The sequence below is a fragment of the Bradyrhizobium sp. USDA 336 genome, assembly GCF_044908355.1.
Lineage (GTDB): Bacteria > Pseudomonadota > Alphaproteobacteria > Rhizobiales > Xanthobacteraceae > Bradyrhizobium > Bradyrhizobium yuanmingense.
In genome coordinates this window covers 4,403,044-4,456,711 of the sequence record NZ_JBIYDC010000002.1, presented here as the reverse complement: position 1 = coordinate 4,456,711, position 53,668 = coordinate 4,403,044, and the positions used below count along the sequence as shown (strand labels likewise).

The 53,668-nt window shown below is 64.8% G+C and carries 57 protein-coding genes and 2 pseudogenes (2 of these 59 running past the window's edge); 26 read left to right on the top strand and 33 right to left on the bottom strand.

Features of this window, described 5'->3' with window-relative positions; all coding sequences use genetic code 11:
* Nucleotides 1–1,245, bottom strand: the 5' portion of a protein-coding gene (locus ABIA45_RS21775; protein ID WP_404653573.1) for an amino acid adenylation domain-containing protein. 5,199 nt of this gene lie to the left of the window's left edge; 1,245 of the gene's 6,444 nt are visible here — the first part of the coding sequence; its start codon is at nt 1,243–1,245; its stop codon lies off the left edge, out of view.
* Nucleotides 1,246–1,381: 136 nt separating this feature from the next.
* Between ABIA45_RS21775 and ABIA45_RS21770 the strand changes: the two genes are divergently transcribed.
* The 3 genes from ABIA45_RS21770 (at nt 1,382) to ABIA45_RS21760 (ending at nt 6,680) form a co-directional block, all read left to right on the top strand.
* Nucleotides 1,382–4,840 carry an ATP-binding protein gene (locus ABIA45_RS21770; protein WP_404543677.1) on the top strand — a complete coding sequence of 1,153 codons (3,459 nt, stop codon included), beginning with the start codon at nt 1,382–1,384 and terminating at the stop codon, nt 4,838–4,840.
* Between the two features lies 1 nt (nt 4,841).
* The gene (locus ABIA45_RS21765) at nt 4,842–5,636 is read left to right on the top strand and encodes a protein-L-isoaspartate O-methyltransferase (protein WP_404653572.1); all 795 of its coding nucleotides are present in this window, start codon (nt 4,842–4,844) and stop codon (nt 5,634–5,636) included.
* A gap of 96 nt (nt 5,637–5,732) precedes the next feature.
* Nucleotides 5,733–6,680: a DUF6492 family protein gene (locus ABIA45_RS21760; RefSeq protein WP_275497248.1), complete on the top strand. Its 948-nt coding sequence runs from the start codon at nt 5,733–5,735 to the stop codon at nt 6,678–6,680.
* Nucleotides 6,681–6,683: 3 nt separating this feature from the next.
* Here the strand turns inward: ABIA45_RS21760 and ABIA45_RS21755 are convergent, their stop codons facing one another.
* Nucleotides 6,684–7,751, bottom strand: coding sequence for an endo-1,4-beta-xylanase (locus tag ABIA45_RS21755; protein WP_404653570.1), 1,068 nt, complete (start codon nt 7,749–7,751; stop codon nt 6,684–6,686).
* Nucleotides 7,748–8,836, bottom strand: a complete 1,089-nt coding sequence (locus ABIA45_RS21750; protein WP_404653569.1) for a glycosyltransferase family 1 protein — start codon at nt 8,834–8,836, stop codon at nt 7,748–7,750. Before ABIA45_RS21750 ends, ABIA45_RS21755 begins: the two co-directional genes overlap by 4 nt.
* 267 nt (nt 8,837–9,103) lie before the next feature.
* Between ABIA45_RS21750 and ABIA45_RS21745 the strand changes: the two genes are divergently transcribed.
* Nucleotides 9,104–10,540, top strand: a complete 1,437-nt coding sequence (locus ABIA45_RS21745) for a lipopolysaccharide biosynthesis protein (protein WP_404543669.1) — start codon at nt 9,104–9,106, stop codon at nt 10,538–10,540.
* Nucleotides 10,541–10,791: 251 nt separating this feature from the next.
* On the top strand, nt 10,792–12,333 hold the full coding sequence (locus ABIA45_RS21740; RefSeq protein ID WP_404543667.1) for a L,D-transpeptidase: 1,542 nt from the start codon (nt 10,792–10,794) through the stop codon (nt 12,331–12,333).
* Nucleotides 12,334–12,362: 29 nt separating this feature from the next.
* Here the strand turns inward: ABIA45_RS21740 and ABIA45_RS21735 are convergent, their stop codons facing one another.
* The 3 genes from ABIA45_RS21735 to ABIA45_RS21725 form a co-directional block, all read right to left on the bottom strand.
* The gene (locus ABIA45_RS21735; RefSeq protein WP_271538735.1) at nt 12,363–13,175 is read right to left on the bottom strand and encodes a class I SAM-dependent methyltransferase; all 813 of its coding nucleotides are present in this window, start codon (nt 13,173–13,175) and stop codon (nt 12,363–12,365) included.
* Nucleotides 13,176–13,264: 89 nt separating this feature from the next.
* Complete coding sequence (locus tag ABIA45_RS21730) at nt 13,265–13,804, bottom strand: VOC family protein (protein ID WP_271538733.1); 540 nt, start codon at nt 13,802–13,804, stop codon at nt 13,265–13,267.
* 25 nt (nt 13,805–13,829) lie between these two features.
* A complete protein-coding gene (locus ABIA45_RS21725) occupies nt 13,830–14,834 on the bottom strand; it encodes a Bug family tripartite tricarboxylate transporter substrate binding protein (protein WP_404543663.1) in 1,005 nt (334 codons plus the stop codon).
* Nucleotides 14,835–14,934: 100 nt separating this feature from the next.
* On the opposite strand from ABIA45_RS21725, the gene ABIA45_RS21720 reads away from it, so the two are divergent.
* The 3 genes from ABIA45_RS21720 to ABIA45_RS21710 are packed head-to-tail and all read left to right on the top strand — an operon-like array spanning nt 14,935 to nt 17,018.
* Nucleotides 14,935–15,633, top strand: coding sequence for a TetR/AcrR family transcriptional regulator (locus ABIA45_RS21720; RefSeq protein ID WP_404543661.1), 699 nt, complete (start codon nt 14,935–14,937; stop codon nt 15,631–15,633).
* Nucleotides 15,611–16,171 carry a carboxymuconolactone decarboxylase family protein gene (locus ABIA45_RS21715; RefSeq protein ID WP_404653567.1) on the top strand — a complete coding sequence of 187 codons (561 nt, stop codon included), beginning with the start codon at nt 15,611–15,613 and terminating at the stop codon, nt 16,169–16,171. The genes ABIA45_RS21720 and ABIA45_RS21715 overlap by 23 nt, the downstream gene beginning before the upstream one ends.
* Before the next feature lies 1 nt (nt 16,172).
* Nucleotides 16,173–17,018 carry an SDR family NAD(P)-dependent oxidoreductase gene (locus ABIA45_RS21710; protein ID WP_404653566.1) on the top strand — a complete coding sequence of 282 codons (846 nt, stop codon included), beginning with the start codon at nt 16,173–16,175 and terminating at the stop codon, nt 17,016–17,018.
* A 51-nt stretch (nt 17,019–17,069) separates the two neighbouring features.
* On the opposite strand, the gene ABIA45_RS21705 is transcribed toward ABIA45_RS21710, so the two are convergent.
* From ABIA45_RS21705 to ABIA45_RS21690, 4 genes and pseudogenes are all read right to left on the bottom strand, one after another.
* On the bottom strand, nt 17,070–17,609 hold the full coding sequence (locus ABIA45_RS21705) for a DoxX family protein (protein ID WP_157285245.1): 540 nt from the start codon (nt 17,607–17,609) through the stop codon (nt 17,070–17,072).
* Nucleotides 17,606–18,387: pseudogene (locus ABIA45_RS21700) on the bottom strand (DNA-binding domain-containing protein). The gene ABIA45_RS21705 and the pseudogene ABIA45_RS21700 overlap by 4 nt, the downstream one beginning before the upstream one ends.
* The gene (locus ABIA45_RS21695; RefSeq protein WP_271538720.1) at nt 18,377–19,291 is read right to left on the bottom strand and encodes a DUF692 domain-containing protein; all 915 of its coding nucleotides are present in this window, start codon (nt 19,289–19,291) and stop codon (nt 18,377–18,379) included. Before ABIA45_RS21695 ends, ABIA45_RS21700 begins: the two are co-directional and overlap by 11 nt.
* 37 nt (nt 19,292–19,328) lie before the next feature.
* The gene (locus ABIA45_RS21690; protein WP_036026732.1) at nt 19,329–19,634 is read right to left on the bottom strand and encodes a DUF2282 domain-containing protein; all 306 of its coding nucleotides are present in this window, start codon (nt 19,632–19,634) and stop codon (nt 19,329–19,331) included.
* A gap of 303 nt (nt 19,635–19,937) precedes the next feature.
* Here ABIA45_RS21690 and ABIA45_RS21685 point away from each other — a divergent pair, with 303 nt between their 5' ends.
* From ABIA45_RS21685 to ABIA45_RS21670, 4 genes are all read left to right on the top strand, one after another.
* Nucleotides 19,938–22,028 carry an adenylate/guanylate cyclase domain-containing protein gene (locus tag ABIA45_RS21685; protein WP_271538717.1) on the top strand — a complete coding sequence of 697 codons (2,091 nt, stop codon included), beginning with the start codon at nt 19,938–19,940 and terminating at the stop codon, nt 22,026–22,028.
* Nucleotides 22,029–22,208: 180 nt separating this feature from the next.
* A complete protein-coding gene (locus ABIA45_RS21680) occupies nt 22,209–23,162 on the top strand; it encodes an alpha/beta fold hydrolase (protein ID WP_404653564.1) in 954 nt (317 codons plus the stop codon).
* Nucleotides 23,137–23,724 carry a HutD family protein gene (locus ABIA45_RS21675; protein WP_404653563.1) on the top strand — a complete coding sequence of 196 codons (588 nt, stop codon included), beginning with the start codon at nt 23,137–23,139 and terminating at the stop codon, nt 23,722–23,724. Before ABIA45_RS21680 ends, ABIA45_RS21675 begins: the two co-directional genes overlap by 26 nt.
* A gap of 104 nt (nt 23,725–23,828) precedes the next feature.
* Entirely contained in the window at nt 23,829–25,034 is a 1,206-nt protein-coding gene (locus tag ABIA45_RS21670) for an adenylate/guanylate cyclase domain-containing protein (protein WP_157285240.1), read from the top strand.
* Here ABIA45_RS21670 and ABIA45_RS21665 read toward each other — a convergent pair.
* The 4 genes and pseudogenes from ABIA45_RS21665 to ABIA45_RS21650 form a co-directional block, all read right to left on the bottom strand.
* Entirely contained in the window at nt 25,021–25,314 is a 294-nt protein-coding gene (locus ABIA45_RS21665; protein ID WP_128262803.1) for a hypothetical protein, read from the bottom strand. The two genes, ABIA45_RS21670 and ABIA45_RS21665, sit on opposite strands and share 14 nt — an antisense overlap.
* Before the next feature lie 262 nt (nt 25,315–25,576).
* On the bottom strand, nt 25,577–25,756 hold the full coding sequence (locus ABIA45_RS21660; RefSeq protein WP_128262804.1) for a hypothetical protein: 180 nt from the start codon (nt 25,754–25,756) through the stop codon (nt 25,577–25,579).
* Nucleotides 25,757–25,842: 86 nt separating this feature from the next.
* Nucleotides 25,843–26,049: a hypothetical protein gene (locus tag ABIA45_RS21655; protein WP_050991724.1), complete on the bottom strand. Its 207-nt coding sequence runs from the start codon at nt 26,047–26,049 to the stop codon at nt 25,843–25,845.
* Between the two features lie 94 nt (nt 26,050–26,143).
* Nucleotides 26,144–26,510: pseudogene (locus ABIA45_RS21650) on the bottom strand (rhodanese-like domain-containing protein).
* Nucleotides 26,511–26,685: 175 nt separating this feature from the next.
* Between ABIA45_RS21650 and ABIA45_RS21645 the strand changes: the two are divergent.
* On the top strand, nt 26,686–27,483 hold the full coding sequence (locus ABIA45_RS21645; RefSeq protein ID WP_404653562.1) for an adenylate/guanylate cyclase domain-containing protein: 798 nt from the start codon (nt 26,686–26,688) through the stop codon (nt 27,481–27,483).
* Nucleotides 27,484–27,701: 218 nt separating this feature from the next.
* Nucleotides 27,702–28,643 carry a Ku protein gene (locus ABIA45_RS21640; RefSeq protein WP_271538704.1) on the top strand — a complete coding sequence of 314 codons (942 nt, stop codon included), beginning with the start codon at nt 27,702–27,704 and terminating at the stop codon, nt 28,641–28,643.
* Between the two features lie 27 nt (nt 28,644–28,670).
* Here ABIA45_RS21640 and ABIA45_RS21635 read toward each other — a convergent pair whose 3' ends face one another.
* Nucleotides 28,671–28,940, bottom strand: coding sequence for a hypothetical protein (locus ABIA45_RS21635; RefSeq protein WP_157285235.1), 270 nt, complete (start codon nt 28,938–28,940; stop codon nt 28,671–28,673).
* A 247-nt stretch (nt 28,941–29,187) separates the two neighbouring features.
* Between ABIA45_RS21635 and ABIA45_RS21630 the strand changes: the two genes are divergently transcribed.
* Nucleotides 29,188–29,664 (top strand): DUF3833 family protein, encoded by a 477-nt coding sequence (locus ABIA45_RS21630; RefSeq protein WP_404653560.1) that lies wholly within the window; start codon nt 29,188–29,190, stop codon nt 29,662–29,664.
* Between the two features lie 146 nt (nt 29,665–29,810).
* On the opposite strand, the gene ABIA45_RS21625 is transcribed toward ABIA45_RS21630, so the two are convergent.
* From ABIA45_RS21625 to ABIA45_RS21615, 3 genes are read right to left on the bottom strand one after another with little or no spacing between them, the layout of a single operon-like run.
* Complete coding sequence (locus tag ABIA45_RS21625; RefSeq protein ID WP_404653559.1) at nt 29,811–30,269, bottom strand: nuclear transport factor 2 family protein; 459 nt, start codon at nt 30,267–30,269, stop codon at nt 29,811–29,813.
* Nucleotides 30,179–30,580, bottom strand: coding sequence for a hypothetical protein (locus ABIA45_RS21620; protein ID WP_404655726.1), 402 nt, complete (start codon nt 30,578–30,580; stop codon nt 30,179–30,181). Before ABIA45_RS21620 ends, ABIA45_RS21625 begins: the two co-directional genes overlap by 91 nt.
* Before the next feature lie 21 nt (nt 30,581–30,601).
* On the bottom strand, nt 30,602–31,498 hold the full coding sequence (locus ABIA45_RS21615; RefSeq protein WP_271538697.1) for an NAD(P)/FAD-dependent oxidoreductase: 897 nt from the start codon (nt 31,496–31,498) through the stop codon (nt 30,602–30,604).
* A gap of 113 nt (nt 31,499–31,611) precedes the next feature.
* Between ABIA45_RS21615 and ABIA45_RS21610 the strand changes: the two genes are divergently transcribed.
* From ABIA45_RS21610 to ABIA45_RS21600, 3 genes are all read left to right on the top strand, one after another.
* A complete protein-coding gene (locus ABIA45_RS21610; RefSeq protein ID WP_404543643.1) occupies nt 31,612–32,265 on the top strand; it encodes a TetR/AcrR family transcriptional regulator in 654 nt (217 codons plus the stop codon).
* A gap of 222 nt (nt 32,266–32,487) precedes the next feature.
* Nucleotides 32,488–32,901 carry a hypothetical protein gene (locus tag ABIA45_RS21605; protein WP_404653558.1) on the top strand — a complete coding sequence of 138 codons (414 nt, stop codon included), beginning with the start codon at nt 32,488–32,490 and terminating at the stop codon, nt 32,899–32,901.
* 726 nt (nt 32,902–33,627) lie between these two features.
* Nucleotides 33,628–33,906: a hypothetical protein gene (locus ABIA45_RS21600; RefSeq protein ID WP_404653557.1), complete on the top strand. Its 279-nt coding sequence runs from the start codon at nt 33,628–33,630 to the stop codon at nt 33,904–33,906.
* Between the two features lie 443 nt (nt 33,907–34,349).
* On the opposite strand, the gene ABIA45_RS21595 is transcribed toward ABIA45_RS21600, so the two are convergent.
* Nucleotides 34,350–34,475 (bottom strand): hypothetical protein, encoded by a 126-nt coding sequence (locus tag ABIA45_RS21595; protein ID WP_404653556.1) that lies wholly within the window; start codon nt 34,473–34,475, stop codon nt 34,350–34,352.
* A gap of 244 nt (nt 34,476–34,719) precedes the next feature.
* Nucleotides 34,720–34,869 (bottom strand): hypothetical protein, encoded by a 150-nt coding sequence (locus ABIA45_RS21590; RefSeq protein ID WP_404653554.1) that lies wholly within the window; start codon nt 34,867–34,869, stop codon nt 34,720–34,722.
* A 41-nt stretch (nt 34,870–34,910) separates the two neighbouring features.
* Here ABIA45_RS21590 and ABIA45_RS21585 point away from each other — a divergent pair, with 41 nt between their 5' ends.
* Nucleotides 34,911–35,219, top strand: a complete 309-nt coding sequence (locus ABIA45_RS21585) for an SDR family NAD(P)-dependent oxidoreductase (protein WP_404653552.1) — start codon at nt 34,911–34,913, stop codon at nt 35,217–35,219.
* Nucleotides 35,220–35,305: 86 nt separating this feature from the next.
* Here ABIA45_RS21585 and ABIA45_RS21580 read toward each other — a convergent pair whose 3' ends face one another.
* From ABIA45_RS21580 to ABIA45_RS21525, 12 genes are all read right to left on the bottom strand, one after another.
* Complete coding sequence (locus ABIA45_RS21580; protein WP_404543639.1) at nt 35,306–36,280, bottom strand: tripartite tricarboxylate transporter substrate-binding protein; 975 nt, start codon at nt 36,278–36,280, stop codon at nt 35,306–35,308.
* Between the two features lie 24 nt (nt 36,281–36,304).
* Entirely contained in the window at nt 36,305–37,021 is a 717-nt protein-coding gene (locus ABIA45_RS21575) for a GntR family transcriptional regulator (protein ID WP_050991723.1), read from the bottom strand.
* A 23-nt stretch (nt 37,022–37,044) separates the two neighbouring features.
* A complete protein-coding gene (locus ABIA45_RS21570; protein ID WP_404653550.1) occupies nt 37,045–37,785 on the bottom strand; it encodes an SDR family oxidoreductase in 741 nt (246 codons plus the stop codon).
* 24 nt (nt 37,786–37,809) lie between these two features.
* The gene (locus ABIA45_RS21565; protein ID WP_404653548.1) at nt 37,810–38,580 is read right to left on the bottom strand and encodes an SDR family oxidoreductase; all 771 of its coding nucleotides are present in this window, start codon (nt 38,578–38,580) and stop codon (nt 37,810–37,812) included.
* A 16-nt stretch (nt 38,581–38,596) separates the two neighbouring features.
* Nucleotides 38,597–38,977, bottom strand: a complete 381-nt coding sequence (locus ABIA45_RS21560; protein WP_036011548.1) for a carboxymuconolactone decarboxylase family protein — start codon at nt 38,975–38,977, stop codon at nt 38,597–38,599.
* Nucleotides 38,978–39,006: 29 nt separating this feature from the next.
* Nucleotides 39,007–40,242 carry an ABC transporter substrate-binding protein gene (locus ABIA45_RS21555; RefSeq protein WP_157285228.1) on the bottom strand — a complete coding sequence of 412 codons (1,236 nt, stop codon included), beginning with the start codon at nt 40,240–40,242 and terminating at the stop codon, nt 39,007–39,009.
* Between the two features lie 30 nt (nt 40,243–40,272).
* On the bottom strand, nt 40,273–41,505 hold the full coding sequence (locus ABIA45_RS21550; RefSeq protein WP_271538677.1) for an ABC transporter substrate-binding protein: 1,233 nt from the start codon (nt 41,503–41,505) through the stop codon (nt 40,273–40,275).
* 32 nt (nt 41,506–41,537) lie between these two features.
* The gene (locus ABIA45_RS21545) at nt 41,538–42,245 is read right to left on the bottom strand and encodes an ABC transporter ATP-binding protein (protein ID WP_036011537.1); all 708 of its coding nucleotides are present in this window, start codon (nt 42,243–42,245) and stop codon (nt 41,538–41,540) included.
* Nucleotides 42,232–44,004: a branched-chain amino acid ABC transporter ATP-binding protein/permease gene (locus ABIA45_RS21540; protein ID WP_275509194.1), complete on the bottom strand. Its 1,773-nt coding sequence runs from the start codon at nt 44,002–44,004 to the stop codon at nt 42,232–42,234. Before ABIA45_RS21540 ends, ABIA45_RS21545 begins: the two co-directional genes overlap by 14 nt.
* A gap of 2 nt (nt 44,005–44,006) precedes the next feature.
* The gene (locus tag ABIA45_RS21535; RefSeq protein WP_036011532.1) at nt 44,007–44,942 is read right to left on the bottom strand and encodes a branched-chain amino acid ABC transporter permease; all 936 of its coding nucleotides are present in this window, start codon (nt 44,940–44,942) and stop codon (nt 44,007–44,009) included.
* A 79-nt stretch (nt 44,943–45,021) separates the two neighbouring features.
* Nucleotides 45,022–46,416 carry an MmgE/PrpD family protein gene (locus ABIA45_RS21530; RefSeq protein ID WP_404653547.1) on the bottom strand — a complete coding sequence of 465 codons (1,395 nt, stop codon included), beginning with the start codon at nt 46,414–46,416 and terminating at the stop codon, nt 45,022–45,024.
* 30 nt (nt 46,417–46,446) lie between these two features.
* On the bottom strand, nt 46,447–47,340 hold the full coding sequence (locus tag ABIA45_RS21525) for an NAD(P)-dependent oxidoreductase (protein ID WP_404653546.1): 894 nt from the start codon (nt 47,338–47,340) through the stop codon (nt 46,447–46,449).
* Between the two features lie 40 nt (nt 47,341–47,380).
* Here ABIA45_RS21525 and ABIA45_RS21520 point away from each other — a divergent pair, with 40 nt between their 5' ends.
* From ABIA45_RS21520 to ABIA45_RS21505, 4 genes are all read left to right on the top strand, one after another.
* Nucleotides 47,381–48,937: an MmgE/PrpD family protein gene (locus tag ABIA45_RS21520; protein ID WP_404653545.1), complete on the top strand. Its 1,557-nt coding sequence runs from the start codon at nt 47,381–47,383 to the stop codon at nt 48,935–48,937.
* A 28-nt stretch (nt 48,938–48,965) separates the two neighbouring features.
* Complete coding sequence (locus ABIA45_RS21515; protein WP_157285224.1) at nt 48,966–49,352, top strand: carboxymuconolactone decarboxylase family protein; 387 nt, start codon at nt 48,966–48,968, stop codon at nt 49,350–49,352.
* 27 nt (nt 49,353–49,379) lie between these two features.
* Complete coding sequence (locus ABIA45_RS21510; protein WP_275508207.1) at nt 49,380–50,189, top strand: N-acyl homoserine lactonase family protein; 810 nt, start codon at nt 49,380–49,382, stop codon at nt 50,187–50,189.
* A 112-nt stretch (nt 50,190–50,301) separates the two neighbouring features.
* Entirely contained in the window at nt 50,302–50,499 is a 198-nt protein-coding gene (locus ABIA45_RS21505) for a hypothetical protein (RefSeq protein WP_404653543.1), read from the top strand.
* A gap of 37 nt (nt 50,500–50,536) precedes the next feature.
* On the opposite strand, the gene ABIA45_RS21500 is transcribed toward ABIA45_RS21505, so the two are convergent.
* Entirely contained in the window at nt 50,537–51,142 is a 606-nt protein-coding gene (locus tag ABIA45_RS21500) for a MarR family winged helix-turn-helix transcriptional regulator (protein WP_404543625.1), read from the bottom strand.
* 151 nt (nt 51,143–51,293) lie between these two features.
* On the opposite strand from ABIA45_RS21500, the gene ABIA45_RS21495 reads away from it, so the two are divergent.
* The 3 genes in view from ABIA45_RS21495 to ABIA45_RS21485 are tightly spaced (at most 20 nt apart) and all read left to right on the top strand, a layout consistent with a single transcriptional unit that may run on beyond the window.
* Nucleotides 51,294–51,812: a flavin reductase family protein gene (locus ABIA45_RS21495; RefSeq protein WP_404543623.1), complete on the top strand. Its 519-nt coding sequence runs from the start codon at nt 51,294–51,296 to the stop codon at nt 51,810–51,812.
* A 20-nt stretch (nt 51,813–51,832) separates the two neighbouring features.
* Entirely contained in the window at nt 51,833–53,302 is a 1,470-nt protein-coding gene (locus ABIA45_RS21490) for a 4-hydroxyphenylacetate 3-hydroxylase family protein (RefSeq protein ID WP_404543621.1), read from the top strand.
* Between the two features lie 17 nt (nt 53,303–53,319).
* Nucleotides 53,320–53,668, top strand: the 5' portion of a protein-coding gene (locus ABIA45_RS21485) for a cupin (protein ID WP_404543619.1). Its footprint extends 32 nt past the window's final position; 349 of the gene's 381 nt are visible here — the first part of the coding sequence; its start codon is at nt 53,320–53,322; its stop codon lies beyond the right edge, outside the window.

The window sequence follows — 53,668 nt, the reverse complement described above, 5'->3', positions numbered from 1 at the left end:
GTCGTCATCGAGATTGCCGAGGTCGCCGGTCCTGAACCAACCGTTGCGGAATGCGGCCCGCGTCGCCGGCTCGTCATTATAATAGCCGCGGCTCATGTTCGGCCCGCGCAGCACGATCTCGCCGTGCGCCCCGCTTGCGAGCGTGCGGCCGGTCTCGTCCATGATCGCGATCTCCGGGCCGGCGGCGCGGCCGACCGACCCGACCTTGCGCAGCTCGAACGGATTGGCCGCAATCTGCGAGGCCGCCTCGGTCATGCCGTAGGTCTCGAGCACGGGCACGCCGAACGTTGTCTCCAGCCCGGCGAGAATCGCCGGCGCGAGCGAGGCCGAAGCCGACCGGATCACGCGCAGCGACGATGGTCGGGCGCGGTCCGGGTTTACTTCCGCCGCCGTCAGCAATGCGCGATGAATAGTCGGCACCGCCGTGTACCAGGTCGGTTGCAACTCCCGCATCCAGCCGAAGAACGACGATGCGTCGAAACCGTCGGTGCAGATCACGCTGGAGCCCGCGGCCAGCGCCGTGAGCAGGCCGGAGATCAAGCCATGGGCATGAAACAGCGGCAGGACGTTGAGCAGGCGATCATGCGTCGTGAGCGACAGCACATGGCCGGCATTGTAGGCGGAGAGGCAGACATTGCGGTGGGTCAGCGGCACCATTTTCGGCCGCGCCGCCGTGCCTGACGTCAGCAGGATGAACGCATCGTCGTCGCGGCGCGAAGCGCCGCCGGCATTGGCCGGCCCGATCGCCGGAGCGATGAACGCGCAGCCGCCGAGATCGCGGGCGGGCCCCGCCACGAAATCGATCACGGCGATGTCGAGCACTCTGGCGGCGTCGCGGCTCGCCGAGTTCATGTCGGCCCGGGTCACGAGCGCCGTCAGCTTCAGTTCGCTGAAATAGCGTTGCAGCTCGTCCGCCGTCAGATCCGGGTTGATGGGGACGCAGGCGCAGCCTGATGCGACCGCGATCAGCGCCAGCGCAGTATCGGCGCCGCGCGGCAGCGCGACCGCGATGCGGTCTGCGGGACCGATGCCGAGTTCACGCAAGGTACGGACCAGTTGCCGGATCGACTCGGCCAGCACGCCATAGCTGAGCGCCGGCCGGCCGGGAGCGAGGAGTGCGGGTGCCGCCGGCGTCCTGCGGGCGTAGAATTCAAGAAGGCCGCTGATATGCGCGAACACCTTCGTTTCGGCCGTGGTGCCGGCTGATGCTTCGTCCGCTCCGGATGCAATGTCCGACAACGCCATTCCCTTTTGGTCCGATTAAGTTATTCTTCCAAGAAGTTGGGGAATGCGTCCAGTCCGAGGTGAAGTTTGGACCCCAAAATCTGTGGTTGAGGGGCCCTCGAGCCCTTCGACGGAGTAAGGGTCGGGCAGAATCGCGATGCTGGAGAACGAGCCGAGCACGAGTTTGGAAGGTGGGCTGAAGCACTGGCTCGAAAGCATCGGCCTCGGGCACTACACCGATCTTTTCGCGCAGCACCGCCTCGATCTCGACGTCATCGCGGATCTCACCGAAGCCGATCTGGTCGAGCTCGGATTGCCGCTCGGCGATCGCAAGCGGCTGCAGCGGGCGATGGCGGCGCTGTTTCAAGCGGAAACCACGGAGGCGGAGGCGCCGCGTCCGCAAATCCGGGCGGAGGTCGGAGCCGAACGGCGCCAGCTCACCACGATGTTCTGCGACATGGTGGATTCCACCTCGCTGTCCGCGCAGTTCGATCCGGAGGACGTCCGCGACATGATCGCGGATTTTCGCGAGACCTGCGTCCGGGTCGTCAAGCAATACGAGGGCTTTGCCGCCCGTTTTGTCGGCGACGGTATCCTGGTCTATTTCGGCTATCCGACCGCACATGAGGACGATGCCGAGCGCGCGGTGCGCGCCGGGCTCGAGATCGTGCGGGTGCTGTCGACGGCGCACGCGGTCGAGTCGCGCGGTGCGCTCAGCCATCCGCCCGCCGTCCGCATCGGGATCGCGACCGGGCTCGTCGTGGTCGGCGATCTGGTCGGGCAGGGCACCGAAGAACGCGACTCCGCTGTGGGCGAGACCGTCAATCTCGCCGCGCGCCTGCAAGGCCTGGCGCCGCCCAACGGCGTGGTGATCTCGGCCTCGACGCAGGCGCTGCTGAAGGGGAAGTTCGACTACCGCAATCTCGGCGTCCACGACTTGAAGGGAATCCCCGAGAAGGCCCAGGCCTGGCACGTGGTGCGCGCCTCGCGGGTGGAGACCCGGTTCGCTGCGGCGATGGGTACGCGGCTGACACCGCTCGTCAACCGCGAGGAGGAGATCGCGCTTTTGATGGGACGCTGGCAGCAGGTCAAGGACGGCGACGGCCAGGTCGTGGTCAAGTTCGGCGAGCCCGGCATCGGCAAGTCGCGCATCATCCAGGAGATCTTCGAGCGGATATCGGACGACCGCCATGGACAGGTCTCGCTGCAATGCTCACCCTACTACACCTCCACCGCGTTCCATCCCTTCGTCGCGCAGCTCAAATTCTCCCTCGGTCTCGATCGCGAGGATTCGTCCGCGCTGTCGTTGGCGAGCCTGGAGAACGCGATCGCGGCTGCTCATGGCGACGTCGAGCAGGTCACCCCGCTGTTTGCCGCGCTGCTGTCGATACCGACCGAGGACCGCTATCCGCCGCTCGAGCTGTCGCCGCAGCAGCAGAAGGATGCGACCGTCGTGGCGCTGGTCAACCATTTCCTCGGCCTTGCGCGCGAGATGCCGCTGGTGATCGCGTTCGAGGATTTGCATTGGATCGACCCGACCTCCCGCGAGGTGGTCGACCTCCTGGTCGATCGGGTGCAGAACCAGCCGATCCTGGCGATCATCACCGCGCGCTCGGAATTCCAGCCGAGCTGGAACGCGCATTCGCACATCACGACCCTGGTCCTGAACCGCTTGAGCCGGCAGTTGCGCACGACGCTGGTCGAGCGCGTCGCGGGACGCGAGCTGCCCAAGGAGGTTGTCGAGGAGATCATCGTCAAGACCGACGGCGTGCCGCTGTTCCTGGAAGAGCTGACCAAGACGGTTCTGGAGTCCAATCTGCTGACCGAGCGGCACGGGCGCTACGTGCTGTCCGGACCGTGGCGGCAGCTCGCAATCCCGGCCACCCTGACCGACTCGCTGATGGCGCGGCTCGATCGGATGGGACCCTTCAAGCGCATCGCGCAGATCGGCGCCACGATCGGCCGCGAGTTCTCCTACGAGACGCTGCATGCCGTCGCCAATACGCCGGCCGAGCAGATCGAGGCGGCGCTCAGTCATCTGCAGGAGGCCGGGCTGATCATGCGCCGCGGCCATCCGCCGGATGCGCTGTACTCCTTCAAGCACGTGATGATCCAGAACGCCGCGCATGCGAGCCTGTTGCACAGCGAGCGGCGCAAGCTGCATGCGCGGATCGCCCAGGTGCTCGCCGAGATGTATCCGGAGAGGACCGAGCGCGAACCGGAGCTGCTCGCCCATCATTTGACCGAATCCGGCCAGAGCGAGGGCGCCGCCAGCTTCTGGCTCAAGGCCGGCAAGCAGGCGGCCAAGACAGGGGCCAATCTGGAGGCGATCGGCCACCTGCGCCGCGGCCTTAACGTCGTGCAGGCCAATGCGCGCATGCAGGGCGCCGACGAGATGGAGCTCAAGCTGCGCATCGCGCTCGGCAACGCGCTGATCGCCGCCAAGGGCTACGCGGTGCAGGAGGTCGAGGAGAACTACATCCGCGCGCTGGAGCTCGGCCGTCAGCTCGATGACGACGAAAAGGTCTTCGCTGCGACGCGCGGGCTCTGGGTGTGCCATTTCATCCGCGCCGATCTCACCCGCGCGCACGATCTCAGCGTCGAGCTGTTGAAGTTTGCCAAGCGCGAGCGGCTGAACGAGCGGACGCAGCCGGCGCAGCAGACCGGCTATCTGATCGAGGCGCACCGCGCGATCGCGATGACCATGCTCTATCGCGGCCGCTTCGCAGCCTCGCAGCACCATTTGCACCGCTGCATCAACCTGTTCAGCCCCGATCTGCACTCCGACCTGATGGAACGGCACGGCATCGATCCCGGTGTCGTTTCGCTGTCTTATCTCGGTTACCTCCTGTGGTTCCTCGGCCGGCCCGACGCGGCGCGCCAGCACAGCGAGCAGGCGATCGCGAACGCCGAGAAGATCCGTCATCCTTTCACGCTCGCCTTCGCGCTGGTGTTCGGCGCCTATCTCCGCCAGCATTTGCGCGACGTCGAAGGCACGCGCGACTACGCCAACCGCGCCATGATCATTGCCACCGAGCACAATTTCCTGCACTGGAAGCAGCAGGCGGCGATCCTGCGCGGCTGGGCGCTGGCTCAGCTCGGCGAAGCGGACGAAGGGCTCGCCCAGATGCGCTTCGGCCTCGACGAGTACGAGGCGATGGATTCCTGGCTCGCCGGCTGCTGGTTCCGCTGTCTGCTCGCGGAAACCTACGCCAAGGTCGGGATGCGCGACGCCGCCTTGCGCGCGCTGGATGGTGCGCTTGCGACTGCAAGGCGGACCGGCGATCACTTCTATCTCGCCGAGGTCTATCGCCTGCAAGGCGAGATCACGCTGGCGGGTGGCGACCCGGCGTCGGTACAGGAGGCGGAGGACCTGTTCGGCCTTTCGCTGGAGACCGCGCGCAAACAGGGTGCGCTGTCCTGGGAGCTTCGCACCGCCCTCGGCCTCGCGCGCCTGTCGCAACAGGCCGGCAAGCGCGACGACGCAAGACTCTTGCTCATGCCGATCGTCGGCAAATTCAGCGAGGGCTTTTACACGCCGGACCTGAAGCAGGCGTTGCAGCTCGTCGACGAACTCGGCATGGACGCGCCGGTGCGCGAGCAGGCCGGTCTGTGACATGAGCGAGCTTGCCGCCGCGCGGGCGCACTACGTGGAGTTGATCGCCAGGCGCGAGCGGATTGCCTCGAAGCGTCTGCTCGCCGCGCTCGCCGCCGTTCCGCGCGAGAAATTTCTGCCAAGGGGGCCCTGGCGCATCAAAGGCGAGGCAGCGCGCAGCTACCGGCTGACGCCCGACGCCGATCCCGTTCATCTCTACGACAACGTGCTGGTCGCCATCGATGCACGCCGCAAGCTCGACACCGGCCTGCCGAGCCTGTGGGCGCATTTGATCGACATTCTCGACGTCAAGCGGGCGGAGCGCGTCGTGCAGATCGGCTGCGGCCTCGGCTATTTCTCGGCGGTGCTGTCGATGATGGTCGGCAAGAAGGGCCGCGTCCATGCGATCGAATGCGACGAGCGGCTCGCCGCCCGGGCGTCGAGCTATTTGCGCGGCTATGGCAATGTCACTGTCGTCCACGGCGATGGATGCAAGGACGTGGGCGAACCCGCCGATGTGATCATCGTCCATGCCGGCTTCCCGCACCCGCACCCGCTCTGGCTGCGGTCGCTCCGTCCGCGCGGCCGTCTTCTGGTGCCGCTGACCCAGCGCGACCGCGAAGGCGCCGCCCTCAAGATCACGCGGAGGGCCAGGGTATTCGAGGCAGAGGCGATCCAGCAGATCCGGATCTTCCCCGGCCGGGGCCGCGGCGTGACCGCCCTCGACGACCGCGTCGCCGACTGGTGGCAGCGCGCCTCAGCCCTGGCACCGCTCCGCTTTCGCGAGCTGGAGCAGGGGCTGCCGTCGGATGGCTAACACTTCGTTTCGCTTTACCTTGATTTCGATCGTGAGTTTCCGGCATCTCGCATTGCCGCTATCAGTGCGGGTCTGATGGCCATTTGAGCGTGCTCCATGCATTCCGTTGCCCTGCTGACTGCCAGCTACGCCAAGGATATCGAACGCTTTTCGCTGCTCAGCGAGAGCATCGACACCTGGCTGTCGGGATACACGCGCCATTATGTGCTCGTTAACGATGAGGACGTGCCGCTGTTCGCGCGCTTCGCGTCCGACAAGCGGGTCATCGTTCCGGCCTCGCGCTATCTGCCGAAATGGCTGTTCGCCCTGCCGCCGGCGCTCCAGTTCGGCAGCCGGCGCGTCTGGCTGTCGCTGCTGTCCTCGCCCGTGCACGGCTGGCACATCCAGCAGATCCTGAAGATCGCCGGCGTCCTCAACGCGCCCGAGCAGCGCGTCTGCATCCTGGATTCGGACAATCTGTTCTTCCGCGAATTCGACGTCGGCCGCTATGCCGGCGCCGAGACGACGCCGCTGTTCGTCACGCGCAAAGCGATCGCCGCCGACCACCCGTTGCACGGCCTGTGGCTGCGCACCGTCGACCAGCTTCTCGGCATCAAGGAGCGCGCGTTCCCGGCGGACGATTATGTCGGCAACGCGCTGGTGTGGGACAGGGACACTGCGCGTGCGATGACGGACGCGATCAAGTCGGCGACCGGCCTGAGCTGGGCGCTGGCGCTGTGCCGGAAGAAGAAGTTTTCGGAGTATCTGCTTTACGGAAACTTCGTGGCGACCTCGCCGGAACACCTGGCGCGACATCGGCTCACCGAAGACAGCATCGCGGTTTCGCACTGGGACGACACGCCGCTCGACCGCGCGGCCATCGAAGCGATGATGCGCACGGCCTCGCCGGAACAGGTCGCGCTTTGCATTCAGTCCTATTCGTCGACCTCGATCGACGACATCCGCGACGTGTTCCGCCTCTCCTCGCGCGAGCGGCGCGCGCCGAGCCTGGCTCCCGATCATATCGGCGATGTGGCCGCGTTCGAGACGCCGAAGGCACGCTGATCTCTAAGCGTCTTTCGTAAACTTGCTGATGACGTCCATAAACGGCTTCGGCTTGAACTCGCCGTCGAGCGGCAGCGGACGGTTCGGCTGCTTGTCCTTGCGGGCGAAGGTGCCGTTGATCCAGCTGTAGCGGTCTGAGATGCCCCAGGTCAGGATCGAGCGCACCGGGCCGCTCGCGGCAACGGCCGTCAGCAGGTCGTCGACGCGCTTGGCGACGACGGCGTCGCGCTCCGCAGGACTTCCCGCCAGCTTCTGGTCGTCGACGTCGAGCTCGGTGATGAGCACCTCGAGCCCCCACGAGCGCAGCTCGGTGACGAACTCGGCGAGCCCGTGCGTGTCGATCTCGAGCTCGGCGTGAAGATGCGCCTGCAGCCCGACGGCGTGGAGCGGAACGCCCTGATCGAGCAGGTCCATGATGAGCGTGCGATAGGCGGCCCGCTTAGCGATGAAGGAATCTTTCGCCGACTCGATGTCGTATTCGTTGATCGCGAGCTTGACGAAGGGGTCGGCCGCGGCCGCCGTGCGGAACGCCAGCGGAATCCAGCGATCGCCGAGATGTTGCGTCCAGAAGGTGTCGCGCCGGTCCTTCGGGCTGCGCGGATTGTCGGGGATCGGCTCGTTGACGACGTCCCACGACGTCAGCTTGTCCTTGTAGTAGGAAACGACGGTGCCGATGTGATCGAGATAGGCGCGCTCGACGCCCTTGCTGCCCTTGATCTGCTTGGTCCAGTCCGGAATATCGTGATACCAGGCGAGTGCGTGGCCGCGCATGGTCAGATCGTTGTCGCGCGCGAAATCCAGGATCGCGTCGGCGCGCTCGAAGGCGAACGTATGGGCGTCCGGCCGCAGCATCGGCCATTTCAGCTCGAGCACCGGCACCACCTGCGTGCAATAGGTGCTGATGGCCTCGCCGAGCCGCGGATCGGCTTGCAGGTCCCAGAGCGTGGCGGCTGCGCCGTAGCCCGGGCGGCGTTGGGCGCGTTTCGAGACCGGCACCGCGGACGCCGATGCGCCTGCCGCAAGCGTGGCGGTACAGCCGAGCAGGAATTCGCGTCGGTCGAGCCCGGTCACGCGTGCCGCTGCATCGCGGCTTCCGCGATTTCGTAATAGTGAAGCGCGCCCTTCTCGAGCGTCAGGTGGTCCAGCACATAATCGCGCGGCGCGAAGCCTCCTGCGTCGACCTGCGACCAGAAACGGCCCCAGCCCGCCGCGAAGCAGCCCGCATCAGTGAAGGTCATGCCACAGCGCGCGTCGAAATAGGGCACCGAGGACACGTTGCCCTCGTATCGCACCTTGTCCGGGAAATATTTCGGATCCTGCCAGGGTCCGCCGCGATCCCAGGCGAAGACGGGCACGCCGCTCGACAGTGCTTGCTGGCAGGCGATGCCCTGGCTCTCGTGCTCGCAGAGGAAGATCATGCTGCGGCAGCGCGCCAGCGCGGCCTTGTAATCCTCTTCCTTGTAATGGCCGTAGCGGATCGTTTCGACCGTGCGGCCGCTGGCTTCGAGAAGCTTTCGGATCGGCTCGATCAGCTCCGGCTGGTACCGGTCGTAATCCCAGCGCACCTTGTCGTAGAGCAGCACGTCGACCTTCTTCTGCGCAGCCGGCGTGGGGATCCACAGATCCGTCTCGATGCCGACGGGCCAGGCACCGACATGGGGCCAGTGCGGACGAAACATGTCGGCATACCAGGCGCAGGGCAACAGCACCCGCCTCACGTCGAGGTCGTTCAGAGTTTCCGGTGCGTCGATCGGATGGTCATACATGGCGACGCCAAGCAGCAGCGGATTCTTCCACTTGAACCAATCGAGCACGAACGGCCGGCCTATGATGCAGGCCAGTTCCTCCGGATGCTTCCGAATGTAGCGATAATCGTTGACGCGGTAGCGAATGCCGAGCCGATCAAGGCCTGCGCACAGATTGAGCAGAACGCGCCGCTGTCCGCTGATGAAGGACTTGCCCATCAACAACCGGCGCAGCAGCGGCCGAAGGTGACGGTCGCCGGGAAACCAGCGGTCGTCTCGTTCCTCGAAGAAGAGGTTGAGGACCATCCTGTCGCGGCCTTTCGCGCCGGGATACGCCGGAACCGCGGGAGCAGTGGCGGTTCGACGCGGGAGGGAGGTCGATCTCGCCCGTGTTCGTTCGACAACGTCCATGTCAGTCACATCAGTGTGTCGGAGGAGTCGGGCGACGTTTCGCTATCAATACTTCTTTTCTGTGATCGCGCCCGCTCCTTCAAGAACAGGGCAAATTTAACGCTAACGCGCGATAACCGCGCGCTCGCTCCATTTGCGATCCGATTTGCAGGGTTATCCGGCTATCCTTGACCTATCCTTGGCAATGCCAGCGGCGAGCCCGATTGTCGCGCCCAATCGTCTTAACGACCCGTTAATCCTGATGGCTGCCCACGGTCCCGTGCTCGCATGCTGAACCGCCATTTCTCGATCTATCTCGTCGCCTACATCCTGCCTGCGGCGGTGGGCTTCTTCGCCGTCACGGCCTATACGCGGCTCTTGAGCCCGGCGGAGTACGGCGTCTATGTCGTCGGCATCAGCCTTGCCGGGATTCTGGGCGCGATCTTCTTCGCCTGGATCAAGCTGTCGGTGTCGCGCTATCAGGCGATGTCGGCGGAGGTCGATTTTCGTGGCACGGCAATCGTCGCCTTCGCGCTCACAGCCGCGGTGCTCTGCGCCACCACTCCGCTGGTCGTCCTGGTCCGCAGCGATCTCAGCGTCGAACTGCTGCTCGCCAGCATGTTCGTCGCGATCATGGCCAATGCGGTCGATGTCGGCCAGGAGTTCGAGCGCGCCAAATTGCGCCCCTACCGTTTCGCGGCGATCTCGATCGTGCGCAGCGTCTCCACCGTCGGCTTCGGTCTTCTCGGCATCTGGTTGGGCTGGGGCGGATTGGGGCTGCTCGCCGCTTTCGGCCTGGGGTCACTCGCCGGCATCATCCTGAACCTCGTCGGCGACCGCACCGGGATCGCGCGCTTCCAGCGCGGCCAGTTCATGCAGCTGGCGCGCTACGGCCTGCCGCTGACGCTGGCGGGATTGTCCGTGGCGGTCTATTCGGCCTGCGACCGCCTCATTGTCGCTTATCTGCTCGGCAAGGATGCTGCCGGCATCTTCGGCGTTGCCGCCGATCTGCCGCGCCAGTTCATGGTGATGATCGCATCCAGCGTCGCCGCGGCGACCGTGCCGCTGGTGTTCCGGTCATTGTCTGAGACCAACGGCGAGACGACGCGGGAGCGGCTGACCGAAAGCCTCGAGCTGCTGCTCGTCGTGGTGGCGCCCGTTGCGGTCTGGCTTGCGCTCGCGGCGGACCAGGTGGCCGGAACGCTCGTCGGGATCGACTTCCGCGCCGGCGTCTCGGCCCTGTTACCGACGCTGGTGCTTGCGCGGCTTTTCGGCATCGCCAATCAGTTCTACGTGCAGATCAGCTTCCAGCTCGCCGAGCGGCCGTTCATGCTGGCGGCGCAATCTTTCCTCACGCTGGTGATCAGCGTGATCCTGATGTTCGCGCTGATCGGCGGCTACGGCCTTTACGGCGCGGCGCTGGCGACCTTGGCGACCGAGGCGATCGGCTTCCTCGTCGCACTTGTCCTGATGTATCGGGCCCATCCGGTCCCGTTCGAGCTCAATCGCCTCGCCGGCGTCGCTGCCTCCGCGGCCGCGATGGCCGCCGCGATCCTGATTGCGCGGGCGCAAGTGGGCGGCACCGGCCTCGTGCCGCTCGTCATCGTCAGCCTCGCCGGCGGCCTTGCCTATGCCGCCGCGGCCTGGCTGCTGAATGTTGCGAACGTGCGCACCTTGTCGCTGCGTGTGCTGCGAACGTTGAACCGCAAGGCGTTGGGCGTCTAGTCGCGCTTCCGTGGGCGCGTCTCCGGCGGCTCTCCCGGACATTCTGCCGCAGTGGCCGAGACCAGCTTCGGGCCAGCCCGGCTGACGGCCGCCTTCCGCCTGCGCAAGGCGTCGTATATGAGAGATTTGTCGCCGCAACGTGCCGAATCTCGCCACAGAGGGAACGTAAGGCGACTGCAATTTCTTAATGCAACGATTCCAATCTGACACGTGAGCGATACCAGCCGACTGGCAGCTCGACCGAGGATGGCATGAAAAACCGATCGACGACGGCGCAATCCATCAGGGCGGTGGGGCGCCGGGGGCCTGCCGGAATCATGGCGCTCGTGGCGGCGGCGACCCTTGCGGCGGCCACCCCGGCGATTGCGGCTAAGCAGCAGCGCCAGGTGGCCGAGGCAGTCGCGCCGCGGGCGGCCGGCGATCCGGTCATGGCGATCGTGTCGATCAAGAGCCAGCAGGTCACGTTCTACGATGCCGATGGCTGGATCGTGCGCGCGCCGGTATCGACCGGCACCACCGGACGCGAGACGCCGGCCGGCGTCTTTGCCATCCTCGAGAAGAACCGGGAGCATCGCTCGAGCCTTTATGACGATGCCTGGATGCCGCACATGCAGCGCATTACCTGGAACGGCATCGCCCTGCATGGCGGACCGCTGCCCGGCTATGCCGCCTCGCACGGCTGTGTGCGAATGCCGTTCGGCTTCGCCGAGAATGTGTTCGACAAGACCTATATCGGGATGCGCGTGATCGTCTCGCCGCATGACACGGTCCCGACGGAATTCTCTCATCCCTCGCTGTTCGTGCCAAAGCCGGAGGCCATCGCGGCCGTGCCCGGCCGGGCCGACAAGCTCTCCGCCGAGGCGGAGGAAGCCACAAGGGCGGCCGACGAGGCCAAGAAGGCTGCGTCCGTCGCCGCGAAGGAGGCCTCCGCGCTGCCGGCCGCGCTGCGCAAGCTGGAACAGCAGAAGACCCGCGCCGATGCCGAGCTCGCCTTCGCCGACAAAATGCTCGCAAATGCCAAGACGGATCAGGCCCGCGCCAAGGCCGAGGAGCTGAAGCAGAAGGCAGCAACCAAGGCTGCCGACGCGGCGACGCAGCTCGAGGCCGCCAGGGCCGCCGCGCAGCCGAAGCGCGATGCGGTGGCTGCGACCAAGGAAGCCGCGAAGACCGCTGCGGCCAGAAAGACCGAGGCCGTGAAGGCGGCGACCGACGCGAAGCTCGCGGGCGAGCCGGTCTCTGTCTACATCAGCCGGGCGACGCAGAAGCTCTATGTGCGGCGGAACACGCACAAGCCGGCGCCCGACGGCGGCGGCGAGGTCTTCGACACCAGCATCGAGGTCCCCGTCACGATCCGCAATCCCGAGCAGCCGATCGGCACGCATATCTTCACGGCGATGGCGAAGACCGCGACGGGGCTGCGCTGGAGCGTTGTCACGATCGAGAACGGCGATGAGGCCCGCAACGCGCTCGACCGCATCACCATCCCGCAGGACGTATGGGACCGCATCGGGCCGACCGCGTTGCCGCGTTCCTCGATCGTCATCTCGGACGAGCCGCTGAGCAGCGAGACCAATTACCGGACCGAGTTCGTCGCGGTCCTGAGCAACGAGCCGCAAGGCGGCTTCATCACGCGCAAGCCGACCGCGCCCGCCATGGTCGCCAGCGACGACGGCTGGGACAACGGCTTCGGCTTCTTCTACCGCGATCCCTACGTCCAGCCGGCCAACCCGCGCCGGCGCAGCCAGTATCAGTACTATCAGCCGGCGCAGCCGTTCCAGCGCGGCTTCTGGTAAAGGACGCGCCGCCTCGGCCAACGCCCCTGCTACGGGCGGGCCTCGATCACGATCGCCTGGATCTTGCCCTCCACCGGACCGGATCCATGGCGGGCCCGGATTGCCTCCGCAACCGTATCGGTCGCAGCCTGAAGCTTGCCGGCATCCCGTGCCTCGATCTCGCTGCGCAGTGGCGTGCCCTGGCAGAGCGCAATGGCGACATCTTCGGCTGAAGGCGCGCGGCTGATTTCGGATCGGGTTTCGATCGAGATGTCGCGGAAGCCAGCTCGTTCGAGATCGCTCCTGATGACGGCCTTGTCGTGATAGCCGTGCGGCGTCCGGACCATGAAACGCGGCGGATCATTGGGAAACAGCTTCTCGAGCGCGACCGTTGCTTCATGCGTGAGTGCATTCTCCTCGATGCGATCCCAAACGTTGAACACGAACGTGCCGTCCGGCTTCAGGACGCGCCTGACCTCGCCATAGGCCTTGATGCGGTTCGGAAAGAACATCGCGCCGAACTGGCAGCAGACCACGTCGAACTCGGCGTCGCCGAAGGGCAGGGCCATTGCGTCCGCCTGACGCCAGGTGATGCGATCGTCATTCGCCTGGCGCTGCGCTGCGACCGCGAGCATCGGTTCGTTGAGGTCCGTTGCAAGGTATCGAACGCCGCGCGGCAGCGCCGCCGCCACGGCCCGCGTCACCGCACCGGTGCCCGCTGCGATCTCGAGCAATACAGCGGGAGAGCGTGCGGCAACGCGCCTTGCGATGTCCTCCGCATAGACGGCGAAGATCATCGGGACCAGATACTCGTCGTAGATTTTCGGAATCGAGCCGGCGAAGACCTTGTCAGTGTCGGGCATGCTAGCCTCGCTGAAGGTTCGGACACGAGGCCACGTTACCATGGTTTCCCGCAAGAGCCAGCAACGGCGTACATTGCGGGCAATCGGTTCTACGATCTCCCGCCGCCGACCTCGCGGATCGGCCGCGTGCCGTCCCAGTTCATCGCGGCCTGCCGCACCTTTTCGAAGAACGGTCCCTTGGTGCCGCTGATATCGGAGATCTCGATCACCGTGCCCGGATGCGCCTGCGTGTCGAAATAGGCAAAGCGTCCCTTCTCGCCGCCGATCTGGCCCTCATGGCCGAGCCTGTAGCCGAGCCCGAGCGCCTTGTCGTAGAGCGCCTGATAGTCGTGGCTCCAGTACGACATATGCTGGAGGCCTTCGTGCCCGGCATCGAGAAATTCCTTGTAGAGCGAGGGCGCGTCGTTGCGCTGCTGGATCAGCTCGATCTGGAGATCGCCGGAATTCGCCAGCGCAATGCTCATCTCGACGGCCGAATCCCGGCCGCGATGGCGGAACCAGTCGGTCTTGACCCGGTCCATGTAGTACCAGGGCCCGACGCCCATCACCTCGATCCAGTGCTTCATCGCGGCGTGGATGTCCCGCACCACATATCCGTTCTGGCGCACCGCGCCGAAGATGCGGCTCATGCCCGCGCTCCCCTCGTCACGTCGATCACTTGACCTCGATGCCCGCGTCCTTGGCAACCTGCTTCCAGGCCGTGATGTCGCGCGCGTTGATGTCGCGTTGCTCCTCGCCGGGCACGAATTGCGGCGTGATGCCGAGCGCCAGCAGCTTCTGCTTCACGACGTCATCGCCAAGGGCCTCCTTCAGCGCCGCCGACAGCTTCTGCGCGATCGGCGGCGCCACGCCGGCGGGCGCATACATCGCCCAGGAGAGGCTGCGGTCGAACGCCACACCCTGCTCCTTGTAGCTGGCGACGTCAGGCAGGCTCGGCGACCGCTCGCCGCAGGCGGCCAGCGCCTTGATCGAGCCCTCCTTCACCAGCGGCGTTGCGGTGGCGACGTCGAGCGTCGCGAGCGAAATGTGGCGGCCGAGCAAATCGCCGGCCAGCTTTGCGATGCCGTTGAACGGCACGTGGTCCATCCTGATGCCGGTCTGCTGCATCAGGATTTCCGCGCAGAATTGCCCGGTCGAGCCGACGCCCCAGCTGCCGTATTGGATCGGCTCGCCCTTCTTGGCCAGCGCGACCAGATCCTTGATGTCATTGGCGGCAAAGTCCTTGGTGGCCACCAGCATGATGGCGGAGACGCCGACGCGCCCGATGGTCGTGAAATTCTTGATCGGATCGTAGGGCAGTTTTGGATAGATCGCGGGCGCCAGCACATGCGTGGTCATGCCGCCGACGGTGATGGTGTAGCCGTCATTCGCGGAAGTCGCGACCATCTGCGTGCCGATCGTGCCGGCGGCGCCGGTGTGGTTCTCGATATAGATGCTCTGCCCGAGCGTCTTGCCCATCCTCTCCGCAAGCAGCCGGCCGACCACGTCGCCACCGCCGCCGGCCGCATAGGGCAACAGCATCCTGATCTTGCGGGTGGGGTAGGCGGCAGCATCCTCGGCGCGGGCGGACGCCCCCGCAGACAGGATCAGCAGCAATGATGTGACGATGCGAAGCGCTGCGATGGTTGGCGCGGGCAAAAGGCGAGCGTGGCTTGCCATGGCGTTCTTCCCCCAATTGCTCTCCGCTTATCGAGCGGAGTTGAAACGAACGATCGTTCGTGCGGTTGACTAGCGAACGAGCGTTCGTTAGTCAAGTATCATGGCTGTCCATACCTCCAGCGCGGCGGCAGCGGCTGCGCCCACGACGCGCGAGCGCATCCTCACCGAAGCGCTCAATTTGTTCGCGCAGAGCGGCTATGGCGGCGCCTCGATGCGCGAGCTCGCGCGCCGCGTCGGCATCCGCGAGAGCAGCCTCTACAATCATTTCCCCGGCAAGGCGGCGATCCTCGAGGCGATCGTTAGCGAGCATGGCCCGGCCAGCTCGGCGAGCCGGCTGGAGGAGCCGCGCTACAAGCAGCTGGCGCGGCAGCCGGCGGAGTTCTGCCGGCAGTTCGCGCTCGACCTCGTCGAGCAATGGTCCGATCCGCGCGAGCACCAGTTCCAGAAGGTCATCACCGCCGAGCGCAACCGCGTGCCCGGCATCCGCGCCAAGTTCGCCGATCATTTCTACGCGCGCGAGCAGAGGCTGATGACGGATTATTTCCGCGGCTTCGCGCTCGCCGGCCTGATCTCGACACCCGACCCGCGCGAGACCGCGCGGCTGTTCGCCGCCGGTCTGATCTACATCCGCCTCGAGCATTACGTGATGGGCGCGGTGCCGTCGCCGCGGCCGAAGGTGATCGAGGCGATCGACCGCTACCTTGCCTTCTTCCTGTCGCTGGTCGCGGCAGGCGGTGACGCCGACAACAAGAAACGAAAGCCCAAGGGAGAAACGCGTGGCAAGGCTGCCCCTGATTGATCCGGAAACGACGAGCGGCGACATCCGCGCCTCGTTCGACCGCATGCCGGTCAAGCTCAACATCTTTCGCATGATGGCCCACGCCGAGGCCAACATGATTCCGGCGATGCGGCTCGGCAATTCCATCCTGCACAAGCAGAAGCTCAGCGCGGTCAACCGCGAGCTTCTGATCCTCCAATCCGCCCAGCTCGAAGGCGGCGCCTATGAATGGCGCCAGCACGTGCCGATCGCGCTCGGCATCGGCTGCACGCAGGACCAGATCGACGCCGTCGAGCGTAGTGACTACGACGCCACCGGCCTGAGCGAGGCCGAGCGCGCGCTGCTGAAGTTCGGCCGCGAAGTGGTCGAGAACGTCCGCGTCCCCGAGCCGATCTTCGCGGCCGTGCGAAAGCAGTTCAGCGACCAGGAGATCGTCGAGGCCATCGTCGCGCTCGGCTTCTACATGATGATGGCGCGCCTGACCGAAGCAACGGAAACCGATCTCGATCCCGCGGCCGGCATGCAGGTCTATGACGGCGGCAAGAAGCCAGGCGGCTGAGATGGCGGACACCGAAGGCAAGCCGGAGCGCTATGTCCGTCCGCCCAGCGCGGAATCATCCGGCGAAGCGCCGGGCAGGGGGCGCCTCAAAGGGCGCCGCATCCTGATCGTCGGCGGCGGCCAACGCGTGTTCGACGCAGCGAGCGATCCAATCGGCAACGGCCGTGCCATGAGCATCCTGTGCGCCCGCGAGGGCGCCAAGGTCGCGGTCGCCGATCTCAACCGCAGCTCCGCCGAAGAGACGGTGAAGCGCATCACGGATGAAGGCGGCGACAGTCTTGCCATCGCGGCCGACGTCACCTCGGAGCCCGACGTCGTCCGCATGATCGACGAGGCGCACCGCGCCATGGGCGGGCTCGACGGCATGGTGCTGAACATCGGCACCTTCGGCAAGGTCGGGCTCGATGCCGTCAGCCCCGAGGAGTGGAACAAGATCTACGACGTCAATGTCCGCGGCCCCATGCTGTGCTGTCGCGCCGCGATGCCCAGGTTCGACGATGGCGGCGCCATCGTCTTCATCTCCTCCATCGCGGCGCTGAAGGCGGGCTCGCAGATGGCGGTGTACGATTCCTCGAAAGCCGCGCTCGGCGGCCTGATGCGCAACATCGCCCATCTCGGAGCGCGCCGCGGCATCCGCGCCAACCTCGTCTATCCCGGCCTCGTCGACACCCCCAACGGCCGCGAAGCCGGCGCCGGGCGCCCCAGCCGTGGCAAGGGCCACATCCCCTTTGGCCGTCAGGCGACGGCCTGGGAGATCGCCTATGCCGTGCTGTTCTTCCTCTCCGACGAAAGCGTCTACGTCACCGCACAAACACTCGCGGTCGATAGCGGCTTGAGCGGGATGTAAGTGCTCTTTTGTAGCCCGGATGGAGCGCAAGCGTAATCCGGGACCGATGCCTCACCGTGCAACCTGCCCCGGATTGCGCTGCGCTCCATCCGGGCTACGGATGCGACAGATCAGATGATCGAGCGAGATGTGCCCCGGCCCGTAAGCCATGAGGGCAAGCGCCATCGCCGCCCAGGTGAGATGGATCGGCCAGCCGTCGGGCACCGTGAGCTCGACGATCACTGTCATCATCAGCAATCCGAGCGCTGCGAACCGCGTGCCCAGCCCCAGCACCAGCAGGATCGGCAACATGATCTCGCCGGAGCCCGAGAGAAAGGCCATCACCGTCGGGGCCGGAAAGTGATAGGGACCGCCGGGCAGATGCAGCATGAATTCGTCGCTGAACAGCGTTACTGCCGTGTCGTTGAGCCTGAGGAAGCCGTCCCATTTGAGCAGGCCCGAGCGCCAGAACGGCACGGCGAGCGCGAGGCGCAGCACCAGCTGGACCAGCGATGGCACCGCGAGCGCCTGCACCAGATGATTGGCTCTGTCGACGATTGCTCCGGGCGACGGCAGGCCGCTGGCGGGCGTCATGGGTTGCTCCGTGATCATGATGGGTCGCCGCAACAGGGCGAGGTGAAGGCACCGGCTTCGATCAGCCCGGCAATGTTCGCGGCGATGTCGAATTCGCTCGCCGCCTCCAGCGCCGCCGCCGCGGCTTCGCCGAGCGGGCGGCCCGACATGAGATGGTGGGCGAAGACCGCGCCGCCGGGTGGAAGGCGGCGCACGGCGACGTCGAATTCGCCTCGCGTGATCAGGGCATCTTCCGGCGTCGAGGCGTCGATCCGCATGACCGGTGCGTCGTCGCGGTTAGCCGTAAAGATCTCACGGCAGCGTAGTTCGAACGCAGGCATCGCGCGGCCGGGTGCGGAATGAAAACCAGATCAGCCAGGCGGTCGGGTGTCACCGCCGAGAGCCGGGCCGGCGACAGCGGGACGGCGTCGGCGGCGTGATAGGCATCGAGCCAGGCCCGCTCGAGACGCGCGACGTCGGCGAGCCAGGGCATATCTTGCGCATGCTCGTAAGCTTCGATGAACTCCGGGAAATCGCGGCCGTATTCGAACAGCAGCGGCGATGTCGGCGGCTTGCTGCGCACATGCAAGCGCGCCATCGCGCGGAAGAAGTCTATGCCGGTGATGCGCTGCACCGCCGGATAGATCGCGGCGAGCGCGTCGATCAGGCTGACCGTGACGTTGTTGCGGTAGACGTCGTAGCGCCGGCCGGCGGCCTTGCCGTTCGGGCCGGTCACGAGCTCAGGCGTGCTGCGCGCCGGATCCAGCAGCGCCGGCGCGAACGATGCGGCAAAGCACAGACCTGGTTCAGGCGGCATGACGCTCTCCTGCCGGCACGGCGGACTGATGGCGGTCGAGGATCGCCTGGGCGGCAGCAGCTTCCGCTTGCAGCACCGGCCAGTCCGGAATCTTGCTGTCCCATTCGATCAGCGTCGGCACCGACCCGCGGCGGCGGATCACGATCTCGTAGAGCTTCCAGACGGCATCGGTCACCGGGCCGTCATGGCTGTCGATCAACAGCAGGTCACCTTCGTCGTCGGCCTGCTCCGCATGCCCGGCGAGATGAATTTCCTCGACGCGCGACAGCGGGAAATCAGCGAGGTAGTCGAGCGCCGAATATCCATGGTTGGCCGCGGAGACGAACACGTTGTTGACGTCGAGCAGCAGGCCGCAGCCGGTGCGCTCCGCAACGGCGCGGATGAATTCGGTCTCGCGCATGGAGGATTCGTGGAAGGCGAGATAGGTCGACGGGTTTTCCAACAGCAGCGGTCGCCGGATCGCCTCCTGAACCTGATCGATGTGATCGCAGACGCAAGCCAGCGTCGCCGCGGTATAGGGCAGGGGCAACAGATCGTTGAAGAAGCTGGTCTCGTGCGTCGACCAGGCGAGATGCTCGGAGACCAGGGCCGGCTGATAGCGCGCGACCAGGCCGCGGAAGCGCGCCAGATGCGCCTTGTCGAGCGGCCGGGGCCCGCCGATCGACATGCAGACGCCGTGCAGCGAGAGCGGATGATCGCGGCGGATCGCCTCCAGTGCGCGATGCGGCGGCCCGCCGGCGCCCATGTAGTTCTCGGCGTGGACCTCGAAGAAGCCCCGCCGATTCTTTGCCTCGAGGATTGCCGGGAGGTGCTCGGGCTTGAAGCTCGTCCCGGCAACGCCGCCGATCGGCGTTGCGAAGCGGAGCGGCAGTGCTGGTGGCGGGGCCGGCTTGATTGTGCTCATCGTGCTGCTCCGTTCGCGCTTGCCGTTGCGCCGGCCGTCAGATCGGCTTCAGCGAACCCTTCTTGCCGCCCGGCAGCTCGATGCTGGTGCAGGTGCCACCCTTGACGAATTTCCAGGCATTACCCTGGTAGTCCACGGTCGAGGTGCCCTGGCAGGTGGTGCCCGGTCCCGCCGCGCAATCGTTCTGGCCTTTCAGTGCGACGCCGAAGCACTTCTCTTTCTTGGCGGCGACGGCGGCATCGGCTTCGGCCTTGCTCAGAGGGGCGGCGGAGGCAAGGGTCGCGAGGGCGGTCGACACCGCACCGGCGAGGACCAGGGAGGTGACGGTATGTTTGGCAGACATCGAGGTTCTCCTGTTCGAGGTGGCATCGCCTGGGATGCGCGCATGGTCTCCTTCGCTGCGCGCGCCGCCCGCGTTACGGCGGGCTGCTCACGAATACGTGAGACCGGTTGGATCGGGCGCACGGGCGGTGCGCTTGGACGGGATTAGCGGGCAAGTGGGTGCCCAAATCCAATGCCTTGGCGCTATCGACACGTTAGAGCGAGAGCATTGGATGCCTCCTACCAAGGTTGGCAGAGGTAACGGACGGCAGGACATCTGCGTAGCGATCACAAGAGTCGTACCCAGCCAAAGGCGGATACAACCATGAACGTCGATCCCGGACGCCAGCTTCGTGCGCTTGCAGGGCTGACGGTCAGCATCCGTCTTGCGGTGTCCGCGCTCGTCCTGGCCGCGATCCTGCTGACCGCGGCGCTCTCCAGCCTGCTCTGGTGGCGCACGGCGGAGGGCGCAAGCCGGCAGCTTGCCTCGACCATCAACGAGCAGATCGTGGCGGCGGTGCGCAAGGAGGTCTCGGCCATCGTCGACGAGGCGCGCGCCGCCCACACCGCGATCCGCACGCTGTTCCTCCAGAACGTGCTCGACACCCGCGAGGCCGACAAGCGCGAGTTCGTCTTTCTCTCGCAATTGCAATCGCAGGCGACGATTTCCTGGGTCGCGTTCGGCTGGCCGGACGGCTCCTTCTTCGCCGCGCACAAGCTCGGCGATCGTCGTCTGGAGATGATGGAGATCTCGCTGACGGATCATCCGGGCCAGCGCCGGGTCGACGAATACGACGTGGTGCCCGGCGACATCGAATTCGCCAACCGCCGCTTCGAGCCGACCGATTTCCGCGTCGCCGATCAGGCCTGGTTCAAGGCCGGCCTCGGCGCGGACGACCCGCAATGGTTCAGGGTCATGGACCACGCGACCGGCGAGCGGCCATCGATCGCCTTCGCCGGACCGATCGACGTCTATCAGGAGCGGCAAGGCGTGCTTGCCGTCATCATCGAATATACCAGGCTCGCGCGCTTCCTGTCGCAGCTGGAGGTCGGGCGCACGGGCACCGCCTTCATCGTCGATGGCAGCGGTGAGCTCGTCGCAGCGCCGGACAAGGACGCCGACGAGCTCCATCCGGCCCGCGGCGACACCGCGCTGCTGCCGCTGGCGCGCACAGCGCTCGACCAGGCGGGGGAAGGCGGCCGCAAGGAGGCCTGGCGAAGTCGGCTCACCTCGGGCGGTGCGGCCTATGAGGTCGCGCTGACGCCGCTGCCGTTTCCCGGCTGGTCGCTCGCGACCGTGATCCCCGAGGCCGAATTTCTCGGACCGGTCGAGACGACATTGCATCGCCTGATCCTCGGCCTCGCCATCGGCGCGGTGCTCGCGGCGCTGGCCTCGGCGATGATGGCGCGGTCCGTCATTGCGGCGCCGCTGTCGCGCGTGGTCGGCGAACTGCGCCATGTCGAAGCCTTCGCGCTGGAGCAGGTCCGTCGCCATCCATCGCGGCTCAAGGAGATTGCAAGCCTATCGGGCGCAATCGCGGAGATGGCGTCCGGCCTGTCCGCATTCCGCAAGTTCATCCCGGCCGATCTCGTCCGCGGCCTGCTGCGCCAGGGCGTCGAGGCGAAGCCCGGCGGCAGCGTGCAGGAGCTCAGCGTGATGTTCATCGACATTGCCGGCTTCACCGGATTGTCGGAGCGGCTCGGCGATCGCGTCGTGCCGCTGCTGTCGCGCTATCTGGACCTCACCTCGGAGATCATCGTCGCCAATGGCGGCACGATCGACAAGTTCATCGGCGATGCCGTGATGGCGTTCTGGGGTGCGCCGCAGCCGCAAGGCGATCACGCCGCGCGATGCTGCCGCGCCGCGCTCGCCTGCCGCCGGGCGCTCGACGAGTCGGGCCTGGTCGACGATCTCGGTCAGCCGCTCCAGATCCGCATCGGCATCAATTCCGGCCGCATGCTGGTCGGCAATATCGGCTCGGAGCTGCGGCTGAACTACACCGTGATCGGCGATGCCGTGAACGTTGCGAGCCGGCTCGAAGGCGCTAACAAATCCTACGGCACGCAGATCCTGATCGGCGCGGCGACCGAATGTCTGGCGCACGGTGCCGTCGTCACGCGCGAGGTCGACAGCATCGCGGTCTACGGACGCGAGGAGGGACTCTCCGTTCACGAGCTGATCGGGATGGTGAACGAGATGGCGGTTGGCAGCACCGGCTGGATCGCCGATTACGAGCGCGGCCTCGCCGCCTATCGCGCCCGCCGCTTTGCCGATGCGCTCGCCGATTTCGAGGCGGTGCTGAAGCAGCGCGGCGACGATCGCCCGGCCGAGCTGATGCGCGACCGCTGCCGTCGGCTCGCTGCAGCTGCGCCCGACGTCAGCTGGCGGCCTGTGGCGGCATTGGCGTCGAAATAGCCGCGCGGATTCCGCGGGCGTCATGCGCGCGTCCGCGCATTCCGCAGGCCGAACCCTTGAGCTAGCCGGGGGCCTATTGTAAGGGATCGCCTGGGTCTGCAGTTCACCCAGGCGTCAGCGTCCCGCGAAGCTTCTGCGTCATCTCAAGGCCGGCGCACCCGGAAGCGTGGAAGGCGCAACATGACCGCAAATCCGGACGCATTGCCGCTCGCCGGGCCTGCTCCGGTCTCGGTGCAGACCTCCCGCGGGATCATCCAATGCTCGGTCGCAGGCGAGGGGCCTGCGATCCTCGCCATCCATGGTGGCATGGGCGGCCACGACCAATCGTGGCTGCTCGCGCGTGCACTCACTTCGACGCTCGGCGACAAGCGGGTTCTTGCCGTGTCTCGTCCGGGCTATCTCGGCTCGCGCCTGGAGCTGGGCGCCTCGCCCGATGACCAGGCTGATCTCTATCGCGATCTGCTCGACGCGCTCGGGATTTCCAGCGCGGCCGTCGTCGCGGTCTCGGCCGGCGGCCCTTCGGCGCTGCAATTTGCCGCGCGGCATCCCTCGCGCTGCCGCGCGTTGGTGCTGGTGTCGGCCTGCACGGGACGACTGCAAACGCCGCCGGACATCGCCGCGCGCCTGCGCATGATGCGCCATCTTGCGCGTCTTCCCGGATTGCCAGGGGTCCTGAAGTGGCGGGCTGAACGCAATCCGCAAGCTGGTGCGCGCCGCGCGATTCCCGATGACGCAATGCGCGAGCGAACCTTGCGCCATCCCGAGGCAGGCCTCTTATTGCGCACCTTGCAGGCGAGCGTGTTCGAGCATCTAGCCGCCAGGATCCCCGGGACCGTCAACGACATCGCGCAATTTGCCGCGCTCGAGCGGTTGCCCGCAGGAACGGTCTCGGCGCCTGCTCTCGTCGTGCACGGACGCGCCGATGATGTGGTGGCGTTCTCGCATGCCGAGAACGTCTGCCGGGCAATCCCGCAGGCGAAGCTGCTGGCGCTCCCCGATGGCGGTCACGTCTCGCTGTTCACGCATCTGGACACGGTGCGCAAGGAGGCCGAGCCGTTCCTGGACGGGCGCGCCGATGCTCCGCACCCTCATCGCATTGGGGATCTCCATGAAGGCCACGCTGCTCAATCCTGAAATCTACACCCGCTCGCCGTGGAAGAACGGCGGCGGCGTCTTTACCGACATCGCGGATGCGCATCGGGCCGATGCGCCGCGGAAGGACTGGGACAGCCTGCTCTGGCGCTTCGCGTCGACGCCGATTCTTGCGCCCGGTCCGTTCTCCCACATGCCCGGCATCGACCGCTTGCAGATGGTCGTCGAGGGGCGCGGGCTGGTGCTCAAGTCGCCGACGCAGGAATTCGACGAACGTGAACCTTTTACGACGGTGCGTTTCACCGGCGAGCTCGAGATCGTGACCGAGCTCGCGGCCGGTCCTGTCGAGGTCGTGAACCTCATGGCGCGGCGCGGTGCGGCCGAGATCGATCTCCTCGCACTGAAGCAGCCCGGCGATCACCGGCACCTCGCCGCCGGCACGCATCTGGTCTACGCCCCGCGGGGCGAATGCCGCATCCGCCTCGACAATGAGGAATTTGCGATTCCCCGCACCGGCACGCTGAAGCTCGAGCTGGCGGGGCCGTCGCAGCTTGCGCTCGTCGCGGGCCTGGCGGTGCTGGGGTCGATCCGGCTTCTGGTCTAGAACCTCGGACCGATGCGCACAATCCATGCAACTGGCCAGGTTGACGCCGCCCGGCCGGCACACGATATCTGCTTCGCTAAAGATGCCAGCCCGAGGGGCAGAATATGAATGCGCCAGACACATACGCCCCCACGCAGGCCGACGGCGTCATCGACTGGCTGACCAACGGCACGCGCGACGAGCGCTACATCGATAATATCTTTGCGCAGATGTGCATCCGCCTGCAGCAGGCGGGCATTCCGCTCAAGCGGTCGACGCTTCACGTGATGATCCATCATCCGCAATGGCTGGGCGCCCGCATGATGTGGTCCGACGGCAAGCGCGAGGCGGAGATCACGCTGGCCGACTATGACGTTCGCGAGCGGTCCGAATATATCGGCAGCTCCGCCAACGAGATCCATGACGGTGCCGACGAGGTCCGCGAAAAGCTCGAACAGGATTCCTCGCTCGGTCGCAAGCATGCTCTCTATGACGACATGCGCTCGCTGGGCATGACCGATTATGTGGCCTGGCCGCTGCTGCACACGCTCGGCAAGCGCCACGTCGTCACATTTGCCACTGATCGTCCCGGCGGCTTCGACGACGCGCATGTCGCCGGCCTGAAGAAGCTGTTGCCGGTGCTGGCGCTGGTCAGCGAGATCCGCATCAAGAATCGGCTGGCGCGCACGCTGCTCGAGACCTATGTCGGCTCCCATGCCGGCGAGCTGATCCTGGCCGGCGCCACAAGGCGCGGCACCGGCACGACGGTGCGCGCCGCGATCATGATCTGCGATCTCAGGGACTTCACCAAGATCTCCGACAACTGGCCGCGCGATGACGTCATCGACCTTCTCAACGACTATTTCGACGCGATGTCGGAGCCGATCGCGCGGCACGGCGGCGAGATCCTGAAATTCATCGGTGACGGGCTGCTCGCCATCTTCCCGCTGCATCAGCCGAACGCCTGCGCCAATCTTCTGCACGCGGTGGCAGAGGCGAGGGGAGCCATGGCCGCGCTCAACGATCGGAACAGCGCGACCGGCCGCGCGCCGCTGAACTACGGCATCGGCGTCCACGTCGGCGATGTCATGTACGGCAATATCGGATCGGCCCAGCGGCTGGATTTCACGGTGATCGGCCCGGCCGTCAACATGGCCTCCCGCCTGGAGGCGCTGACCAAGACGCTCGGCAGGAACGTGCTGTTGTCACGCGATTTCGCCGAGCTTGTCGAAAAGGAGTTCGCATTGGAGCATGTCGGCCGGCACGAGGTGCGCGGCTTCAACGCCCCGATCGAGCTGTATGCCTATCCGGCTCGCGCTATTTCCGGTTAGTTCCGGGAGCGTTCGGCAGGGCCTGCTGGCCGCCCTGGGTCTGCCTGGCCGGATCGTTGTCGCCCGGCCTCATCGTTGACGACTTCGCCGGTGCACTGGCGCCGCCGCTGTTGGCGTCCGACGACGTATTGAGGCTGGAGGCGCCCGCGCCGGTCGTGCCGCCGGTGCCGGTCGAATTGATGCCGGAGCCCGTCCTCGACGGCCCCGCGCCGCTTTGCGCGAAGGCGTAAGGAGACGAGGCGAGCGCCGCGATGAGCCCTGCTATGACGAGTGCTTTCATGTCCGCTCCTGTGCTCGGCCTAGTGCATGATCCGGAAAAGTGCGCAGCGGTTTTCCGAAAAGATCATGCTCAAACAATAACCTGTAGCGCGATGACGGTTCATCCTGATCGCGTCGCGCTCTAGGCGGCCCCGGCCCGGCATCCGGGGGCGGGGCTTGAGCCGAGGCCGCCATTTGCCGGAATGGTGAGACGCCGGCGAAAGGCCAATGCGCGGGAACGCGCGGTCGTTCCAATTCCTGCCGGCGGTCGCAACCCCGCTGAACTACGCCGACCAGCGATCCTGCTCTTCCTGGTGGGCGTGCTCGTTCAGCCGGTCGGCGATCTCGTCCGCAATCTGCTCGGTCTCGGCCGAGCCCACCGGCTCGCCCTTGTGGGTCTTCAGCTTGTCCTTGTCGGCTTCGATCGGAAAATCGTCGGGTGTCAGTCCGGTCGTCTTGTTCATAGTGCGCCTCACTGTCTCCAGTTGGGGAAAACACACGTGAAGGGCCGATCGTTGCTACGAAGATGAAGCCGCTGGACGAGGCGGCGTCAGGCGCCGCCGACTGCCCGCGTGATGGTGCCGCTCCCGCCGCAGGTGGCGCAAGGCGCGCCGTCGATGCGTCCCTTGCCGTGACAATCGGGACAGACGTCGTCGCCGGTGCCCTTGGTTCCGGGCGGGGCTTCGTCACCGGGATTGAGCGCTGCTTGCGTCGGAATCTTTGCGTCTTGCGCGTGGGCAGCCTTGGTCTTGGTCATCTGCGCCTCCTCGACAACACCGCAACGCGCCTTGCCGCAGAAAGTGCCAATCGGAGTTCGCAGCGCAGTCAACGGAACCGCGCTGCTGATCTCGCTACTTCTCGACTGCGCCCGTCCAGTCCTTGAAGCCGCCGACGTTGTAGACGTTCTCGTAACCCATATCCTTCAAGAGCTTACCGGCCAGCGCCGACCTGCCACCGGATGCGCAATAGGATGACGGTCTTGCTCTTGTCGAACGCCTTGTCATGATAGGGCGACTCCGGGTCGGCGCGAAACTCCAGCATCCCGCGCGAGACATTCACGGCGCCGGCGATCTTGCCGCTGGCGGCGACTTCCGGCGCATCGCGAACGTCCACGACTAGCGTGTTGCCCTGGTTGATCATCTCGGCCGCCTGCTCCGAGGTGATCTTCGGGACCGCCGCGTTCGCAGCTTCCAGCATTTGCTTGACACTCGTTGCCATGGGTTCTCTCCGGGTCTTCATCTGCCGCCCCACAAGACGATAGCACATCGATCTGGACATCGCTCCCGGATGAACTTGTCCTGCTGGAGTCAGCAGGCCGGGGCCGGTTGCCAAGGCCGGATTGTACGACTAGCTTTGCCGAAGCTACGCCCAAACGGTCTCCGGCCGCACTTTCATGCCCAAATTCCTCCGCATCGGTGTCCATCAGTCCAACGTCTCCGGATACACCTCGAAGGCGTGGTGTGTCAGGCGGGTCGGCTCGGCGGTCTTCCTGAAATGGGGCGCGGTTGAAGTGCATGGGACCGGGTCTGCGCGCAAGGTCTATTGGTCGCGTCTGCCGCAGGAGAAGACCGTTCGTTGCGGCACCGCGCAGCGCGCGCAGGACTACACCAAAGCCGCGATCGCGCGGCGCCGCAGCCATCGCTATGAGCCGCTGACCGGCACGATCGCGAACCGGCGGCCGTCGGCCGCACGCGGGGCCGAGCTCAAGCAGGCGCTCGGCACCATCCTGATCGTCGACATCGTCGGCTCCACCGCGAAGGCGGCCAAGCTCGGCGATGCGCGCTGGACCAAGGTCATGGGCCATTACTACGCGGCGGTGCGCAAGGAGCTGAAGACGTGCGGCGGCAAGGAGGTCGTGACCACTGGCGACGGTGTTCTGGCAACCTTCAAGAAGCCCGCCGCCGGCATCGCCTGCGCCACCGCGGTTCAGAAAGCCGTGCGCACGCTCGGCCTCGAAATCCGCGTGGGCCTGCATGCCGGCGAATACACCATCAGCGGCGGCGAGATGGTCGGCCTCGCCTTCCACATCGGCACCCGCATCGCCGCGAAAGCGCGCGCCGGCGAGGTCCTGGTGTCGAGTGCGGTGAAGGAGCTGATGACGGCGCAGGCGGCGATCGCACTGCGGGATCACGGCGTGCACCGGCTGAAGGGCGTCCCGGAGCGGTGGCGGCTGTGGCGGGTGGAGGGGTGACGGGGCTGGACAGCCCTTGCGAGGCTGCGCCCGGATGGAAGGCTCCGGCTATTCAAGCTTCCAAACAAGCGTTTCGCGCCGTTTCGGCCCGAATTGAGCCGATCGCCGGATGCGGTCGGTCGACGGATGTCCCGCGATTTTCTGTTCCATGCCATGTCGGAACCGAGGCCCGCCGTTCGTCTTGAATCCAAGTCGCCTCGAACCGGAGTTCTGCGTACATGGCCCCGCGCGCCAATTGGAAAGGCTTCCTGAGACTGTCCCTCGTCACCTGTCCCGTGGCGCTCTATCCCGCGACGTCAGAGAGCGAGAAGATCTCGTTCAACCAGCTCAACCGGCAGACCGGCCACCGCATCAAATACGTGAAGGTGGACGCGGAGACCGGCGACGAGGTGCCGAACGAGGACATCGTCAAGGGCTATGAGCTCGAGAAGGGCCAGTACATCGAGGTCTCGAAGGAAGAGCTCGAGGAGATCGCGCTGGAATCGACGCGCACGATCGAGATCGACGAATTCGTCGACAAATCGGACATCGACCCGCGCTACCTGATCCGCCCCTATTACATCCGCCCCGACGGCAAGGTCGGCCACGATGCCTTCGCGGTGATCCGCGAGACCATCCGCGAGATGGACAAGGTCGCGATCGGGCGCGTGGTGCTGACCAACCGCGAGCACATCGTCGCGCTGGAGCCGATGGACAAGGGCCTCGTCGGCACGCTCCTGCGCTACCCCTACGAGGTGCGCAGCGAGCAGGAATATTTCGACGACATCCAGGACGTGAAAGTCACCAAGGACATGCTCGATCTCGCCCGGCACATCGTCAACCAGAAGGCCGGACGCTTCGCGCCCGAGAAATTCGAGGACCATTACGAGACCGCGCTGATCGAGCTGATCAACGAGAAGCGCGCCGGCAAGGTGATCCGGCCGAAGGAGCGGCCGAAGGGCGAGAACGTCGTCGACCTCATGGAGGCGCTGCGCCGCAGCGTCGGCAAGGACGCCGGGAAGCAGGCCGCGCCCGCGAAGGCGGACAAGCCGGCGAAGAAGCCGAGGAAGGCGGCGGCCGGCCAGAAGGAGATGCTGATGCCGATCGCGGGCAAGAAGGCGGCCGCCAAGGAGACGTCCGCGAAGAAGCAGGCCTCAGGGGCGCGGCGGAAATCCGCATGAAGCACGCGAAGCGCCTTGCAGCAGGCCTCAAAGGCCCTCGTCAGGACACTCCGGACAGGTATCGCCGATCGAATCGAGGACATCGTTGATCTCCGCGATCGCCTCATCGGCCGAGACGCCGTCCGGCGGATCCTGGCGCGCACGCTCGACCGCGCGTTTCCGAGCGTGCGGGTCGGCGCGATCCTTGGCCCAGCCGTGCTCCTCGCATTCGCAGATCGCGCCGGCCTCGTGCAGCACGTGGATGGCCCAGCCGCGCAGGGTTCGGATCGCCGGTCGTCTTTCCCTGGTCATCAGCATGCGAGGCCGCTCCTGCGGGACGAATCCGTCCGCCCACCCACTCGTTCCCCGCGGTTAGCACGGGGCAGGGATTCCCAAACGGCAGGACTCGGCTTGTCCACCTGTTCCGGCAGACTGTGGAGAACGCGAGGTATTGGCGCGGGGTCTGCACGCGTTGCAAGCACGCGGCCGATACAGGCAAGTTTCCTCCTGAGGAACCTGGTGCTGAGAGGCGGCTTATGTCGTCACCGGTTTCGGAGGAAAAGCCATGGCCATTGATGCGTTCGCGGGCACAACGCCCGTGTTTCTCCCGGAGCAGTTCTTCGTCGGCCGCCTGGAAGGCTGGGCGGTGGTCGAGAGCCTCGTCGGCGGGCTCTTGAAGCGCGCGTCGATCGTCGCTCATGGCGAGCTGGACGCGGACACCGACACCGTCGTCCTGACCGAAACTTACACCTTCGATGACGGCCACAGCGACACGCTGCGCTGGACCATCCACAAGCTGGGCGAAGGCCAATACACCGGCCATGAGAACCGCCTGGAAGGCGAGGCCACCGGCGAGCAGGCCGGTTGTGCATTCCATTGGACCTACACGCGCGACACGCCCCAGGGCGACGGCAAGTCGTTCAAGCTGAACTTCGATGATTGGTTCTATGCGGTCGATGACCACGCCTGCATCGTGCGCGGCAGCGCCGGGCGCGCGGGCATTCCGTTCGCGACGGCGCATGTGACGTATCGCAAGCTATAGGTTTGGCGCGATGGTGACAGTATACTCTGTACATCCTTGTGTGGAATGCGCGTCACTCTGCATTTCGAATGCCACCACGCAACGGCTCAGGTGCTCAACGCCTGTTTAACGCCAAGCTGATGGTGGCATCACACGAATGATCGGCGTTAGCTCACGATTGGTCCAGCCGCAGCTTCCTCCAAACCGGCACGAGCCTGGATAGCGAGGCTTCGTTCTGCAACCTGCGAGTCGAAGTATTCCTCAATCGAATAAACCTTGCCCCATCGCAACTTGAAGACGTGGACGCCCCTGTTCACATACGAGCTTTGGCCGTCAAGTAGCCTCGCGTTGGCCCGCCACTTGACGAACACTGTGGTGTTCCATGGCCAACCCGTCACCTCGACCTGTTCAATATCTATGTGCAGCTTCGGGAAAACACGGCCCATGCGCTCGAACCACTGCTTCACCGATTGCTTTCCATGTCGCTCACCCCCCAACGCATGATCTCCGGCAACCCAGTGATACGCGTTTGGCGTTAGGCCTTTTGCAGCATCATCCCAACGTTGGTTGTTGACATGATCGAAGCTCCTGCGGATCTCTTTTTTGACAATTTGACTGTAGACCATTGATGCCTCCAGTTGTTTGGACGGCCCTGCAAGACGGATGGATACTTTCCAGACACTGAAGAGTTGCTCCGGGTAAGGACGGCGATCCGTCGGGACAGCTGGCTGACGGCCGGCCCCACACGCGGCAGCGGCGGCATCATCGCCGCGCCGGCAACGAACAGCGGCGCGCCCGCCGCGACCAGCAACCGCCAGTCGATGCCGAAAGAACGCTGGGTGACGAACCGCTCCGCCGCCAGCCCCAACAGCAGCGCTCCCAGATAGACGAAGGGCGGAGGGAAGCGCACACCCGCGCTGTCTCGTTCGACGGCCATGCTCATCCTGCATCTGTGCTCTCAAACCACCATCGACTGCTGGGCAAAGATACCCGCCATCGCGCCGTGCGATGATGCCAGGGTGACCGATGGCGGCGTGATGGGGTTGGCGAGGTCACCGGCGGCGTAGATGCCGTGCATGCTGGTTTCGCGGCGCTCGTCGACCTTGAGGATGATGCCGAGGGGTGTTTTGACCGTGGCGAGGCCCAGTGATTCATGCAGGCTTGCGGACGGCTTGTTGCGCGGATGCGCGAACAGGATGTCGACTGCGACATTGGGGCCGGAATCGAGCTTGACGGTGGCGTTATGGGCCCCGCGTTGGGCGATCCCGGTGATCCGGCCATCGACGACGGGTATGTTGCGTCGCGCCAGATCGGCCCGGATATCGGGCGGAATATCGTGACCATCGGCGAAGAGCGTCAACCTGTCGGTCCAATCGCGGAATAGCCTGACCTGATTGTGCGACTGCGGGCCGGACCAGACGAGGCCCCAATGCTGGCCGGCGACTTCAAAGCCGTCGCAATACGGGCAGGGCACGATCGACGTGCCCCAGCCTTCGGCAAAGCCCGGAACATCAGGCATCTGGTCGGTGATGCCATAGCTCAGGATCAGGCGTCGCGCCCGAAAGCTTTCGCCACCGGACGTGAGGACGGAGAAATTGTCGATGGCGCCGGAGACGCTGTCGGCCCGGGCATTGACCAGCCTGATCGTGGGATAACGCGCCAGCTGCTGCCGCGCCTCGGCCAGGATATCCAGCGGCGGCTTGTGATCGTGGCCGAGCAGGCCATGCGAGTGGTGGGCAAAGCGGTTTCGCGGCAGGCCGGTGTCGAGAACGGTGACCTTGCGCCGCGCACGGCCGAGCTGGAGGGCGCCGGCGAGACCGGCAAAGCTGCCGCCGATGATGATGACGTCATCCATGGGGATAAGCTCCGTTGGAGGACAGGTCGAGACCTACCCATTGGCTTGGACATTTTGGACACTGCGTGGTATCGTAATTCAAGAATTAGGATACTGTCAAGGACTGTAATTTGGTGACCGAAAATCGCCAGCGCCGGCGCGGCCGGCCCGCCAACGAGGCGCTTGGCCAGACGATCGTCGACGCCGCGCGCGAACTCTTTTTGGAATTGGGGTTTCAAGCGACGACATTGGACCAGGTCGCCCGGCGCGCGAAGATATCCAAGCTTAGCATCTACAGGCACTTCGAGAACAAGGAGGCGCTGTTCGGCGCGGCCATCGCGGCCGGCTGCCAGCTCTTGTTTGCACCACAGGCCCTGCATGAGGACGACGATGGTTCGGTCGAAGATCAGCTCATGGCGGTGGGATCATTGCTGCTTCGCACGCTGCTCAGACCGGACGTCCGCAGTGTCGAAGCCATGGTCATGGCCGACAAGACCAATCAAACGTCGCTAAGCAAGCTCCATTTCGAAGCCGGCCCCGCCCATGTCATCGGCCAGATCGAGGCCCTGTTGCGTCAGTTGCACGCGAAGGCGCTTCTGAACGTGCCCGATCCTCACCGGTCCGCCCGCTTGTTTGCCGCGCTTTTCAAAGGATCCGATCTCGTGATGATCGCGCGCTTCGATCAGGCGAGAGCAGAGAACGACAAGGAAATCGAATCCTATTGCCGGTCGGCCGTCGCAATGTTCATCGCCGGGCACGGTGGCAGGGACGACGCGGTATCACGGTGACAATGCACCTAATTCAGGACTTCGGACCCGCGAAAGCCGGAGTTAATTGTGCGCACTGTCACCGTAATCCCAGGCTGGTGACGCGGGCTGCAGCCATGCCTGCGCGCCCTTCTTTCTCAAGCTTAACATTTTTGAATCGCGAACGCACGGAAGCAAAGTACGGTGGCCATTTCCCGTGAGGGGATCTTCTGGCGCTGATTGATCCAGGGCGGGGGCGGGGGCGTGAATTTCCAGGTTACGGTTTTGAAGATCCTGGTGAGCTATCCGGACGGCTTTGCCGTCATGGAAGACCTCAAGCGCGACATGGCCATCCTGGCGACCAGTGGCCGCGATTGGGCCGACCGGACGAGGCGTCTCGCCAGCCGGGTGCCGGACCTCGACATCTTTTCACAGGGGCTTGTCGAGCGCATCAGCGGTGGCTGGAGACTGACGTCCAAGGGGCGAGACATATTGGAGTTCATGGAAGCCCGCCCAGCACCGAGCGAGCCCAGCCTGACGTCCCTGGTCAATGAGACGTCCCAGCCGGTATTCGAGATTGCTCCGCTGCCGCAGCCAGCTGAGCGGGCCAAGCCGCGGCGCGGGCGCCGAGAGCGCCGCCGCGAAGCCCGCGAACGGGCGAGGGCGAACGCCTCCTGAACCGGGATTGAGGTCGGCGGCGAACTCGCTGTACATCGCCGCGCTCGAAGGGCGCCAAGTCGGCGGAGACGCGGCGGCGAGGGGTGTTAACCACCCCATCCCTCGTACGGATTATGACCTGGTTCTGGTTGGTCATCATAGTGCGGGGTCGGTTGATGGCGGGCCGGCCGTGCCGGTGAATAGGCCCAGGCCCCAGCGGTCCCAGTCGTCAAAACACGAGAATGCGCTGTCGCATGATGCCGATGGACCTGATGCCGATGGACTTGGCCTGCCCCCGCGGCGCTGACGGGTGCACACAGGATAATGAAGAGGCTCAAAACGACACCCGATCGCATGGTAGTTTCTCCGATAGATCTACGATGAGGAGTTAGATGAGTCTCGGTCTACGCCCTCGCAATCCGCCACGCCTGCAAGACTGGTAACGTCCTCGGCATCCCGCGCCGGTCGGCGGTCGAATTCGTGCGAATCTGCAAACCTCGCACTCGGCTTCATGCTGGCCGTTGCGTCACGGTTTGGAGTCCTTCGTCGCCGGGGTGCGTCACGCAATGGTGAGCATGCCGATGTGCCATTCGCGCAGGCGTGATTGTTCACCCACGTGTTTTTCCCGAGCGCATCCCCACCTAATGTTCAACCAAGAAATTCGAAGGAAACGCATTTCAACAGAGCAGCCGGTTCGAGTCAGCGCGAATGCTCCGCACGAAAACAACAGCCGTTCGGAGCACGACCATGACTGGATTCAGGACCTTTGTTATTGCAGCGATGATGTCGATTGGCGCGATAAGCTCTGCAAGCGCCAAGTGCCCGTTGTGGGCGATTCAAGATCCAAATTCGTTTCAGGCGCAATATCCCGATCGGGATGTGTTGAACGACTGCGAATTGACGCCAGCAGGCAGAATGGGCCTGGAACGCCCTGGCGGCGCGGCTCCCGTGTTTGGGGCCAACAGGGCTTATGAGACAACGCCTGGCGTTGCCCAGCACCACGGCTTTCGCCACCGATCGCGGTGAGTATCTGAAAATGGATCCGGATGGTCGGATTGCGGCGGAGAAACCGTAGCGCGCCAAGTCGAATCGCCAAGTCGAATGATCAGAAAATCAATCCGCGCACCTTCGGTACGCGACCGTTTTCAGCGATTCCTGAGTGCTCTCGGGACCAATCAAATGCGAGTCGATCAAGTCTTTGATTTCGCGTCCGTCGCCAAAAGATCGCGAGTCGTTTCAGGTCACTTCCAAAGATTTGCGAGTCGAATTGGTGATGACGCTAGATCTTGGGTTGGATGCCGCGATTTGTTGTCCAGATGTCGTGGTCTTGTGGAGCTTGGTGCTGCGAGCGCGGCCCGCAATGAACAACCTGCTCGAGGAAAACCGTCGGGGCAGCACAAGTCGTCTGAAGCGGTGGAGCGCTATCGAGAGATCGATGTGCGATCGTCGAGCGCCGCGCCGGTCGAGGCTTAGCCGCCACCGCAAAAACCACCGCCGTGGCCACCGCCACCACCGCCGCCATGTGCATTGGCCGCGCCGACGGTGAGCGTCGAGGCGAGTGCTGCTGTCGCCAGAATAATGATTGCACGTTTCATGGATGACTCCTCTTGTTGCGCTGTCCGGCCATGTTCCGCGCGAGGTTGCCGATGGCCGGGTCAGTGATGAGGGAGAGGTAGGTCCGGTACGAGGCGATCCAACTGAATTCGATGTCAGATATCAGGCAAGTCGCTCGCGAAGAGCGTCTCGCGGATCGGCGCGACGCACGCGTAGGAGCGGGCCGACCAGCGCAGTCCGCTCCTTGTTATTGCACAATGCGGCGAAGCTACAGGGCAGGCCGCGTCACCCAATCAGTACTGTGCCCGGCTCGCACGGTACGTTGTTGCCGGTCCACGGTGCGGTGGCAAAGGCCCCGACGCGCGGCGCCGGAACGCAGGCGCGCTCGCCCGGATAATGGAACGGCGTGGTTGCCGCGACTGTATCGGCGGCCACGTCGGGCCGTCTTCCAGATGACCCAGGCCGTGGTGCCACACATGAAGGAGCGCAAATACGGGCGGATCGTCAACATCGCCTCGCTCGCCGCTCGAGCGGGCGGTCCGGGACAGTCCCACTACGCTGCATCGAAGTCGGCCGTGGTCGGCTTCACCCGGGTGTCGTCCATGGAGTTCGGCAGCTACGGCATCACGGTCAATGCCGTATGCCCGGGCATCATCGTGACTGAGATGGGGATGAACAATCTCCGCGATCCCGAGCGTGTCGCCTATTTCGAGAAGGTCACGGACTTGCACCGGCTCGGGCAGCCGCGAGGACGTCGTCGGGCCCGTTGCGTTCTTTGCGTCTGACGATTCTGCTTTGTGACCGGCCAAGCCCTCAACGTCGACGGAGCATCTTCTACAGCTAGCAACGGGGTCGATCCGCTCTAGCTAACCTATTGCGGCTCGATGCCGGCTGCCTTGATGATCCTTCCCCATTTGCCGATCTCAGCCTTGAGAAAGGCTTCAAGGGCTTCCGGCGTCGCGCGTTCGGGTTCAACCGGGGACATGCTGAGCTCACCAAACCGATTGATCAGGGCGGGATCCTTCAACGCGGTCTGCAGCGCGCCGACGAGTTGGTCGACGACGGGCTTCGGCGTGCCGCGCGGGGCGTAGAGGCCATACCACGTCGTCACGTCGAACGCGGGAAGGCCGGCCTCGGCCGAGGTCGGCACGTTCGGCAGCGTTGCAACCCGCTTCTTGCTCGTGATCGCGTAGCCCTTGATCGTGTTCGACTGAATATAAGGCGTCGGCCCGGTTGCAGGGTCGCAATAAACGTCGATGTGGCCGGCGATGACGTCGTTCAGCGCTGGGCCGCCGCCCTTGTAGTAGATCGGGGTGAGCTTGGTATCGGTGGTGCTCATGAACATCAAACCGCAGAGCTGTGAGGCCGAGCCGAGTCCGACATTGCCGAAGGTGATCTTGTCGCCGGCATTGCGGATCTGCGCGATGAGCTCGTTGAGGTCCTTGGCGGGAAAGTTCGGCCGCGCCACGAGGATCATTGGGACGTCGGTGACGAGCCCGATGGGGGCGAAATCGCCGACCGGATCGAACGGCAGCTTGGCGTAGAGGGCCGGCGCGGTGGCCTGGCCGACATGCATCAGCAGCAGCGTGTAGCCGTCGGGGGCCGCCTTGGCGACACGGTTGGTGCCGAGCGTGCCGCCGGCGCCGACGGCGTTTTCGATCACGATCGACTGCTTCAGCGTCGCACTCATCGCGCCGCCGAGGATGCGTGCGATCACGTCGCCGGGACCGCCAGCTGAGAACGGCACGATCATCGTGACCGGGCGGGTGGGGTAGTCTTCCGCAATGGCTGCGCGGCAGGGATAGAGCAGGGCAAACAGGATCAGCGATCGTACGAGATACGTCATCGAACACTCCCCGGCGGCAATGTTTTAGTCGTCGGAAGGCGCCGCCTCCTTGGCTGCCGACGATTTTTCGATCATGTCGAGCGCGGCCACCGCAGCCGCATTGATGTGGTCGACGCAGCAGCGCTCGGCGAGGTCAGCATCGCCGTTCTGGATCGCGCGCCAGATCGCGGTAACCTCGCGCAAACTCTTGTTGATCCGCTTCGGCTGCGACATCGAGGTGATCCGCAACAGCTGGATTCGGTCATGCAGCGGCTTGAGCATGCGCTCGATGAACGCGTTGCGGCAGCCACCGATCAGAGCAGCGTAAAAGTCGGTCTTGGCTTCCAGGCATCCGACGAGGTCCTGCTTGGCTGCGGCTGCCTTCAGCCGGGTCAGAGCTTCCCCGATCCGGCGAGCCACTTCCGGGTCGTGAAGCCTGGCGCATTCACGGCCGGCGAAGCCTTCGAGCACCGCGCGGGCGGCGTAGAGCTGCCGGGCCTCCTCCAGGCTGATCGTGGAGACCACAGGGCCGCGGTGAGGGACCGTATTGACCAGCCCGTCGGCCTCGAGGGCGCGTAGTGCTTCGCGGATCGAGGGGCGGCTGACGCCCATCATCTCGCAGAGCTCGCGCTCGACCAGGCGCTGGCCCGGTTTCAGCGTGCCGGACATGATCGCCTCGCGCAGCTTTTGCGCCACCATCGCTCGGACGGTCGGTACGTCATCGATGCGGAGTGTCGACTGCAATTCGCGGCGTCTTTCCATGTCCGGGCCTTGGTTGGAATGATTCAATACCGGTTTACAGGCAGAATCATCATTTCGGCAATTTGAACGTGGGCGGGCTGATCCAGCGCGAACACGATCGAGCGGGCGATGTCGGCCGGCTCGAGCGCCATCTTGAACTGGTCGAAATAGTCCTTTTCCTTCTGCTTGTCGCCGCGGTAGCGGGTCAGGATGATGTTGGTCCTGGTCAGGCCGGGCTGGAGCTCGGTGACCCGGATCGCGGTGTCCGCCAGCTCGCCCCGGAGGGTCTCGGTGAACATGTGCACGCCGGCCTTGCTGGTGCTGTAGGCCGCCATATCCGGGATTATACGGACGGCGTTGATGGAGCTGATGTTGACGATATGGCCGGCGTTGCGCTTGACCATGTCGGGGAGGATCGCGCGGGTGACGCGCATCAGGCCAATCAGGTTGGTCTGAATGATGTTGGACCAGTCGTCGGCGGAGCCGGCGTCGAAGCGTGTCCGGCCGCCGATGTCATGCCCGGCATTGTTGATGAGGATTTCGACCGGCTTGAAATGAGCAGGAATGACCTCCGGCAGACTATCCACGTCCCGGGAATCGCTTACGTCGAGCTGAATCGGAAACACCTTGTCGCCGACGGTGGCCGCCAGCTGCTGAAGCGCCTTGGCGTCACGATCGACCAGCACGACGCGGCGGCCGCTGTCCAGCAGCGCCTTGGTGATGGCGCGTCCCATGCCGCCGGCAGCGCCGGTCAGGACGACGGTCTGGCCTGGTTGTTCGGTCATCTCAGCACTCCCATTCCAATGCTCTCATGCGATTGACCAGCCGCCGTCGATGGGCAGGCTGGCGCCGGTGATGTCATTTGCCGCGGTACCGCAGAGAAAGACGACCATGGCGGCGACCGCATCCATTTCGACGAAGCGCTGCGTCGGCTGCCGCTCGCCAAGATATTCGCGGGTCACGTCATCGACGGGGCGTCCGCTATTCGCGGCCATCGTCGCGATCTTGTTCAGGATCGCCGGCGTCGGCAGCGTACCCGGGCAGAGCGCGTTGCAGGTGATTCCGCTGCGGGCGGTCTCGATGGCCACCGCGCGGGTCATGCCCAGAATTGCCGCTTTGGTCGTGACGTAGTCGATGCGATCTTCGATCGCGCGGCTCGAATAGATCGAGCCGATATTGATGATCCGGCCCCAGCCGCGCTGCTTCATCGCGGGCAGCGCAAGGCGGATCAGGTGGAACGGCGCCGACAGGTTAACAGCGAGCGCCTGGTCCCAGCGATCGGGTGGAAACTGCTCGATCATCGAGAAATGCCTGACAACGGCATTGTTGACAAGGATGTCGATGGCGCCGCAGCGGTCGAGCAGGCCAACCATCATGCTCTCGATGTCGTCGCGCCCGGACAGATCGGCAGCGGCGGGGATGACCTCGACGCCGAAGCGGGCGCTGAGCTCGTCCGCGGGCTGCTTCGGCGCAACGAGGTCGTGCAGGACAATGTTGCAGCCCGCGCCGGCCAGGCCTTCCGCGATGGCGAGGCCAAGGCCTGCGGTCGCGCCGGTCACGAGTGCCCATTTGCCCTTCATCGCAGCCCGCCCGCCCTTATTTCTTGTCGAGCTCGGCGAAGACTTCCTTCGCGTTGCGGAACGCGTCCACGCCGGCCGGCACGCCGCAATAGATCGCGACCTGCATGAAAACCTCGCGGATCTCCTCTTTGGTCGCGCCATTGGCGAGGGCGCCGCGGACGTGGGTCTTCAGCTCGTGCGGACGGTTGAGCGCGCAGAGCATCGCCAGATTGAGGAAGCTGCGCGTCTTTCGCGTCAGCCCTTCGCGGCCCCAGACGTAACCCCAGCAATACTCGGTGGTCAGATCCTGCATCGGGCGGTTGAACTCGTCGGCTGACGCGATCGCCTTGTCGACGAACTCGCTGCCGAGCACGCTTTTGCGGATTTCGAGGCCGCGGTCGTAGGTCGCCTTGTCCATTCTGTTCTCCGTTTCGCTTTCGAGCGGTATCAGGTCTTGGGCCAGAACGGCTTCGCCAGCGCAAGCTCAGGCGGGAACACCGTCACCGGCACGCCGGATTGCCACTGCACGATGGTCATGCCGGCGCCGACGCGGCGGCCTTTCTGGTCGAACTTGATTTCGCCGAGCGGGTAATATTTCGAGGGACCCGCATCCATGGTGCGCAGCGCTTCGCCGACCGCGACGCGGTCGGCCTTGCCGGCCTTCTCCAGCGCGTCCTTGATCACCCACATGTCGCCATAGGTGGAGATCGCGTTCTGCGTCATCCACGGCTCCTTGTAGCGGGTCTTCAATTCGGCGATCAGGGCCTCGTGGCCCTTTGCGCCCCAGCTCGCAACGCAGGTCAGGACGCCCTGTAGCAGTTCAGGGCTCACGGTCTGCAGCATGTCCGGCTCGGCGATGGCGATGCCGAACGAGATGGTCGGCACCTTGCCCTGGCCGAGGCCGAACTCGTTCATCTTCTCGAGCAGCAATTTTGCGTCCGAGATCACCGTCGGCAGGAAGAAGAGCAGGTCGGGTTTGGCCGAGCGAATCTTCTGAACCAGCGACGTCGCGTCCGCCAGCGGCGGCGTGAAGGTCTCGTCCACGATCGGCTGCAGCTGGTTCTCTGCCAGCAAGCCCTCGCGCATCGATTTCGCCGAGGCGATCGACGCCGCCGTGTTGTCGGTGAGGATCGCGACCGTCTTCGGCCGCTTGCCCGATGCCGTCTCGGCCAGCTTGATGATTTGCGGCAAGGCCTGGCGAGCCTGTGAGCCTGCCGTGGCCGAGGTCTGGAATACGTATTTGAAGCCGCGATCCGTGATCAGATCGGAGTAGGAGAGGGTGAGGACGGGCAAGTTGGCGCGTTCCGTGACCTCGGTGACCGCGAGCGTGAAGGATGACAGGTAGGCGCCGCTTGCTGCGACCAGGTCGCTCTCCTGCGCCACCATACGCTGGGCGGCGTTCTTGGCCTTCTCAGTGGTGTCGCCGGAATCGAGCACCACGAGCTTCAGCTTGGCGCCGCCGAGCGCCTTGACTCCGCCTTGCGCGTTGATGTGCTCGACCGCCATCTCGGCGCCCTGCCGCATCACCGTTCCCGGACGGGCGTAGATGCCGGAGATCGGCACCAAGAGGCCGACCTTCACCTCAGATGGCTGCTGGGCCCAGGCGCGGGATGCGATCAGCGTGCCGGACGCGCCCGCAAGCAGTGTTCGACGGGTGATCGTGATCTTGCTCGTTGCACTCATGACAATCCTCCTCCCTGAAAATGCGCGATGCTATTTCTTCGGCCAGAACGGCTGCGCCTGCGCGAGCTCGGGCGGATAGACGGTGACTGGCACGCCCGATTGCCATTGCACGATGACGACGCCGGCACCGACCCTGCGGCCCTTCTCATCGAACTTGAGCTGTCCGCCGGGATAGTATTTCGACGGGCCGGCATCCATGGTGCGGAAGGCCTGCGCGACCGCATTGCGGTCAGCCTTGCCGGCCTTCTCCAAGGCTTCCTTCATCAGCCACATGTCGCCATAGGTCGAGATGACGTTCTGCGTCATCCAGGGCTCCTTGTATTTTGCCTTGAGCTCGGCGATCAGCGCCTCGTGACCTTTCGAGCCCCAATTGGCGACGATGGTCATGATGCCCTGCACTGTCTCCGGGCTCACACTCTGGAGCATGTCCGGCTCGGCGATGGTGATGCTGAAGGACACGGTCGGGATCTTGCCCTGGCCAAGGCCGAACTCGCTGATCTTCTCGAGCCCCAGCTTGGCGTCCGACACCGCATTCGGCATGAACAGCAGCAGATCGGGCTTGGCCGAGCGAACTTTTTGGATGAGCGGGGTGGCGTCCGCGAGAGGCGGCGTCCACACCTCCTCGACGACGAGCTGCAGGCCTTCCTGCGCGAACAGCTTCTCCTTCAGAGCCTTGGCCGTGGCAACCGAAGTCGCGGTGTTGTCCATCAACATCGCGACCGTCTTCGGCTTCTTGCCCGACGCATTCTCGGCGAGCTTCATCAGAGTCGGCAATCCGAGCTCGGACTGGCGGCTCGCGGTCGCGGCGGTCTGGAAGATGTATTTGAAGCCGCGGTCCGTCAGAAGATCCGAATAGGACAGCGTCAGCACCGGCAGCTCGGCACGCTCGGTCACTTCGGTGACCGCCAGCGTGAAGGACGACAGATAGGAGCCGGTGGCCGCGACGAGATCCGGCTCCTGCGCCACCATGCGCTGCGCCGCGTTCTTGGCCTTCTCGGTGGTGTCGCCGCAATCGATCACGACGAGCTTCAGCTTGGCGCCGCCGAGCGCCTTGATGCCGCCCTGCGCGTTGATGTGCTCGATGCCCATCTCGGCGCCCATCTTCATCACCTGACCGGGGCGGGTGTAGATGCCCGACAACGGCACGATCAGTCCGACCTTGATCTCGGCCGGTGTCTGCGCGCGTGCCACGCCGGCAAGGCCCACGGCGGCGGCGCCGGACAGCACGGTCCGTCGCGAGAGTCCCTTCGATGTCTTGTTCATTTTGTTTGCTCCCTGGTCTTTTTTTATGGTCGTCACATACCGAGATAGGCCTTCCGCACGCGGTCGTCGGCGCGCAGCGTGTCGTTGTTGCCTTCGAGCACGACATGGCCGGCTTCGAGGACGTAGCCGTGGTCCGCGGATTCCAGCGCTTCCGCCACGCGCTGCTCGACCAGCAGCATGGTCAGCCCGGACTGGCGGCGAATCTCGATCAGCCGATCGAAGATGAAGTCGGCGGTTGAGGGCGCCAGCCCCATCGAGGGTTCGTCCAGCATCAAGAGTTTCGGCGAGGAGGCGAGGCCGCGGCCGATCGCGAGCATTTGCTGCTGGCCGCCTGACATCGTGCCCGCGAACTGGCTGCGGCGCTCCTTCAGCACCGGCAGCCATTCGAAGATGCGCTCGATGTTGCTCTGCCAGTCGCGTCGGCCGCTCTCCGTCATCGCACCCATCTCCAGATTCTCCATCACGGTCAGTGACGGGAAGACTTGGCGGCCTTCGGGGACGTGGGCGATGCCGAGATGGGCGCGCTGTGGCGGCGGCACTGCGAGGAGATCGACGCCGTCGAACGTGATGGCCCCGCCGCTTGGCTTGACGATGCCGGAGATGGTCTTGAACAGCGTGGTCTTGCCGGCGCCGTTTGGCCCGACGATCGCGACGAACTGGCCGGCGCCGACATTGATCGAGATGTCGTTCAGCACGGGTTTGGCCGAATAGCCCGCGCTCAATCCCTCAATTCGCAGCATGGCCCACCCATTTCTTGCCGAGATAGGCCTCGATCACGCGGTTGTCGCGCGTCACGACTTCCGGCAGGCCTTCGGTGATGACGGCGCCGTGGTCGAGCACGACGAATCTGTCGACCAGGCGGACCATCGCCTGCATCGTGTGCTCGATGATCGCGATGGTCGTGCCGTCGCGCGCCAGTTGCCGGATCACTGCGACGACCTCGTCGGCTTCGCCGTGGCCGAGGCCTGCGAGCGTCTCGTCGAGCAGCAGGATGCGTGGCTGGCCGGCGATCGCGCGGGCAAGCTCCATCAGCCGCAGCTCCTTGGTCGAAAGCTCGCCGGCGACGCGGTCGGCGACGGCAGAGAGCCCGACACGGGCAACTGCATCGGCGGCAAGCTTGCGGGCTTCGTCGTCGGACCGCGCGCGCACATAAGCACCGACCACGACGTTGTCGAGGATCGACATGCGCAGGAATGGTCGCATCACCTGGAAGGTGCGGCCGATGCCGGCCTCGCAGATCACGTGCGGTCGTTGGCCGGACATGTTGCGGCCATCGATCAGCACCTCGCCCTCGCTCGGTTTCAGGAAACCATTGAGGAGGTTGAACAGCGTGGTCTTGCCGGCGCCGTTGGGTCCGATGATGCCGAGGATCTCGTTCTGGTGCAGCTTGAAGCTGACATCCTGCACCGCCTTGAGCCCGCCGAAGGACCGCGACAGGTTCTTGACTTCGAGCACGACTTCACCGGTGGCGGCGCGCTGCCGGGGGGCGGGCTTCAGCGTGGTGACGTTGGCAGCCGATGTTTCGGGCGGGTTGGAGGCAGCCGCCTTAGGCGCGATCCGTTTGCGCAGGAGATCGCGCAGCTTCCAGAACAGGCCTTCCGGTGCCAGCAGGATGACGCAGACGATGGCGAAGCCGAAGATCACGCCCTGGATGCCCGGGAAGCGTGCGCCGGCCTCGGCGTGCAGGATCTCGGCGAGCGGGATCAGGATCACCGAGCCGATCACCGGTCCCCAGACCGTGCCGACCCCGCCGAACATCGCAACCGTCAGCGCCTGTGCCGACACCAGCATGCCGAACACCGATTGCGGCGTCACGACCAACAACACCTGCGCGTAAAAGCCGCCGATCGCCGCGGCAATGGCCCCGCTAAGCGTGATCGCGCGCAGCTTCCAGGCGAGCGTATTGATCCCGGCCGCCTCGGCGGCGGCCTCGTTCTGCTTGATCGCGAGCAGTGCCATGCCGAAGCGGGAGCGCTCGATGAATTGCGTCAGCACGATGGTGGCAAGCATGATTGCGAGCCCCAGCAGCGTGTAGATGCGCGGATCGGCGAACTGCATGTAGGCGATCGGCGCGTCGCGCTTGATCGGAAGCGTCACCTCCTGGAAGCCGAGCCACTCGAACACGTAGAGGATGGCAAGCGGGTAGGCGAGCATCGCCAGGGCGAAATAGTGGCCCTGGAGGCGGAAGGTCGGAAATCCGATCAGCAGCCCGGCGATGCCGCCGAGCACGGCCGCGATGGGGATCAGCAGCCAGGGGGAGATGTCGAAATAGATCTGGCCGAGCGCGGTTGCATAGGCGCCGATGCCGAAGAACGCGGCGTGGCCGAACGAGATCAGTCCGGTGTAGCCGCTGAGCAGGTTCCAGGAGAGGCCGAACACCGCCCACACCGGCACCAGCGTCAGGATCAGCTGGTAGTAGGAATTGGTGACGCCGAGCGACAGCGCGGCATAGGCGATGGTGAAGAGCAGGGGAGGAAGAAAGGAGCGCATCCGGAGCATGATCACGTCCTCTCCACCATCCGCCCGAAGAAGCCTTGCGGTCGGAAGAAGATGATGAGGAGGAAGACGGCGAAGATCGCGGCGTTCTGCAGCTGCGTCGGCAGGATCAGCGTCGACATCTGCTGCACGAGCCCGATCGTCATGCCGCCCCAGAACGCGCCGATGATGCTGCCCATGCCGCCGAGCACGACGCCCGCATACATGACGATAACGTATTCGAGGCCGACGAATGGGTGGAACGGATAGTTCGTTGCGAGGAGGCCGCCGGCGATCGCCGTGATGCCGCAGCCGAGCGCGAAGGCGGTCCGGTGCGCGCGGTCGACGTCGATGCCCATATAGGTCGCGGCGGTCGGATTATCCGCGGCGGCGCGAAGCGATTTGCCGATCCGCGTGCGCGTAATCAGCAGCGAAAGCAGGATCATCATGATTAGCGAAACGATCATGTCGATGCTGCGGGCCTTGTTGAGAAAGATGCTCATGTCGAAGAAGGGGCCGAGCTCCCAGGCCGAGCTCGACAGCGGCGTGCGGATCGAGGCGAGCACCGAGCCGAACACGATGAGGCCGCCGTTCTGCAGGATCAGCGCGATGCCGAGCGTGAGGATCAGCTGGGCGTAGTGTCCCTCGCCTTCGAGCGAGGCGGTGCGCGTGCCCGAGACGTGCGAGATCAGTGCCCGGTGGACGAAGTAGCCGAATACGGCAAGCACGGGGCCGGCCAGCAGGATGGAGACGAAGGGTCCGACGGCATTGCCGAAGAACGACTGAACGCCGGCGGCGGTGAACAGATAGAAGGCAGTGTACATGCCGAGCATCATGAAATCGCCATGGGCGAAGTTGATGACGCGCATGACGCCGAAGATCAGGCCGAGCCCGACGCACATCAGGCCGTAGACGGCGCCGATCAGAAGGCCCGCGGCGAGCGCTTGCAGAAATCCTTCCATCAGCTTCGCCTCCGCGCGGCTGACGAACCTAAGCGGGTCTCGAAGTCGACCATGTTTCCCCCGTACTCTCCGGCACTTCTTATGATGCCGATCGTGAAACCCGTTCCGCCGTGTCCAGGCGGCATAGTGCTGCGATATCGCCGGCATTGCCGAGCCGTTCGCAGTTCTCGATGAGTTGCTCCAACTGGCACGTGCGGTCCTCACCGAGGACTCCCTGAGCGGCAGTGCGAAAGCGCGTGCGAATATCTGAAGGCGTTGCGGCGATGACGTCGGGTAGCGCGTGCCGGATCGTCCGGCCGCTCTGCAGATGCACGGTCACATCCGCGCCCTGCTTGTCGGGGAACGCGGTGGTGAAGCCGACATCCGGCTCAAGCTTCGTGATCGCAACCAGGCGGATGATATCGACATCATCGAGTTCGGCGTAGTTGCCTTCCTCGATCTCGCCCCTCACGAGCGTGGCCGCGACGCTGAAGGGAATGCTCATTTTGGCCTGGAGCGCGTTGCGATACGGGCCGGTGGAGGCGCACCCAGGATAGCGCACGGCGGCATCGGGAGCGCGAATGACGACGCGGTCGATCTCCTCGGGGCCGGCGAGTTCGTGCGAGACGCGAAGGGCCGCTTGCGCGGCGGTCTGCGCGAAATTGCAGGCCGGCACCGGCTTGTTGTAGACCGCCATGATCTCGCATTCGCCATTCGGGAACAGCGCGATGCTGTCGGGCGCGGCCTGGCGACGATAGGCGGCGAACAGGCCCGCTTCGCCTTCGAGGATCGTTTCGGAGCCGAAAGCGCCGGCTGCGGCGAGGCCGACTGCCTTGATCGCATTGCTGGCGGCGAAGCCGGGATGAAAATACATGTCGGAGCCGCCTGCATGCGGCCACTCGTTGAGACCGCTGGACGTGTTGGCTGCGATCGCGATGGCGCTGGTCGCTGCGTCTTCGGACAGGTTGAGCGCGAAACTTCCGGCGAGCGCCGCGCCCAGAGGGGCCACGAGGCCGGTCGGACGATAGAGCCGGGCGAGATCGGAGGTCAGCAACGCGCGGCCGATCCGCGCGCCGGTCTCATAGCCGATGATCGCGGCTGCGAGCAGCCTCGAGCCGTGCAGCTGCGACTGTTCGGACAGCGCGAGCAATGTCGGCCAGATCACCACGCCGTGGTGCGCAATGCTGGCGGCATGCATGTCTTCCCGCACGAGTCCGTGCCCCATCACGGCATTGGCGAAGGCGGCATCGGCCGGCGAGGAGAGTCGCGACATTCCGACGATGGTTGCGCTGCCGCCACCTTGTGCGATCGTGATTGCCTGACGACTCCAGGGATGATGGCCCGCCTCGAAGGCGCAGGACAGGAAGTCGAGCAGGCAGAGCTTGGCCTTGGCGACCACTTCAGGCCCGAAATCTCCGAGATCAACGGCAAGCGCGCTCCGCGCCATCTGGCGCGCGAGCGATACCTTGCCTGATCCGGTCGGGCCGTTCGTCATCGCAAGTGTGTCTCCCAAAGGTTCTTGCGCTCAGCCGCGCATCTCGACTCCGGCCCACTCTTCGAGCACCTTGGCGATCGAGGTGAAATCGGATGACGGGCCGTATTTGGCGTTGGTGATCGCCAGCATCTGCCGTACCACTGCGCCGCAGACCATCGGCACGCCCATGGCCTCGGCCTCGTCCACGCAGAGACGGACGTCCTTGTAGGAAAGGCCGGTGGTGAATCCGAAATCGAACGTGCCCGGCAGCACCGAACGGGGAAATTTGTCTTCGGAGGCGCTGTTGCGGCCGCTGCTGGCGTTGATGATATCGATCAGCACCTTGGCGTTGACGCCGCCCTTGACGCCCATGGCGACCGCTTCCGACGTGATCACCAGCGCCGCCGCCGCCATCAGATTGTTGGCGAGCTTGGCGGTCTGCGCCACGCCGGGCTTGTCGCCGGTGTAGAACAGCTTGCCGAAATTCTTCAGGATCGGCTGCACGATGTCGTAAGTCGCTTGCGGGCACGATACCATAACGGCGAGCGTGCCGTTCACGGCGCCCTTGATGCCGCCGCTGACGGGCGCATCGACCAGCGTCATGCCTTTGGCTTTCAGCCCTTCCGCAACGAGCTTCGCCGCGCCGGGACCAGAGGTCGAGAGATCAACGACGATCTTGGCGCGGTTGCCGCTGCTGATGCCGTCCTCGCCGAGAGTGACGGCCTTGACGATGTCGGGCGTCGGCAGACTGGCGAGCACGATGTCGGCGCGCGAGGAGACGTCGGCCGGCGACTTGCCGACCAAGGCGCCGCGCTTGACCAGCGGCTGCGTCGCGTCGGTCTGCGTGTCGTAGACGACGAGCGAATAGCCCGCGTCCATCAACCGCCCCGCCATGGGGCCGCCCATGCGGCCGGTTCCGATCACACCGAGCGTCTCTCCCGCCATAGTTCACTCCCTGTAGCGCGCCCCAGCAGGGTGCGGCGTCTTGATCTTGTCATTGTCTGTTCGCCGGCCGTTCCGGACGGCCGCCGTCATCGTGGCGGCGGGACCCCGCGCCAGCGTTCGGATTGTTATGATTGTCAGACAAGCTGTCAAGCATAACATTTGGGGTCGACAGTTTGCCGCGGATCGGCATAAGGTCCGAAAAACGAGGAAGACGCCCCGCGTGCCGCAAGACCCAATTCCCAGCGTGAGCAGGACGCTCGCCGATTTCGTCGCGGCGACGTCGTGGGCGGACGTGGAGGCGCAGAGCGGCGAGGCGCGACGCTCGATACTGAATTTCTTCGCCACGGCACTCGGCTCCGCACGCGATCCGGTGGTGATGGCGGCGATGCGAACCCTGTCGCCGTTCAGCGGCGCCGCGACCGCGACGGTCATCGGTCATTCGCAGCCGATGGACGCGATGTGCGCATCGTTTCTCAACGCCATCTCGGCCAATCTGCTCGATTTCGATGACACCCATCCCGAGACGATCATTCATCCGGCGGCACCGGTCGCAGCTCCAGTCCTCGCACTCGCGGAGACGCATAAACTGTCTGGACGCGAGTTGTTGACGGCGTTCATCCTCGGTGTGGACGTCGAATGCCGCATCGGCGCCGCCGTTTCGCCGCGCCATTATGCGCGCGGCTGGCACATCACTTCGACATGCGGGATCTTTGGCGCCGCGGCGGCTTGCGCCAAACTATTGGGCCTGCCGGCGGAGGGCATTGCGAATGCCATCGGGCTCGCGGCGAGCCAGTCGGCAGGCAATGTCGAGAATCTGCCCAGTGCCGCGAAGAATGTCAGCGTCGGTAACGCGGCGCGCAACGGTTTGTTTGCGGCGCTGCTTGCAGAGCAGGGTTATGAGGCGGCCCCCCAGGCCATTGAAGGCCCGCTCGGTTGGGCACGCACGATGGGTGACGAGCTGGATATTGCCCGCTTGCTTGATGGTCTCGGCAAGACCTGGGAGATCGCCAAGAACACCTACAAGCCCTATCCCGCCGGCATCGTTTTTCATGCGGTCATCGATGCCTGCCTTCAGTTGCGAGAGCAGATCGGTCGGCGATTCGACCAGATCGACACCGTGACCGTTCAAGGCTCGACGCTGCTGCTTGCGCGCGGCGACCGCCCCGTCAACAACGAGCGCGATGCGCGCGTCAGCATCCATCATTGCGTGGCGTGCGGATTGCTGCCCGGCAGAGCCGGCGTCGCCGAGTTTGCACGCGAGACGGTCATCCGGCCCGATATTGTGCAGCTGCGACAGAAGGTGACAGCGGAGTGGGATGACGGGATGCCGGATGGTGCGGCACGCGTGACCGTGCGCCTGTCGTCCGGCGAGGTTTTCACCGAGACCGTCATCTCGCCGCGCGGCAGCCGGGCAGCGCCGCTTGGAGATCGCGATCTCGAGGCCAAGCTGCGCGAAAGCGTGCGAACGGGCCAGAGCAATTGGGACGCGGACGGTGTCATCGACGCCGTCTGGCGTCTATATGCGGTGGCTGACGTCGCCGAACTGCTGCGATCGTTGCGGCCGCCCTCGGCGAAGCGCCGAACAACTTCCAACTAGACTCTCGCAAGACCTGAAAGGGACGATCATGACCAAGACCGAACTGTTCGAAAAGGGCCTCAAAGTCCGCAAGGAGGTGCTCGGCGAGGACTACGTCAACAAATCGATCGCCGGTGCCGACGAGTTCACGCGCACGATGGCGGAATGGTCCACCGAATTCTGCTGGGGCGCGCTGTGGACGCGGCCCGGCGTCGACCGTCGCACGCGCTCGATCGTCAATTTGGCGATGCTCGGCGCACTGAACCGGCCGCACGAGCTGAAGCTGCACGTGAAGGGCGCGTTGAAGAACGGGCTGACCAAGGAGGAGATCAAGGAGATCCTGCTCCAGGTCGCCGTCTATTGCGGCGTGCCCGCCGGCATCGACGCTTTCCGCAACGCACGCGAGGCCTTCAAGGAAGTTGACGCGGAGTCCTGAACGCGCCCCATTTGGTTGGTGGAAGTCATGAGCGAGCCGGAATACGAGCTCTTTGCCATCCGCTACGCGACGCGGGATGCACGGCGGAGCGAGCACTTCATCGGCGGTGACCCGCACGACGGGCCGATGCCGATGGATTATTTCATGTGGCTGGCGAGGGGTGGCGGACGCGTCTTCGTCATTGACACCGGCTTCAACGCCGCGATCGCGAAGCAGCGCAAGCGGGCGTTCCTGCGCTGTCCGGTTGAAACGCTTCGCGCCTTCGACATCGACGCAGCCGACGTCAGGGATGTGATCCTCACGCATCTGCACTACGACCATGCCGGCAATTTCGACCGCTTTCCGAACGCGCGATTTCATCTCCAGGAGCGCGAGCTTGCCTACGCCACCGGCCGCTACATGCAATATCCGAGGCTGTCGCATTCCTTCGAGGTCGAGGATGTCTGCGGCATCGTGCGGCTGAACTATGCGCGCCGCGTTCTGTTCTACGATGGCGACGCCGAGATCGCTCCGGGGCTGACGGTCCATGCGGCGGGGGGACATTCCGCCGGGCTTCAATTCGTCCGGGCCAACACGCGCCGCGGTCCGGTCGTGCTCGCTTCCGACGTCAGTCATTTCTACGAAAACCTGACCAGCGAGCGTCCCTTTACGACGGCGTTTCATGTCGGCGACATGCTGGTGGGGTTCGACAAACTGCGCGCCGCAGCGCCGGATGCGGACCACATCGTTCCAGGTCACGATCCGCTCGTCATGATGCATTATCCAGCGCCGACTCCGGATCTGGACGGGATCGCGGTCCGCTTGGATGTGGCGCCGTCCGGGCCTGCTCACTCCTAGGGCGGCGAGAGGACCACGCACCGCTTCCTTGTCGAGCTTCCGCATCTTCAACTCTGGCACGATCTGCGGCCGATCGGAGACGGCTGACTATCCTGCAAGAAAGCCGCCATCGATGGCGACGACGGTGCCGGTCGCGTATTGCGAGGCCGGCATGCAGAGGAACGCAACCGCGCAGCATCTAGATCATGATGCGGTCAGGTTGGAGGCGCCAAGCGGATTGGAACGAAAGGCCTTCGCCAAGCATCGCTACATCGGGCTCGATGCCGATCTTCTTGATGATCCCGGCCCACTTCGTGGACTCGTAGATTGAGCCGAGGGCTGGTCAAAACGCCAACCTCCAATTGCCGCTATCGACCGCTGCTGCGCGTTGCGCGCCGCTTCTTGCGGGACTCCGGCGGAGGCGCTGTGGAGGCCGGCTGTTCCTCCTGCGACTTGAGCGTAGCCTGCATATGTACGGCCAGCTTCAACGCGCTATCAGCGTTTGATGCGAGCCGGGACAGCAGCTGGCCCAGCATTTTGAATTCCTCACGCGTCAGCATTCCAAACAGTGCGTCGTTGACCGGTCGCTGCAAGGCGGCAAGGCGGATCAACAAGCTCATTCCACGCTGGGTGAGAGCAAGTTGCACCCGACGTCCGTCCTCGGGATGGGGGGTTTTCTCGAGGAAGCGATCGGACACCAGTTTGTTGATCTCGTTGGTGACGAAGGCGCCGCTCAGGTACAGCCGTTCGGCGACCTGGTTCACGCCCATCGGTTCTTCCGCAGTCGAATTCTTGATCGCGATCAAGATCAGATACTGGGTAGGCGACAGGTCGACAAAGCCCGCGAATATTTCACGGCAGGCTTCGAGGCTGCGTCCGAACGCGAAATAGTCGTAGAGCAGGCCGCGAAGCGTGCGGTCTCCCTCCTTGTCGAGCAGCTCAGGTTTAGACGCCGTCAAAAGCGCATCGGTCACGCGGTCAATCTCCTCACCAAATCATGGCGTTGCGGCTTGCTTAAGAAGCACGCATGCGCCCGCCCAGCAAGTAGGCTTGACATTTCCAGATAGCTTGGCGAAAAAGCTACTTGAGAATTATAATTCGCAGTGGGAAGCGAGGCGGAGTCCGATGGAGGACCGTGCATTCAGGCGTGCCCTGGGCGAATTCGCCACCGGCGTTGCGGTGGTGACGGCGCGCGGCAAGGGGGAAGAGCTCATCGGTATGACCATGAGCTCGTTCAACTCCGTTTCGCTCGATCCGCCGCTCGTTCTCTTCAGTGTCGACCGCAAGGCGCGCAGCCTGCCGGCAATGCTCGAAGCCAAGGGCTTCGCCGTCAACATTCTCGCGCGCGATCAGGAGCAGATCTCCAATCAGTTCGCGCGCGCTCTCTCCGACAAATGGGACCAGGTGAGAACGTCGGTCGGCCATGCCGAGGCGCCGCTGATCTCGGGCGCGATGGCGCATTTTGAATGCACGCCCTATGCGATTTACGAGGGTGGCGATCACGTCATCTTTGTCGTCCGCGTCATCAGGCACGCGAGCCGCGCCGAGGCCGCTGCTCCCCTGATCTTCTTTCGCGGCCGATACCGCGATCTCGTCGATGAGACCGAGCGCGAGCCGACCTGGCCGCTTCCCATCCACTACTAGCTTTGAACCGGAGACCTGCGATGCGTAGCGCAAAGGAATATTTGTCAGGCCTGAAGGACGGCCGGACCATCTACATCAACGGCGCCTCGGTCGGCGATGTCACGACGCACCATGCCTTCCGCAACCTCGCCAGCTCCATGGCGGGCATGTTCGACTTCGCGAGCGCGTCTGAGAACACGGAGCTGATGACCTTCGACACGGGCGCAGGTCGCGCCAACCGCATCTGGCAACTTCCGACCTCCTATGCCGAGCTCGTGATGCGGCGAAAGGCGCTCGAGGCGTGGGCCTCGCTGCATGCCGGCTTCATGGGCCGCGCGCCGGACCACGTGGCGTCGTGCATTTCCGGGCTCTACATGGGGCTCGACGTCTTCAAGGCGTATGATCCTGCCCGCGCCGGCGCGCTCGAGAGCTACTATCGCTACGTCCGCGACAAGGATCTCTATCTCACCTACGTCATCATCAATCCCCAGGCGGACCGCTCGAAAGGCGCAGCCGAACAGGCGGATCCGTTCCTCACCGCGGGAGTCGTCGACCGCGACGCGGAAGGCATCACCATCCGCGGCGCCAAGATGCTCGCCACCGGCGGCGTGGTCGCCGATGAGGTCTTCGTCACCACCATCCAGCCGATGCGTCCGGGCGAGGAGCGTTATGCGATGTCCTTCGCGATTCCGATGAACACGAAGGGCCTCAAGATGCTGTCGCGCAAGTCCTACGAGGATGCCGCTGGCGCAGTGTTCGACAATCCCTTGTCCAGCCGCTTCGACGAGAACGACGCGGTTCTCTACTTCGACGACGTGAAAGTGCCGTGGGACCGCGTCTTCATCGAAGGCAACGTCGAAATGTGCCAGAAGCAGTTTCACGGCACGCCGTGCCACGTCTATCAGAACTACCAGGCGATGGTGCGCTTGAGCGTCAAGCTCAAATTCCTGACCGGCCTTGGGCATCGGACCGCCGACATGAACGGCGTCACCCAGTTCCCGCAGGTGCGCGAAATGCTCGGCCAGCTCGCGGCCGAGACCGGCATGGTCGACGCGCTGGTGGCCGCGATGGAAGCCAAGGGCACGCAGGTCGGTCCCTATTTCATCCCGGACCGGCACACCCTCTACTCCGCGCAGGTGCTGACACAGCAGCTCTACGCGCACGTCATCAATACGCTTCGCGAGCTCGCCGGCGGCGGCATGATCATGCTGCCTTCGTCGGTCGCGGACTTCGACAATCCCGAGATCGCGGCCCTGATCGGCAAGACCCAGCAGTCGCCCAAGGCCAATTCGCATGACCGGGTGAAATTCTACAAGCTCGCTTGGGATGCTGTCGGCTCGGAGTTCGGCTCGCGCCATCAGCAATACGAGATGTTTTACGCCGGCGCGACCTTCGTCACCAAGGGGCATTCCTATCGCACCTACGACTGGGCCGGCGCCGACCGTCTGGTGCAGTCCATGCTCGATTCCTACGACCTCAACGGCGTCTCGGCGGCCAGCAAAGCCGCCTGATCCGAAGGAGACAATGCATGCCCGTCAACAAGAAGCACGACGAATTTCACACGCTCGACATGACCACCGGCTGGGAAGTGCCGGCAGGCTATCCGGCCGGCATCCAGCAGAAGATCATCGCGGGCGGATTGGACGAGGAGAACCGGCGCGGGACACGGACGCGGCTGCTGCGCTTCGCGCCAGGGGTCTACACCACGGCGCCGTTCTCCCACGAATATTGGGAGGAGGTTTATCTGGTTTCGGGTGATTTGATCGTCGGTAACGATGCGGACGGCGAGGGCGGCAAGAGCTTCCCGCCGAACACCTATGCCTGCCGCCCACCGCACGCGCCGCATGGCCCGTTCAAGTCCGTGAACGGCTGTCTGC

What these genes read in the sequence shown, in the direction of transcription:
- ABIA45_RS21770 (WP_404543677.1), top strand. Translation starts at nt 1,382, where the DNA reads ATGCTGGAGAACGAGCCGAGCACGAGTTTGGAAGGTGGGCTGAAGCAC.
- ABIA45_RS21765 (WP_404653572.1), top strand. Translation starts at nt 4,842, where the DNA reads ATGAGCGAGCTTGCCGCCGCGCGGGCGCACTACGTGGAGTTGATCGCC.
- ABIA45_RS21760 (WP_275497248.1), top strand. Translation starts at nt 5,733, where the DNA reads ATGCATTCCGTTGCCCTGCTGACTGCCAGCTACGCCAAGGATATCGAA.
- ABIA45_RS21750 (WP_404653569.1), bottom strand. Translation starts at nt 8,836, where the DNA reads ATGGACGTTGTCGAACGAACACGGGCGAGATCGACCTCCCTCCCGCGT.
- ABIA45_RS21745 (WP_404543669.1), top strand. Translation starts at nt 9,104, where the DNA reads ATGCTGAACCGCCATTTCTCGATCTATCTCGTCGCCTACATCCTGCCT.
- ABIA45_RS21740 (WP_404543667.1), top strand. Translation starts at nt 10,792, where the DNA reads ATGAAAAACCGATCGACGACGGCGCAATCCATCAGGGCGGTGGGGCGC.
- ABIA45_RS21735 (WP_271538735.1), bottom strand. Translation starts at nt 13,175, where the DNA reads ATGCCCGACACTGACAAGGTCTTCGCCGGCTCGATTCCGAAAATCTAC.
- ABIA45_RS21730 (WP_271538733.1), bottom strand. Translation starts at nt 13,804, where the DNA reads ATGAGCCGCATCTTCGGCGCGGTGCGCCAGAACGGATATGTGGTGCGG.
- ABIA45_RS21725 (WP_404543663.1), bottom strand. Translation starts at nt 14,834, where the DNA reads ATGGCAAGCCACGCTCGCCTTTTGCCCGCGCCAACCATCGCAGCGCTT.
- ABIA45_RS21720 (WP_404543661.1), top strand. Translation starts at nt 14,935, where the DNA reads ATGGCTGTCCATACCTCCAGCGCGGCGGCAGCGGCTGCGCCCACGACG.
- ABIA45_RS21710 (WP_404653566.1), top strand. Translation starts at nt 16,173, where the DNA reads ATGGCGGACACCGAAGGCAAGCCGGAGCGCTATGTCCGTCCGCCCAGC.
- ABIA45_RS21705 (WP_157285245.1), bottom strand. Translation starts at nt 17,609, where the DNA reads ATGATCACGGAGCAACCCATGACGCCCGCCAGCGGCCTGCCGTCGCCC.
- ABIA45_RS21695 (WP_271538720.1), bottom strand. Translation starts at nt 19,291, where the DNA reads ATGAGCACAATCAAGCCGGCCCCGCCACCAGCACTGCCGCTCCGCTTC.
- ABIA45_RS21690 (WP_036026732.1), bottom strand. Translation starts at nt 19,634, where the DNA reads ATGTCTGCCAAACATACCGTCACCTCCCTGGTCCTCGCCGGTGCGGTG.
- ABIA45_RS21685 (WP_271538717.1), top strand. Translation starts at nt 19,938, where the DNA reads ATGAACGTCGATCCCGGACGCCAGCTTCGTGCGCTTGCAGGGCTGACG.
- ABIA45_RS21680 (WP_404653564.1), top strand. Translation starts at nt 22,209, where the DNA reads ATGACCGCAAATCCGGACGCATTGCCGCTCGCCGGGCCTGCTCCGGTC.
- ABIA45_RS21675 (WP_404653563.1), top strand. Translation starts at nt 23,137, where the DNA reads ATGAAGGCCACGCTGCTCAATCCTGAAATCTACACCCGCTCGCCGTGG.
- ABIA45_RS21670 (WP_157285240.1), top strand. Translation starts at nt 23,829, where the DNA reads ATGAATGCGCCAGACACATACGCCCCCACGCAGGCCGACGGCGTCATC.
- ABIA45_RS21665 (WP_128262803.1), bottom strand. Translation starts at nt 25,314, where the DNA reads ATGAAAGCACTCGTCATAGCAGGGCTCATCGCGGCGCTCGCCTCGTCT.
- ABIA45_RS21660 (WP_128262804.1), bottom strand. Translation starts at nt 25,756, where the DNA reads ATGAACAAGACGACCGGACTGACACCCGACGATTTTCCGATCGAAGCC.
- ABIA45_RS21655 (WP_050991724.1), bottom strand. Translation starts at nt 26,049, where the DNA reads ATGACCAAGACCAAGGCTGCCCACGCGCAAGACGCAAAGATTCCGACG.
- ABIA45_RS21645 (WP_404653562.1), top strand. Translation starts at nt 26,686, where the DNA reads ATGCCCAAATTCCTCCGCATCGGTGTCCATCAGTCCAACGTCTCCGGA.
- ABIA45_RS21640 (WP_271538704.1), top strand. Translation starts at nt 27,702, where the DNA reads ATGGCCCCGCGCGCCAATTGGAAAGGCTTCCTGAGACTGTCCCTCGTC.
- ABIA45_RS21635 (WP_157285235.1), bottom strand. Translation starts at nt 28,940, where the DNA reads ATGCTGATGACCAGGGAAAGACGACCGGCGATCCGAACCCTGCGCGGC.
- ABIA45_RS21630 (WP_404653560.1), top strand. Translation starts at nt 29,188, where the DNA reads ATGGCCATTGATGCGTTCGCGGGCACAACGCCCGTGTTTCTCCCGGAG.
- ABIA45_RS21625 (WP_404653559.1), bottom strand. Translation starts at nt 30,269, where the DNA reads ATGGTCTACAGTCAAATTGTCAAAAAAGAGATCCGCAGGAGCTTCGAT.
- ABIA45_RS21620 (WP_404655726.1), bottom strand. Translation starts at nt 30,580, where the DNA reads ATGGCCGTCGAACGAGACAGCGCGGGTGTGCGCTTCCCTCCGCCCTTC.
- ABIA45_RS21615 (WP_271538697.1), bottom strand. Translation starts at nt 31,498, where the DNA reads ATGGATGACGTCATCATCATCGGCGGCAGCTTTGCCGGTCTCGCCGGC.
- ABIA45_RS21600 (WP_404653557.1), top strand. Translation starts at nt 33,628, where the DNA reads ATGACTGGATTCAGGACCTTTGTTATTGCAGCGATGATGTCGATTGGC.
- ABIA45_RS21595 (WP_404653556.1), bottom strand. Translation starts at nt 34,475, where the DNA reads ATGAAACGTGCAATCATTATTCTGGCGACAGCAGCACTCGCCTCGACG.
- ABIA45_RS21585 (WP_404653552.1), top strand. Translation starts at nt 34,911, where the DNA reads ATGAAGGAGCGCAAATACGGGCGGATCGTCAACATCGCCTCGCTCGCC.
- ABIA45_RS21580 (WP_404543639.1), bottom strand. Translation starts at nt 36,280, where the DNA reads ATGACGTATCTCGTACGATCGCTGATCCTGTTTGCCCTGCTCTATCCC.
- ABIA45_RS21575 (WP_050991723.1), bottom strand. Translation starts at nt 37,021, where the DNA reads ATGGAAAGACGCCGCGAATTGCAGTCGACACTCCGCATCGATGACGTA.
- ABIA45_RS21570 (WP_404653550.1), bottom strand. Translation starts at nt 37,785, where the DNA reads ATGACCGAACAACCAGGCCAGACCGTCGTCCTGACCGGCGCTGCCGGC.
- ABIA45_RS21565 (WP_404653548.1), bottom strand. Translation starts at nt 38,580, where the DNA reads ATGAAGGGCAAATGGGCACTCGTGACCGGCGCGACCGCAGGCCTTGGC.
- ABIA45_RS21560 (WP_036011548.1), bottom strand. Translation starts at nt 38,977, where the DNA reads ATGGACAAGGCGACCTACGACCGCGGCCTCGAAATCCGCAAAAGCGTG.
- ABIA45_RS21555 (WP_157285228.1), bottom strand. Translation starts at nt 40,242, where the DNA reads ATGAGTGCAACGAGCAAGATCACGATCACCCGTCGAACACTGCTTGCG.
- ABIA45_RS21550 (WP_271538677.1), bottom strand. Translation starts at nt 41,505, where the DNA reads ATGAACAAGACATCGAAGGGACTCTCGCGACGGACCGTGCTGTCCGGC.
- ABIA45_RS21545 (WP_036011537.1), bottom strand. Translation starts at nt 42,245, where the DNA reads ATGCTGCGAATTGAGGGATTGAGCGCGGGCTATTCGGCCAAACCCGTG.
- ABIA45_RS21540 (WP_275509194.1), bottom strand. Translation starts at nt 44,004, where the DNA reads ATGCTCCGGATGCGCTCCTTTCTTCCTCCCCTGCTCTTCACCATCGCC.
- ABIA45_RS21535 (WP_036011532.1), bottom strand. Translation starts at nt 44,942, where the DNA reads ATGGAAGGATTTCTGCAAGCGCTCGCCGCGGGCCTTCTGATCGGCGCC.
- ABIA45_RS21530 (WP_404653547.1), bottom strand. Translation starts at nt 46,416, where the DNA reads ATGACGAACGGCCCGACCGGATCAGGCAAGGTATCGCTCGCGCGCCAG.
- ABIA45_RS21525 (WP_404653546.1), bottom strand. Translation starts at nt 47,340, where the DNA reads ATGGCGGGAGAGACGCTCGGTGTGATCGGAACCGGCCGCATGGGCGGC.
- ABIA45_RS21515 (WP_157285224.1), top strand. Translation starts at nt 48,966, where the DNA reads ATGACCAAGACCGAACTGTTCGAAAAGGGCCTCAAAGTCCGCAAGGAG.
- ABIA45_RS21510 (WP_275508207.1), top strand. Translation starts at nt 49,380, where the DNA reads ATGAGCGAGCCGGAATACGAGCTCTTTGCCATCCGCTACGCGACGCGG.
- ABIA45_RS21505 (WP_404653543.1), top strand. Translation starts at nt 50,302, where the DNA reads ATGGCGACGACGGTGCCGGTCGCGTATTGCGAGGCCGGCATGCAGAGG.
- ABIA45_RS21495 (WP_404543623.1), top strand. Translation starts at nt 51,294, where the DNA reads ATGGAGGACCGTGCATTCAGGCGTGCCCTGGGCGAATTCGCCACCGGC.
- ABIA45_RS21490 (WP_404543621.1), top strand. Translation starts at nt 51,833, where the DNA reads ATGCGTAGCGCAAAGGAATATTTGTCAGGCCTGAAGGACGGCCGGACC.